Below are 56,945 nucleotides of genomic sequence, written 5' to 3' on the forward strand. Positions count from 1 at the left end.
CTTTCTTCGGCCTTTGGTTTTTCCCCCCCCTTCCTCCCCCTCCTTTGGGAAAAGAGCCCCCCCCCCCCCCCCTCCCCCCAAAACGAGGACTCTCACTGGAGAATCAGGGGTTGCGCGGCGCGGCCGCGCGGTGCCGGCGGTGGTACGAGACCGTGACCGCCGCCAGCAGCGGGCCCCAGGCGACCGCGGGCAGGTAGAGGAAGCCGACCAGCAGATGCCCCAGCGGGGTCATGTTCGGATGCTGCACGCCCCACCAGAAGAGGAACGGCGTCCAGAGCACCGTCAGCCCGGCTGCGCCCAGCGAGGCCGCCAGGACGACCCGGCGCGGGTTCACCGGCCGCCCGCCGAGGAGCGGGATCCAGCGCGGCGGCACCGTACCCCACGGCCGGACCAGGCCCAGGGTGAGCAGGGCCAGCGCCTCGGTGAGCACGCTCAGGGTGAGCGGCCAGACCGCGTCCCAGCCGGTGAAGCCCACCGCGTGGTAGCCCGCGTCGGTGTAGCCGCCGTGCAGGCCCAGGATCAGGCCGAGCCGCCACAGCCCGGCGGGCAGGGCGGTCACCGCGGCCAGGTGGGCGGCCCGGACGGCCCAGCGCGGCGGGGCGGGCACGGCCTCAGCGGCGGGGGAGCGGGTGATGGCGGTGGTCGGCCGCGGCGTCGTCATGGCTCCACCCTCCGGTGCGGGCCGGTGACGCCGCGTCCGCCCGGCGGCGGGCTTGCGACGCGCTCCTCCCCCGGCCGGGGGAGGAGCGTCTCAGCCCTACCGCAGCCCCGCCGCAGCCGCCGGGAAGGTGGCCTCAGCGCAGCCGCGACGACGACAGGATCGACGCCAGGTGCGCCACCACCATCCCCCAGGTGATCACCGTGATCCCGGCGAGCGTCCACCGGGTGGCGTCCAGGTTGTGCAGTCCGGCGTCCACGACGGCGGCCGCCAGCAGCACCAGTGAGGCCTCGATGCCGTTGGTCACCCGGTGGATCTTGAAGATCGAGGCAAGCCGGCGGGCCGTCGCGATGCCCTGGGAACGCGGCTGGGTGGACTCCTCGTCCGCCGGCGCCTGCCCGCTGCGCGCCCGGGCCACGTCCACCAGGTCCGTCGAGGCCTTGAGCAGGACCACGCCCAGCGCGGCTGCCAGGCCCGCCGATACCCACAGCTCCGAGCCGCCGCGCGCCGCCCGCACGCCCGCGCCGACCATCAGCGCGGCGTCCGCGAGGTAGGCGCCCAGCCGGTCCACGTACACCCCGGCCATGCTGAACTGGCGCTTCCAGCGCGCCACTTCGCCGTCCACGCAGTCGAACAGCAGGAACAGCTGGAACAGCACCGCCGCGAGCACCGCGCCGGTCAGGCCCGGGATCAGCAGGGCCGCGCCGCCGCCGACCCCGCACACCACCATCACCCAGGTCAGGGTGTTCGGCGAGACCGAGGTGCGCACCAGCTGACGGGTGGTCCGCAGCGAGACCGCCCGCATGTAGAGCCGGCCCGCCCAGTGCTCACCGTTGCGGCTCTGCAGCTTGGCCTGCGGCTGGCACACCTCGCGCAGCTCGGCGAGCGCCGGAGCAGCCACCATGACGACATCCCTCCACCTGTCCCGAAACGATCACCACAGGCTACGGCCTTCCGAGGGGGCGCCCGACCAGCCGGTACGGGCCCCGGCGGCCGGGAAAACCGGTGGGCCGCCCGAGCACCCCCGGGCTAGGCTTCCCGGGTTCACCGGAACCGGAGCCCCCGGGCCCGATCGCCCACCCCCGCAAGCCCGTTGACGCCGTGCCGCGCGACGCCGCCCGGCGTGCCGCGGTACGGGGCGCGAGGCTCCGGCGCGGGGCGGGGCGGAGGCGCCCCGGGGCGGAACGAGGAGAGTCCAGCACCATGGTGACCACGGACACCACCCCGCAGAGCCCCGCCCCGCAGAGCCCCGACCTGGCCCGGCTCCTGGCCGGCCACCGGCCGCAGGGCCCGGTCGAGACCGCCGACCACGCCAGGGCGACCGCCCTGGTCGAAGCCGCAGATGCCGCAGACGCCACAGACGCCGCCTCCGTCTGGGACCGCGGCACCCCGCTGCACTTCACCGCCTCCGCGCTGATCGTCCACCCGCCCACCCGCCGGGTGCTGCTGCGCTGGCACGTCCGCCAGCAGGCCTGGCTGCAGGTCGGCGGCCACGGCGACCCGGGGGAGACCCTCCCGCTGGACATCGCCCTGCGCGAGGGCCTGGAGGAGACCGGCCTGACCGACCTCACTCCCTGGCCCGACGCCGCCCTCGTCCACCTCGCCGTGGTGCCCGTCCCGGCCTCGCCCGTCGAGCCCGCCCACGAGCACGCCGACCTGCGCTTCCTGCTCGCCACCGCCAGCCCGGACGACGCCCGCCCGGAGAACCCGGCCTCCCCGCTGGAGTGGCTCAGCATCGAGGAGGCCCGGCAGCGGACCACCGAGGAGAACTTCCGCGAGACCCTCGACCGCGCCGCCCGCCTGCTCGGCTGAACCGGACCACCCTCACCCAAGGACCCTCATGCACACCGACCAGATCCTCATCTTCGACGCCGACGACACCCTCTGGGAGAACAACGTCCTCTTCGAGCGGGTCATCGACGGCTTCCTGGACTGGGCCGCCGCCCCGGAAGGCCGCGACGGCGCCCGGGCCCTGCTCGACCGGATCGAGGCCGCCAACGCGGCCGCCCTCGGCTACGGCGCCACCGTCTTCCGGCAGAGCCTCGCCGACTGCCTGCGGCAGCTGAACGACGACCGCACCCCCACCGCGGCCGAGCTCGCCCGGATCGACGAGCTGCTCACCCCGCTCACCCGGCGCGGCGAGGTCGAACTGATCGCCGGCGTCGCCGACACCCTCGCCGCCCTGGCCGGCCGCCACCGGCTGCTGCTGCTCACCAAGGGCGACCAGGAGGAGCAGCAGGCCAAGGTGACGGCCTCCACCATCGACCACCACTTCGGCGGGATCCACATCGTGGCCGAGAAGTCCGTCGACACCTACCGGCAGCTCACCGCCGAACTCGGCCTCGACCCGGACCGCACCTGGATGATCGGCAACTCGCCCAAGTCCGACATCGCCCCCGCCCGCCGGGCCGGCCTGCGCACCGTCTTCATCCCGCACGAGCACACCTGGGTGCTGGAGCACGAGGACCTCGGCCCGGACGAGGCGACGCTGCAGCTCGCGGCCTTCCCGGAGCTGCTGCGCCACTTCTGAGCCGCGGGGCCGAGCCGCGGCGCCGAACCGCCGGCCCGGCCGGCCTTCGGATGTCCTCCCGGTCAGACCGCGAGCGCCGTCGCCGGGACCTGGCCGGTGCCCCGGTACAGCCAGGCCCGCTCGGAGGCCGACCACACGCTGGTGGTGAGCAGGTAGAGCGCGGCGGCCACCGGCACCAGCATCGCGAACACCACCGACACGAAGGACAGGTACGGCAGCAGCCCCGCCCCCGGCTGCGGGGTGGTCTGCGCGGCCGCCGCGCGCCGGGCCCGGCGGTAGTTGACGTATCCGACCGCCGCCAGCCCGGCGTACAGCAGGCCGAACACCGCGAACTGCCCGGCGCCGTGCGCGTTCCCGACGTGCAGGCCCAGCGGCACCCCGAACAGGGTGTGGTCCAGCAGGTCGTTCGGGGTGGTGAAGAGCCGGTACATCACGGAGAAGAACGGGATCTGCACCAGCATCGGCAGGCAGCCCGCGAACGGCGAGACCTGCTCCTTCCGGTACAGCTCCGCGAGCGCCTCGCGCGCCTTCTCCGGGTTCTTCTTGTGCTTCGCGTTCAACGCGGCGATCTTCGGCGCCAGCTTCGAGCGGGCCTTCTCCCCACGCGCCGCCGCCCGCGCCAGCGGGTGCAGGCAGAGCCGCACGGCGAGCACGAACAGGACGATCGCCAGCGCGGCCGGCAGGGCGTGGGCGAGCGTGGCGACCACGGCGTGGGCGACGGTGACGGCCGGGTCGAGAACAGACAGAACGGACATGGTGAAGCGAGCCCTCCGGGGTCTCAGGACATGAGTGATCGGCGGAGGACGGCCGCGAAGAAGGTACGGGCAGCCGCGAGAGCGCGGGCACCGTACGGGAGAACTGCGGGACTACGCGGCCGCCAGGGCCGCTCCCGGCGCCCTGGGGCGTCGCCTGCCCCGGGCATCCGGATCACGCTGCGGAAGGAACGCCGTACGGAACGCGCGGCGCCGCAGCACCCCGCTGCGCACCGCGGCCGGGGCCCGTGCCCCGAGCAACCGCGCCCCGGCGAGGGCCCCCGCGACCGCCCCGGCCACCAGGACCATCGCCGCCACGGCGGCGACGGACGCAAGCCCGCCGCCGTCGGTCACCAACTGCCCGGTCAACACCCGGAGCAGGCCCAGCAACATCGCGACAACACCCACGGCAGGCCCCCCTCTCGATGTCTTCCCGGCTCCGGACGTTCAGCACGACGATCCTACGGCCCCCCGGGTTCCCGGTGTAAAGGGGAATTTCTCACGGAGCGTCCACCGCGTGCACCCACACCCGCGTCCCCCCGTCCGCCTCCTCCGCCAGCCACGCCGACTCGGCGAGGCGCTTGTCGTGGCCGGGCAGCGCGTCGGCGACGACGGAACCGTGGCGCAACGCCCCTGCCGCCCTCGGGTCCGGCGCCCCCGCCTGACGGAACCCCTCCAGCACACCGCTCCCGAGGTCCGTGCCGGCGTCCGGCGTCAGCGAGATCCCCAGTCCGTTCAGGAACCCCTGCTCCTCGCCCGGCGGCAGCCGGAACGAGAGGAACGCCACGTCGTCCTGGAGCCCCTTCCGGTACGCCCACCGCAGCTCGCCCGCCGACCCGGGCACCCGCACCCGCGCGAACGCCGCGACCTCCTCGGAACGGACCGTCACCCACGACCCGGGCCGCCCACTGTCCGCCGCCGGATGTCGATCCCACTCCCGCAACCAGTACAGGCCTCCCACCGCGCCCGCGGTGAGCACCAGTGGCAGCACGACCCCCAGCAGCAGGGTCCGCCATCGCCGTCGCCTCACTGTTCCTGCCTCACAGCCCCGCCCCGCGCACCCCGGCGGCCCCCTCGTGATTCGGCGCCACCGCCGGGACCACCCTCGGCGTCATCGAGCCGGACGGTGATCGGCTTGGTCCTGCCGACGATGTCGTACTCCTTGGCCAGCCCGGTCTGGTGCAGGCTCGCCATGTCCGCGTCCGTGATGTCGGTACCGGCGATCGGCGTGCTCTTGCCGGGGTCCCAGTTGTAACGGTCCCAAACGTTGACCTGGTACTGCAGGGAGACCCGGGGCTTTCCGTCCGGCCCCGGGACGGCCGTCACCACTCCGGACGTGAGGTACGGATGACTCCCGACCGCCAGGAACCAGTTGCGGTCACCGAACGTGCGATGGGCGACCGGGCTCTCCACGGGGATTGCGACCGGAGCCCCTCCCGACTTCTCGAACGCCGCCAACGCGGCCTGCCGCCACTGGGCGCTGTTGGCGGCCAGTTGGACACCCGCGTCCTCCTTGAAGCCGGCGTCGTCGCCGAGCATGCGGTCGACGTCCACGGTGAGGGGCGTGCCGGTCCCGTCCAGGTAGTGCGCCATGTTGACGGAGGCATCCGGGTAGCCGACAAGTGAGCCGCCGCCGACCATGGCGAATGCCATCGCCCGGATGTTCTGCTCGCGCAGGCCCGGCTCCCGGACTTTCCACGGCCCGGCCCCTGTGTCCGGTGCCGACCACTCGTAGCCGGTCGGACCCAGGATCCCCGCCTTGATCAGCTTCGGTGAATCGGACGCGAGCAGCCCGGCCCGTACGGCGGGGTCGAGGGCTGCCCACCATGCCTTCAGATCGTTGGGGTTGGTCGGCATGCCCGCGGCCGCCGCCAGGTCTCCCTGGGCGTTGCCGAGCCCATCAGGATGCGTTGCCGGGTCGACCTCCTCCGGGTTGAGCGCGAGGAGGGCGGTGGCCGCGGTCCTGTCGGCTTCGGTGGCGGCCGTCACAGCCGCGGTCATGACCTGGACGTGCTGCTGGACTTCGTCCCACTTCCGCTTGTGGTACGCCACCGCCTCAGGGTCGTTCCGCTCCTCGCGAGACAGCCCGGGCAGCGTGACCGAGCCGTCGGCGGCCACGGTCGCACCCAAGCCCTCGGCGTCGCCGATCGCCCGGAGCAGCTTCTGCTTGGCGTCGGCGAAAGCCTTGTTGGCACGGTGCAGGGCCGCGGAGATTGCCAGGGCCTCGAAGTGGAAGGCCGCCATCTCGTCGGCCAGGAATCCGATCTCCCGCGCCGCTTCGTCGGCGGCCGGACCGGTCCAGGGCCGCTCGCCGGACACGGGGGCGTAGGGACTGCCGCTGCTACCTGTCAGCGGGTGCAGGACGCCGAACCGGACCTGGCCGGCGAGGTGCTCCATGTGACCGGAGACGCCGGTCCAGGTGTCGCCCGCGTGGTCGAGGGACTCGAAGGACGCGGAGCGGAGCTGGGCGAAGGTCACCATCGTTCACGGCCCCTTGAAGGTGGTGGCGGCGGAGGCATCGGCGGCGTGATAGCTGCGTGCCGTGGCGTCCAGACGGTCAGCCGCCAGGCCGAGTCGGTTGTCGAGGCTGGTCCAGCGGGCCTTCCACCAGGTGAGCGCCTGGGAGAGGGCGGGCCCGCTGGCCCACCCGTCGGCCAGCGCCTGGACCGCCGCCGCCGTGTCCGGCTCGGCGCGGGTGACGGAGGACTTGAGTTCACCGCGCAGCCGCCGCGCTTCGCCGGCGGTCTGCTGGAGCACGGCCGGCTGTACAAGGACGGGGGCGCCCGCCCCGGCTGCGCCCGCCCAGGGGCCGGCGGGGCGGGGCAGAGTGGTTGACGGTGGACCGTCCTGGCCGTAGAGCCACGGGTTCTGGTCCTTCTCATTGGTCCCGGCCATGACAGAAGCCCCCCACCTGATCGATTTGTGTTCGAACGTAGTCGATCGGCCGGGGCGGCGGGGCGTGAATCCACGAACGCGCGGGGTGTAGCCGTCGGTGCTACGCGGGGCTACCTTGGAGGGCATGAGGACGATTACCCAGCGGGAGTTCCGGAACAACTCCGCCGCGGTGATGGACGCGGTGGAGGCGGGGGAGACCTTCCACATCACCAGGAACGGGGTCGAGGTCGCGGAGCTGCGGCCGGTGTCCGGGCGGCGGCGGCTCACGGCGGAGGAGCTGGTGGCGCGGCACGTGAAGTTGCCGCGGGTGGACTACCAGGAGATGCGCAAGGAGGCCGAGGAGCACTTCGGGCCCGAGGAACTCGTCGGGGACGAGGGCGACGACCCGTTCGAGCGGCGGCGTGGCTGAGCGCCGGAGGGCGTCCCGGCGGCGGCCCGCCGGGGTGCTGGACACCTGTGTGTACATCGACCTGGCGCTGCTCAGCCCCGGCGACCTGCCCGCCGTGCCGGAGCTGACCGCGATCACCTTCGCCGAACTCCAGCAGGGCGTCTCGATGGCCCGCGACCCGATCAGCCGGGCGGCCCGGCTGGAGGTGCTCGGCGCGGCGATGGCCGACTTCGACCCGCTGCCCTTCGACGCGGCCGCCGCCGCCCGCTACGGCACCCTCGTCACCCTGACCATCGCCGCCGGACGGCAGCCGCGCCCGCGCCGGATCGACCTGATGATCGCCGCCGTCGCCTCCGCCCACGGGCTGCCGCTGTACACCCGCAACGTGGCGGACTTCCGGGGGCTGGGCTCGGCCGTGGAGGTCATCGGGGTGTGAGGGCGGCGTCGGCCCCGCTGCGCTCCACCTCGTCCGCCGGCACGGTCGCGGCCTTCATCGCCGCCGCCGCGGCCGCGACGATCCCGGCGAACGGGATCACGGCGAGTAGGAGAGTCGGTCGAGGAAAGGTGAAGCGGGGTTCGGTCGGTCGGACCGTCAGCTCAGCCGGACCGTCCGGCCGGTGGCCGCCGAGGTGCGGGCGGCCTCCAGGACGGTGAGGGTGGCCACCGCGTCGCGGGGGTCGACCGGGGGCGGGGTACCGGGGGTGGCCAGGGCGGCGGCGATGCCGGCGTAGAAGGCGGGGTAGTCGCCCGGGTCGGTGGGCAGCGGGATCGTGGACCCGTCGCTGCCCAGGGTGCCGTAGTGCTCGGGCAGGTCGGTGCCCCACGGGTGGGTGCCGTCCGGGCGGCGGCCCGACCGCAGTTCGGCCTCCTGCGGGTCCATGCCGTGCTTGACGTACCCGGCGGTGTCACCGAGCACCCGCAGCCGGGGGCCGGTCAGCGGGGTGATGGCGCTGGTCCACAGGTGCGAGCGGGTGCCGGAGGCATGGGTCAGGGCGACGAAGGCGTCGTCGTCCACCACCGCGCCGTCCCGCCGCACGTCGATCTCCGCGTACACCGTCTCGACCGGCCCGAACAGGGTGAGCGCCTGGTCGACCAGGTGACTGCCCAGGTCGTACAGGGTGCCGCCGACCTCGGCCGGGTCGGCGAGCTCGCGCCAGCCCGCCTTGGGCTTGGGGCGGAACCGCTCGAACCGGGACTCGAAGCGGTGCACCCGGCCGAGCGCGCCGCCGCGCACCAGCCGGCTCGCGGTGAGGAAGTCGCCGTCCCAGCGCCGGTTCTGGAACACCGACAGCAGGACGCCCCGCTCCTCGGCCAGCCGGCACAGCTCCAGCGCCTCGGCGGCGGTGCCGGCCAGCGGCTTGTCCACCACGGTGGCCAGGCCGGCCCGCAGGGCGGCGCGGGCCAGCGGGGCGTGGGTGCGGTTGGGCGAGGCGACGACCACCAGGTCCAGCGTGTCCGGGTCGGCGAGCAACTGCTCGGGGGTGTCGACGGCGCGGGCCTCCGGGTGCTCGCGCCGCAGCTGCTCGCGGCGCTCCGGGTTGGCGGTGACCACGGCGTCCAGCCGCAGCCCGGGCGTGGTGGCGATGAGCGGGGCGTGGAAGGCGGAGCCGGCCAGGCCGTAGCCGATCAGGCCGACGCGGAGGGGGCGGGGGGCGGTCAGCGGGTTCATGCGGCCCACTCAATCACGAGGCGCCCCTTTGCTCCCGGTTTCCCGGCGCCTCCCGGTTTCCCGGCTCCTCCCGTTCCCCGCTCGGGGCCGTCGCGTCCGCCGGGGCCGTCGCGTCCGCCGGGGCCGTCGCGTCCGCCGGGGCCGTCGCGTCCGCCGGGGCCGTCGCGTACGGGGGCTTTCCCGTCCGCGGGGCGCCCCTGTCCAGCTCCTGGCCCGTGAGCCTGCTCGCCCGCAGCGCCAGCAGGACGACTCCGGTCGAGGCGGCCAGGGCGAGCGCGCGCTCGGCGTAGCCGGCGCCGTCGCGCCCGTGCAGGCCGACGTAGACCAGCACACCGACGAACATCACCGGGCTGTAGGCCAGCGCCGCGTTCGCGCTGCCCCGCCAGGCCGGGTGGGCCCGGAACTGCGCGGCCAGCACGGCCGGGGTGATCACCAGCAGCACGAAGCCGGCCAGGGCCAGCCCGACGTGCGCGCTCGCGTGCCAGGAGTCGCCGGTGAGGCGGTGCGCGCACCAGGGGTCGGCGGCCCGGCAGTCCAGTCGGAAGAGGACGTCCGCGACGTTGTCGAGCCCCACCGGGGAGGCGGCCACCAGCCAGGCCGCGACCGGGCGGGGGCCGCCGGGGACGGCGAGTGCCGGGCGCAGCGCGAAGAGCGCGAACGCCATGGTCAGCAGTCCGGCGATGCCCTGCGCCGCCAGCTTCCAGCCGGGGTGGCTCGCCGTGAGCGCGCCCAGGTCGCTGATGGTGTCCGCGGACACCCGGTAGCCCCGGCCCTCGACCAGCCCGCCGACGAGCCATGAGACGGTGAACAACAGCTGGGCGGCGATGCCACCCCAGATCAGCGCGTTCCTCGTCCTGGTCACCGGGCGCCCCCTCTGGTTCACGGTGATACGGTTGTATCAGATTTCGGAGGTAGTCGAGAAGTGTCCACCCGCGTCGACCACGAGCAGCGGCGTACTCAGATCGCCGAGGCGCTGTTGCGGATCGCCGACACCCAGGGCCTGCAGGCGGCCAGCATGCGGGTCGTGGCCGCCGAGGCAGGGGTGTCGCTGCGCCTGGTGCAGTACTACTTCCACACCAAGGACGAGCTGCTGATGGACGCGCTCGCCCGGCTGGGCGCGCAGCTCCAGGTGCGGATGCAGAAGTGGATCGCGGCGGCCGGCAGCCCGCCGACCCCGCGCGGCATCGTCACCGCGATCCTGTCCTGCATCCTGCCCACGGACGCCGAGAGCCGCCGGATCACCCGTACCTACGCCGCGTACTACACGCTGGTCCTGAGCGAGCCGCGGCTGGCCGAGCAGCACGGCACCACGTACCCCGACATGCTCGAATCCTTCCTGGCCAAGCAGATCCGGGCCGCCCAGCAGCTCGGCGAGGTCCCGGCCGGGCGCGATCCGGAGCTGACCGCCGCCGGGCTGCTGGCCATGACCAACGGGCTCGGCTCCAGCGTGCTCGGCGGCCAGCGGGACGGCGAGGCCGCGCTGGCGATCCTGACCCACCACCTCGACGAACTGTTTCGCACCTCCCCTGCCGTGTGATACACACGTATCAACAATCCCGACGGGGGGAGCTTGTGATGACACGCGTCCCGAGGCTGCTGGCCGCCGCGCTGCTGGCGGCACTCGCCGCCCTGCCGACCGCACCGGCCGCCGCCGCCGACACCGCCGGCACCGGCGCGGTGGCTGCCACCGACGCCGGCACGGTGCTCGGCAGCACGCACGACGGCTACCGCACCTACCAGGGCATCCCGTACGCCGCACCGCCGGTCGGCGCGCTGCGCTGGCGCGATCCGCAGCCCGTCGCGCCGTGGGCCGGGATCCGGTCGGCCACCGCACCCGGCAACCGCTGCCCGCAGGGCCGGCCCGACCAGCCCGACGGCAGCGAGGACTGCCTCTACCTCAACGTGACCGCGCCGGCCCGGGCCGACCACCGCCCGGTGATCGTCTGGCTGCACGGAGGCGGCTTCACCTCCGGCGCCGGCAGCGACTACGACCCGCACCGGATGGCGGTCAGCGGCGACGCGGTCGTGGTCACGGTCAACTACCGGCTGGGCGTCTTCGGCACCTTCGGCTACCCGGGCCTGGCGGACTCGGGCGACTTCGGGCTCGCCGACCAGCAGGCCGCGCTGCGCTGGGTACGCCGGAACATCGCCGCGTTCGGCGGCGATCCGCGCAACGTGACGCTGGCCGGACAGTCCGCGGGCGGCATGAGCGTGTGCTCCCAGCTGACCTCGCCCGCAGCCGCCGGACTGTTCGACAAGGCCGTGATCCAGAGCGGATCCTGCCTGATCGACTACCCGCGGAACCTGTTCTTCCCCGGCATGCCCGCCGGTTCGCCCTGGGCCGACCGCACGTCGGTCGAGGCGGCCGGCCAGACCCTCGCCGCCACGGTCGGCTGCCACACGCTGGACTGCCTCCGGCAGCAGCCGACGGCCGCCCTGTACCGGCACGGCACCGCCTTCACCCGGCCCGCGTACGGCACCTCGCTGCTCCCGCTCGAACCGGCGGCCGCGCTGCGGGAGGGCCGGTTCCAGCGGGTGCCGGTGCTCAGCGGTGGCAACCGCGACGAGCACCGGGGCTGGGTCGCCGCGCAGAACCGCTACGTCGAACCGATCACCGCGGAGCGGTACGACCACCTGCTCGCCGACAGCTTCGGTGACCAGGCCGGCCAGGTCGCCGACGAGTACCCGGCCGACGCCTACCCTTCCCCCGCGCTCGCCTGGGCCGCACTCGCCACGGACCGCATCTGGTCCTGCCCGACGCTCACCGGTGACCGCCTGCTCGCCCGGCACACCGAGGTGTACGCCTACGAGTTCGCCGACCGCGACGCCCCCGGGCAGCCCGGCTTCGCCCCCGGCCTGCCGCCCGGCGCGTACCACGGCTCCGAGCTGCCGTACCTGTTCGACGTCGCCGGCTGGCCCGCCCAGCTGACACCGGCCCAGCAGCGGCTCTCCGACCGGATGATCCACGCCTGGACGGCCTTTGCGACCAGCGGCCGCCCGTGGGCCCGGTTCCGCGGCGACGACGTGATGTCCCTGCGCCCCGACGCCGTCCGGCCGGTCGACCTCGGGGCCGAGCACGACTGCGGCTTCTGGGGCGACGGGAGCGTCCTCAACGGACCGGATCCGGAGGAGGATCGAGGCGATGGGACGGCGGCCTGATCCTTCGGGGGTTCGCGCGGCTTCGAGTGGGCTGCCGCCGGGGGCCGGCGGTAGGGGCGCTCCGCACGTGCCGGGCGCCGAGTGCCGGGTGCCGGGAGGTGTGCTGGGCCGTTGCCGGTGGGCGCGGCTACGCTGGTCGGCGTTGGGGCAGCCAGTGGCGCCCGGCCGGCCGAGGGTGTCCGGTCCGGAGCGATGTGCGAGATCGTTCAGAACCGTTGCAAGACCGAGGGAGACACCTACGTGGCAGACCGCAAGCCCATCGAGTCCTGGCTGACCGACATGGACGGTGTCCTCATCCACGAGGGCACGCCGATCCCCGGGGCGGAGGAGTTCCTCCGCCGGCTGCGGGAGTCCGGCAAGCCCTTCCTCGTCCTCACCAACAACTCCATCTACACCCCGCGCGACCTCAGTGCCCGGCTGGCCGGGATGGGCCTGGAGGTGCCGGAGGAGTGCATCTGGACCTCGGCCCTGGCCACCGCCAAGTTCCTCAAGAGCCAGCGCCCGAACGGCACCGCGTACGTGATCGGCGAGGCCGGCCTCACCACGGCGCTGTACCAGGCCGGGTACGTGCTGACCGACAACAACCCGGACTACGTCGTGCTCGGCGAGACCCGGACCTACTCCTTCGAGGCGCTCACCAAGGCGATCCGCCTGATCAACGCGGGTGCCCGGTTCATCTGCACCAACCCGGACGAGACCGGCCCCTCCACCGAGGGCGTGCTGCCGGCCACCGGCTCGGTCGCGGCCCTGATCACCAAGGCCACCGGGGTGGACCCGTACTTCGTCGGCAAGCCCAACCCGCTGATGATGCGCGAGGCGCTCAACACCGCCGGCGCCCACTCGGAGACCGCCGTGATGATCGGCGACCGGATGGACACCGACATCGTCGCGGGCATGGAGGCCGGCATGGAGACCATCCTGGTGCTCACCGGCCTGACCTCCGCCACCGACGTGGAGCGCTTCCCGTACCGGCCGACCCGGGTGGTCAAGTCGATCGCGGACCTGGTCGAGCTGGTCTAACCTCTGCGGTGCAGTCGCGAGCCCCGTCCCGGCCGAGGGCCGGGGCGGGGCTCGTTCCGTACGCGTGGGGAGGACCGGGCGGATGAGCACGGCGGGGGAAGCGGCGACGGGCGAAGGCGCGGCAGGGGAAGCGGCCGGGGAAGCGGCGGGGGAGGAGCCGGAGAAGCGGGTCACCTGGGCGGAGCTGTACTTCGACCTGGTCTTCGTCTTCGCGATCACCCAGGTCTCCGGACTGCTGCACCACCAGCACGACCTGACCGGCCTGGTCCGGGCCCTGGTGGTGTTCGTGCCGGTGTACTGGTGCTGGGTCGGCACCACCGTGCAGGCCAACATCCGTGACGTGGACAACCCGCGCGACCGCCTGGGCATCCTGCTGGTCGGACTGGCCGGCCTGTTCATGGCGCTCGCCGTCCCCGGCGCGTACGGCGGCCGGGGCGTGCTGCTCGGCGCCGGGTACTGGCTGGCCCGGGTGGTGCTGCTGCTCCTGCTGGTGCGCGTCCCGGGGGTGTGGCGCGGCCCGTACGGGGCGGGCGTGCTGGTCAGCGGACCGTTGCTGGTGGTCGGCGGGCTGCTGCCGGACGGGCCGCGGCTGGTGCTGTGGGCGGCGGCCGCGCTCTGCGACCTGGCCGCGCCGCTGGTGTTCCGGCGGCGGCTCGCCAAGGTGGCCTACCACCCGTCGCACATGCCGGAGCGGTTCGCGCTGTTCCTGCTGGTGGCGCTCGGCGAATCGGTCGTCGGGATCGGCGGCTCGGCCGCCGCGGCCCGGCTGGATGCGGCCGAACTGGCCGCCGTGGCAGCGGCGTTCACCATCTCGGCCGGGCTGTGGTGGCAGTACTTCGTGTTCGCGGCGGACGCGATGCGGCACGCCGTGGTGGTCGCCGACTCCCGGCGGGACGTGATCCGGAGGGTCTTCCAGTACGGGCACCTGGCGCTGGCGGCCGGGGTGATCGGGGTCGCGGTCGGCTTCGCGGAGACGGTCGCGGACCCGTGGCAGGCGCTCGGCGCCGGACCGGTGGGGCTGCTCTACGGCGGCTGCGGGCTGTACCTGCTGACCTTCGGGTACACCCGCTGGATGATGTTCCGGCTGGTCTCGACCACCCGGATCGCCGCGGCGGCGGTGGCGCTGGGGCTGCTGCCCGCGATGGTGCGGCTGCCGGCCCTGGTGGTGCTGGTGGTGCTGGCCGTGCTGCTGGTGGCGCTCAACGGGGTGGAGCACGTGCGGGTGGTGCGCGCGGCCCGGGCGGCCGGTGCTGCGGCTCCGGCGCCCGTGGAGTGAGTTGTCGGTGGGGCTGTGTAGCGTTCGGGGTGTAAGAGGGCGGGCGGCGCAGCAGCCGCGGTGTGGGAGGTAGATGTCGTGACGGACACGGTCGAGGCGGGCGTGGTCGAGGCCGGCCAGGGCGGCGGGCTGGAGCTGCCCGAGTCCTGGCGCGCGGTGCTCGGCGCCGAGACGGAGAAGCCGTACTTCGCGGAGCTGGCGGCCTTCGTGGCGGCCCAGCGCGCGGAGCACGAGGTGTTCCCGCCGAGCGGCCAGGAGTTCGCCGCGCTGCAGGCCACTCCGTACGAGAAGGTCCGGGTGCTGGTCCTCGGACAGGACCCGTACCACGACAACGGCCAGGCCCACGGCATGAGCTTCTCGGTGCTGCCCGGGACGAAGACGCCGCCCTCGCTGCGCAACATCTTCAAGGAGCTGGACGCCGACCTCGGTATTCCGGCCCCCGACAACGGCTACCTGATGCACTGGGCCGAGCAGGGCGTGCTGCTGCTGAACGCGGTGCTCACGGTCCGCGCCCACGAGGCCAACTCGCACAAGGCGAAGGGCTGGGAGAAGTTCACCGACGCGGTGATCAAGGCGGTGAGCGATCGCGAGGAGCCGGTGGTCTTCGTGCTGTGGGGCAACTACGCCAAGAAGAAGCTGCCGCTGATCGACACCGAGAAGCACGTGGTGGTCCAGGGCGCGCACCCGTCGCCGCTCTCCGCCAAGCTGTTCTTCGGCAGCCGCCCGTTCTCGCAGATCAACGCGGCGCTGGACGCCTTCGGCGGCGAGCCGATCGACTGGCGGGTGCCGGACCTCAAGCAGGGCTGACGCGCAGTCGTGCCGCACGTGGCCGTGGCTGGACGGGGTTCGGATTCCCGTCCGCCCACGGCCACTTGCCGTTCACCGGTGGCGGCCGTCGGCCGGGGCCGGGTGTGCTTAGCTGGTGCCGACCGGTCGCCGGACCGGTCCGACGGGGGCGGGAGCCGGTGCGGAGGGGCGGTACGTGCGCGGGGTGGGGCGGGCAGGAACCAGCCGGCGGGTCGGGCTGACGGCGGGTCTGGCACTGCTGGCGTTGCCGGCGGTCGCCGGGTGCGGTGGCGGGGGCGCTGAGGGCGGCGGGGTGAGCGGATCCCCCGGCGGCTCCGGGGTTCCCGGCGGGGCCGGAACGTCCGCCGTGGCTCCGGCGGGCGGCGCCGCGGGCCTCAACCAGCTTCCCGGGCAGGCCTTCTACGTCTCCGACCGCACCAACGCCGCCCAGCAGCTCGCCGTGCTGCGCGGCCAGGGCCGTGCCGCAGAGGCCGACACCCTGCTGCGGATCGCCGCCCAGCCCTCCTCCCAGTGGCTCGGTGAACAGGGCGCCCGGGAGATCGCCGACCAGGTGAGCCGCCGGGCCACCGAGGCCGGCCGGACGGCCGTCTTCGTCGCGTACGACATCCCGCACCGGGACTGCGGCCAGTACTCGGCCGGCGGCGCCGCCGACGCCGCCGCCTACCGCTCCTGGATCACCGGCGTCGCCGGGGCCCTCGGCGACCGCAGGGCCTGGGTGGTGCTGGAGCCGGACGCCGTCGCCCACACCCTGGACACCTGCGGGGTCAAGGGGGACCTGGCCGCCGAGCGGTACGGCCTGCTGGCCTTCGCCGTCCAGGAGTTGAAGAAGCGTCCGAACGTCCGGGTCTACCTGGACGCGGGCAACCCGGGCTGGGCGCAGGACCCGGACGAGATGGCCGCGGCGCTGCGCAAGTCCGGCATCGCGGCGGCGGACGGCTTCGCCGTGAACGTCGCCAACTTCTATCCGACCGACCGGAACGTGGACTACGGCAACCGGCTCTCCGCCGCCCTGGGCGGCAAGCACTTCGTCATCGACACCAGCCGCAGCGGCAACGGCTCGGCGGGTGCCGAATCCTGGTGCAACCCGCCCGGCCGGGCACTCGGCGAGGCGCCGACCACCGAGACGGGGCGGCCCGGGGTCGACGCCTACCTGTGGATCAAGAACCCGGGGGAGTCGGACGGCGAGTGCGGCCGCGGCGAGCCCCGGGCGGGCGAGTTCTGGCTGCCGTACGCGCTCGCGCTGGCGCAGGCGGCGCGCTGAGCGCTGGCGGTGCCCTGAGCACAGGCGCCCGCCCCGCCCGGCCCACCCGGCCCGGCGCGGGCCGTCCGCTCAGCCCGTGACCTGGACCCACCGGGCGACCGACGGCGTGCCGGCCGCGTCCGTCAGGAACAGCATGTACCAGCCGGGCGGCAGCAGGTTCGGGTTGCCCGGGAGGGTGAGCGAGAGCCCGTCGGCGGTGCGCCCGGTGATGTCCAGGGCGACCGAGCGCTGCTCGACGTCGGTCACGTGGGTCACCGAACTCGGCCGGATCAGCTTGGCGGTGGTCACCGCGTCCGGCCGGGCGGTGCCGATCCGGACGGTGCCGCCGAGCTTCGCCGCCGCGGGCGAGGCCGTCACCTCGGGCCGGTCGCCGTGGTACAGGTACGGCGGGGTGTAGATCTCGATGCGCTGCTCGAAGCCGCCGGGCTGGGTCTCGGCCTTGTCGGCGAACAGCGGGTTGGAGCCCAGCACGGCGACCCGGCCGTCCGGCAGCAGCAGCGCCTCGGAGTGGTAGTCGCGGCCGACGGCGGGCTCGGCGGCGGTGCTGAAGGTGTTGGAATCCGGGTGGTACACCTGGGCCTTGAGCAGGTCGCTGTCGCCCCGGCCGCGGTAGCCGCTGGAGCCGCCGGTGGTGAACACGGTGTCGTCCGGGAGCACCACGCTGTTGAGGTAGCGGGTCCCGCCGGCCGGCAGGTCGGGGCCCGGGACGAAGGCGGGCTCGGGCGCGGTCAGGTCGACGATGTCGGTGCGGGCCGTGGACAGCGGGGACTCGCCGACCCCGCCGCCGCCCAGCACCATGACCTTCTGGGCCTGCGCGGGCGGCAGCAGCACCGAGGCGGAGGTCTCGGTCAGCTTCGGGTCGCGCAGTCCGGGGACGGGCCGGAAGCCGTTGTTCGACAGGTCCCAGAGGCCCGGCTCGCGGCCCTTGTCGGCGGGGCCGTAGCCCGCGTTGGAACCGGAGTAGAAGAGCTTGCCGCTCGCCGTCAGGAAGATCGACGGGTAGGTCGGGAAGTAGCGGTCGGGGCCCTTGGCCCAGGTCCTGGCCTTCGGGTCGTAGATCTCGTTGTCGTTGCCGTTGAGGATCAGCCCGGTGTCGTCCAGGCCGGAGACGGTGACCACCCGGCCGTCGCCCAGCCCGGTCAGGGTCGGGTACCACCGGGCGTGCGCCATGTCGGTGACCTGCTCGTAGAGCTCGGTGTCCGGGTTGAACTCGAAGGCGGAGCGGATGCCCTGGTAGTCCTGCTTGTCCAGGGTGAGCTTCTCGCTCTGCCCGTACAGGTTGTGGGCGTCGACGCCGGTCAGCCCCTTGATCCGGTACTGGGCGGGGGAGTTGCTCACGTAGTCCCGGCCCTCGCCGACCGCCTCGACGAACACGTGCTGCTCGCCGGCCGTGACCACGGTCTGCTTCCCGGCGCCGGTCTTGGTCGCGGCGGGGACGGTCACCTGGATGGTGCTGGCGTACTCCCGGCCGTTCGGGGCGACGAACAGGGTGCCCTTGGGGAAGGTGCGGTCGTGTTCCGGGCTCTCGTTGCGCACCCGCATCACGCCGGCCGCCCTCTTCACCGCGCCGTCCAGCTTCTCGTACCGCTGGGTGCCGCCGGCCACCAGCACCCGGCCGTCCGGGAGGGAGGCGTGGCCGCCGCAGAACATGTCGGCGGGGGTGGGTATCAGCTTGTAGGTGTTCCTCGCCGGGTCCCAGAGCAGGCTCTTGAAGGTGCCCGCGTTGAACTGCTTCTCGTCGTTGCCGGACCCGGCCACGATCAGCACCTTTCCGGTGCGCAGCAGGGTGGCGTGGACGGCGTTGACCCGGAACTCGGCGGGCAGCGACAGGGTCTGCCAGTGGCCGTACCGCGCCTTGTACTCGGGGCGGTTGATCACGTACTGGTGGTACTGGTCGCTGGCGAAGCCGAGGACGGCCGGGGCGTTCATCCCGGCGACGGTCAGCGCGACGGTGCTGCCGAGGGCGAAGCGCTTGGTGCGGCCGGTCTTGTGGATCTTCACGGTGGTGGTCCCCTCGGGAGGCGGGCGGGACTGGTACGGGGCGGGGCGGCTCAGCGGGTGGGCGTGCCGCTCTCTGCGCGGTCGGGCGCCGGGTCGTCGGACGCCGGGCCGGCGGGCCGGACGAGGCGGAGCGTGACCGTCGGGGTGTCCGGCGCGGCCGGGCGGAGGGTGAGGGCCGGGCGGCGCTTCTCCAGCAGCACCTTGGGCGCCGCGCCCGGGTCGCCGGTCACGGTCAGGGTGGCGGTGGGCCGGGTGCGCAGGCGGCGGACGGCGTCGCCGGCCGAGATCAGCAGCGGCAGCACGGTCAGGCCCAGGGCGATGCAGGCCCAGGTGCGCATCGCCACGTGGTCGTAGCCGGTGCGGAAGGACACGGCGACGGCGCCGCCGAACACCACCGCCCAGAACAGGTGGTAGCGGAAGGTGCCGAGCCGGTCGGCGCTGGCCTCCCGGCCCTTGGGCGTCACCACGAAGCCGCCGCGGCGGCGCACCAGCGTCTGGAGCAGTGAGGCCGCGTACACCGGGCCGCAGAGCGCCGACATCACCATGCCCGCGACCCCGGAGGAGCCGGCCGGCTCGTGCGGGCTCACGTTGTGCTTGCGGTTCCAGGTGTAGAGCAGGAGTTGGAGCGCGGCGGCGTCGCTGTAGAGCATCATCCAGAGCTCCGAGGAGACGTGCACACCCGAGGCGCCGAAGCCCAGGTAGAGCACGCTGGACACCCCGCCGAGCAGCCAGGTGAGCGCCGCCATCGGGTAGAAGCCCACCATCAGCGTGTAGTTGAGCAGTCGGCCGGGCGACAGCCGCCAGAGCACCCGCCAGTACTGGGTGAGCAGGGTCTCGTAGGTGCCACGGCTCCACCGCAGTTGCTGGGTGAAGAAGTCGGTCCAGGAGGACGGGCCTTCGCCGACGGCGAGGACGTCCGGGGTGTACACGGACTTCCACTTCTCCCCGGTCTCCGGGTTCCGGTTGCGGTGGAACTCCAGACCGGTCGCCATGTCCTCCGTGACGGAGTCGTACAACCCGCCGATCGACCGGAGCGCGCGGATTCGGACGGCGTTGTTGGTGCCGACGAACATCGGTGCGCCGTAACGGTTTCCGGCGCGCTGGATGAGTGCGTGGAAGAGGTACTGCTGGCTCTCGGAGAATTTGGTGACGGCCGAACCCGAGCTGCGGTAGTTCCCGTACACCTGAGGTCCGACCACGAATGCCACGTCCGGATCGCGGAAGTAGCCGAGCATGCGCTCGCAGAAGTCGGGCAGCGGCACGTGGTCGGTGTCGACGGACACCCAGAAGTCGTAGTCGTCGCCGTGGGCCTGGAGCCAGGCGTTGTAGTTGCCGTGCTTCGACCGGGCGCGGAACCGCCCCTTCGGCCGGTTCCAGTGCGGCCGGCCGGAACGGGTGAAGTGGCGGACGCCCAGTTCGGCGCAGAGGGCGCGCATTGCAGGATCGTTTCCCTCGTCCAACAACCAGACGTCGTACGGTCCTTCGTGCCGGACGCCGCGCGCCGCCAGCAGCGTGGCCCGCACCATCTCCGGCGGCTCCTTGCCGGGCACACAGGTGGTGAGGAAGGCGACCCGGGTGCCGGACTCCGGCGTCACCGGTATCGGGTCCCGGGCCACCAGGGTGGCGTGGGTGTTGGAGACCACGTTGACCAGCCGGAACAGCTCGACCACCGCGATGATGCCGATCATCACCTTGTCCCCGAGCAGCACCAGGACGTTGGTCTCGTCCTGGCGCTCCGGCCAGTGCTCCGGCAGCAGCAGCCAGACCAGCAGGATCGCCTCCACCAGGGGGGCCGCCACCAGCAGCAGGGCGGCCCGTAACCGGTGCGGATCGTGGCGCAGCAGGCTCCGGTACTGGACCCGGTACGGGGCGCTCGGCTGGGTGCCCGGCAGCGTACCTGCGGGCGGCCGCGCACCTGCTGGTGCCCGCGCGCCGTCCGGCTCCGGCCGGTACACGCCGCCACCGAGCTCCCGGTCCTCGCCCGGATCCACGGCCGGGCCCGCCAGACGGCTGAAATGGCCGTAGTCGTACGGGGCTTCGGGCACCGGCTCGGTCCGCAGTGCGGCCTCGTCGAGCTGCCCGGCGCCCCGGCGATTTCGGCCCGATCGGCCCTCGCGGGTTGTTCCGGCGTGTTTCCGTCGCGCGGACGGGTCGGTCATGACGTGCTCCCCCCGGAGTTCTGCGGCTTGCTGTGCTCGGCGGTGCTCGCCTCGCCCCCGGAGCCGCCCGGGCAGAACGCGATACCGGGAATCCCGTACCGGGAACGCGGTACGTGGAGTGTGTGCGACCGGATCGGTTGTGGGCCGGCACGACGGCTTCGAATGCGGGATCCCGGTGCGCTGTCCAGCTTCCCCAGCGGGCGCGAGGGGATCCGTGGCTTGCTCAACTCTCCTGGAGCGTAACGCTGATCGCAACAGTTCCACACGACGATCGCGGCTCAGGCGTGAAGATGGTACGGTTCCCGGCCACGGTGGCTCGCGATGGTGCTAATGCAGCGGAATTCGGCCCGGCGGCGAGTGGACGACGCCGCGGCGGGTATGCGAACGGCCGGACCGCCGAGGGGAGTTGTTGCCCCAGGTGCGATCCGGCCGGGTGCGGAGGGCGGCTCGTCAGCCCGCCGCGCCGAGGAAGCTCTCCCAGCCGCCGGACGGCGCCTGGCCGACGTTGAGGGTGCGCAGCTTGCGCAGGGTCGACTGGTCCTGCACCTCCAGCCATTCGACCAGCTGCTTGAAGGAGACCAGCCGGACCTCGGGCTTGCCCGCGATCGCCTTGAGGGCCTCCTCGACGGCGTCCATGTAGATGCCGCCGTTCCACTGCTCGAAGTGGTTGCCGACGAAGAACGGCGCGCGGTTGCTGTTGTAGGCGCGGTCGAACCCGGCCAGGTAGGAGTTGGTCGCCTGGGTGCGCCAGTCGTTGTACTTGCCCGGGTCGCCCTTGGTGCTGCCGTTGGACTGGTTGGCCAGGATGTTGTAGTCCATCGACAGGACCTGGAAGGTGTGCCCGGGGAAGGGTATGGACTGGAGCGGGAAGTCCCAGATCTTGCCGTCCTGCACCTTCTGCGGCCATATCTGGAGCCCGCCGGAGGAGCTCGCGTCGTACTTCCAGCCCAGCTTCGCGATGGTCGGAAGCAGCGCCTTCTGGCCTTCCAGGCACGGGGTGCGGCCGCCTATGAGCTCCTTCTTGTAGTCGAAGGGCAGCGGGTCGACGTCGGTGAAGCCGGTGTTGGTCCGCCACTGGGTGACGAAGGAGACCGCCTGGTCTATCTCGCTCTGCCAGTCGTCCGGGGTCCACATGTTGACCCCGTTCTTGTCCGGACGGCTGGAGCAGAAGTGCCCGTTGAAGTGGGTGCCTATCTCGTGCCCGGCGAGCCAGGCCTGGCTGACCAGCTTGAGGGTGCTCTTGACCGCGCCGTCCGACAGGTAGGGGATGTCGGAGGCGCCGACCGCGTGCTTCGGCGGGTGGTACAGCTGGGACTTGCCCTTGGGCAGGGCGTAGATGCCGGAGAGGAAGAAGGTCATGGTGGCCTTGTACTGCTCCGCCAGCTTGAGGAAGCGGGGGAACTGGCCGTCGTCGGTGCCGCCCGCGCCGTCCCAGGAGAAGACCACGAACTGCGGCGGGCGCTCGCCCGGCTTGAGCTTCTCGGGCTTGGGCTGGTTCGGCTGCGGACCGGTGTCCGCGGTGGATCCGTCGCCGATCGGGGCGCCCTTGGGCACCACCGCCTGGGTCGGGTCGGTGGTGCCGCTCTGGCCGGCGTTGGCGTTGCCGCCGGAGGAAGGTGAGGTGGAGTTCTGCCCCGAACCGGATCCGCCGCTGGAACAGGCCGAGACCGCGCCGAGGGCCGCGGTCGCAGCGGTTGCACTGAGCACCGTCCTGCGCGAGATGCTGGTCATGGTCTCCCCTGGCTGCCGATCGACCGGGGGTAAGGGCGGTCCGGGCCGCACCGGTCAAATCGGGCAATTGATGAATTTTCCGCCGTTAGCATGCCATGTCGCCGCAGCGGCTTCCAAGGTCGCCGGGCTCCGACGACAGTGAACACGCCGGGGGCGCCCGGCCGGGCTGCAGGGATTCGTCGTCTGTTGCGGTCCTGTGACGCTTCGCATCGAGTGCCGTCAGGGGAGTACGGTACCGCCGCCCCGCCGGGCCCGGTCAGAGTTCGTCGGCACTCGGTGCCGGACGCTCGTCGGACACCACCGGTCGTTCCGGGGACCGCTCAGACCACGGCCAGCCGCCGGTGGCGGCGCACTATTCGCGCGATCGCGGTGCTGACGGCGGTGGCCGCCGCGCAGGAGACCGCCAGGCTCAGCCAGGCGGTGTTGAACCAGTGGCTGTTCAGCCAGCCCAGCGTCACGATGTACGCGGCCCAGACCAGTGCCGCCAGCGCCGACCAGTGCAGGAAGCGGTGCGGATGGTCGGGGGAGTGGCCGATGGCCAGGTCCAGGACGGTCCGCCCGGCCGGCACGAACCGCGCGATCACCACCATCGCGGCCGCCCCGGCGTGCGGGCGCTCGATCAGCGACTGTTGGACCCTGGCCACGCTGGCCGCCAGTTTCGGACGTTGGGCGAGCCGGCGTTGCAGCAGCGGGGCCCCGCGCCGGGCCAGGTGGAGCAGGAGGACGTCCCCCAGGAAGGAGGCCACCGCCACGCCCAGGCCGAGCAGCACCGGGGCGCCGTTGATCTGGGCCGTCTTGAGCACGGCCAGGATGACCAGCGTGCCGCTCGGGATGAAGGGGAGCAGCGCGTCGCCGAGTACGGCGAAGAGCGCAAGGGCGCAGATCCACGAGGATCCGATCGCCGCCACGAAGTTCAAGGCCTTACTCCCTCCACCACGCCGCCCTGGTGGAGCAGGTGGCTCTGAGGTCAACGCTAGCGCTTCGACTTTTCATGCCATGAAGCACCCCGGTGAGCCGGAGGTCACAGTGGGGGCCGCGGCCTGCGGGGCCGCTCGACGGCCCGGCGCCGACGGGTCGCCGAGGACGGCCGAGGGCTGCGGCCGTGGCGGCGGTGGCCGGAAACGGAACGAGCCCCCGGGGCGGGGTGCCGCACCGAGGGCTCGCAGCGATCGATCGGCGCTGGTCCAGCCCGACGACCTTGCTGACGGAACACGGACCCGCTCGGTGGTCCAGCTCCTGATCATCAGCCTGCCCGATGCCGGTGGCCGATCGCGAGCGCGCCGGGTGGCGACTTCCGACCCTGGCGGAAAGTCGCCATCCGTGTCGACCCGCTGGCGCTGAGTCATCCGAACGGTCGGTCGGGCGGCCGTCGGGGACGGGCCGAACCCGCCCCCGGGAGCGCTCGAATCTCATCCGAATCTCATCCGAGCCGCACGCGAACCGCACGCGAACCGCACCGACATCCGACGGTCGGTACGGGAACAGCGAGCCCCTGACCGTGGTTGACCCCGGTCGGCAGCGACCGCCGGGCCGTCCGAGACCCGAGGCCGCCGCCGACGGACGGCTCGGAGGAGAGCCGGACCACGACAGCGAGGAGGCGGACGGCATGACCACCGAGGACCAGCAGGAGCACGGAACCGGGCCCGCGGCCGACGAGGCGATCCGGGGCACCGCCCGCGGTACGGCCCCCGCTCCGCTCTCGATCCTCGACCTGGCCACCGTCGGCGTCGGCTACACACCCAGCGAGGCCCTGGCCGCCACCACCGAACTGGCCCGCCGCGCCGAGCAGTGGGGCTACCACCGCTTCTGGGTCGCCGAGCACCACGGCATGCCCGGAGTGGCCAGCTCCACCCCGGCCGTCCTGATCGCCCACCTCGGGGCCAACACCACCACGCTGCGCCTCGGTTCGGGCGGTGTCATGCTCCCCAACCACGCCCCGCTGGCCATCGCCGAACAGTTCGGCCTGCTGGAGGCCCTGCACCCCGGCCGGATCGACCTCGGACTCGGCCGCGCCCCCGGCACCGACCAGGCCACCGCCCGGGCACTGCGCCGAGGCGTCGCCGAGGGCGCGGACGACTTCCCGCTGCAGCTCTCCGAGCTGACCCACTTCCTCGACGGGGACTTCCCCGCCGGCCACCCGTACGAGCGGCTGACCGCCGTGCCCAAGGGTGAGGGCCGCCCGCCGGTCTGGCTGCTCGGCTCCTCCGGTTTCAGCGCCCAGCTGGCGGGCCGGCTCGGCCTCCCCTTCGCCTTCGCCCACCACTTCAGCAGCGCCAACACCGTTCCGGCCCTGGACCTGTACCGGACGTCCTTCCGCCCGTCCGCCGTGCTCGACGAGCCGTACGCGCTGATCGGCGTGAGCGCGGTCGCCGCCGAGGACGAGACCGCCGCCCGCCGCCTCGCCCGGTCCGCGGCGCTCGGCATGCTCCGGCTGCGGCGCGGCAACCCCGGCCCGATCCCCACCCCGGAGGAGGCGGAGGAGTACCCGTACAGCCCGGTCGAGGCGGACTTCGTCGACAACTGGCTGGACAACGTGGTGCTCGGCGACCCGGGCCAGGTCGCGGACGGCCTGGAGGCCCTGCGCAAGCGGACCGGCGTGGACGAGCTGATGGTCACCTCGCACATCCACGGCCACGAGGCCCGGCTCCGCTCCTACGGGCTGATCGCCGAGGCCTACGGCCTGACGGCGTCCGTCTGACGGCCGCTCGGGGCGGGGCGGCCCTCGCGGAGTATGGCCGCGACGAGTGCGGCCTCGCCCGGTCGGGCGAAGTACCAGCCCTGGGCGGTGTCACAGCCGGTGAGCCGGAGCCGCTCGGCCTGGGCGGCGCTCTCGATGCCCTCCGCGGTGACGGTCAGTCCGAGGGTGTGGGCCAGCTGCACCATCGCGCCGACGATCTGCTCGTCCGCGTCGCTGCGTCGGGGGCGGAGCTCGGGGACGGCCGACCGGTCGGCCGCGGTTGCTGCTGTGGCCGTCGTGGCCGTCGTGGCCGCCGTCGTCGCCGTGGCGCTCAGCGCCGCGGCCGGGGCCGGGTCCCGGAAGCCCTCGATGAACGTCCCGTCGAGCTTCAGGACGTGCACCGGCAACCGGGACAGGTAGGCCAGGTTGGAGTAGCCGGTGCCGAAGTCGTCGATCGCGATCCGCACGCCCATGTCGGCGAGCGCCTGCAGGGCCTGCAACGGGCGGCCGCCGGGGCCGAGCAGGGCGCTCTCGGTGATCTCCAGTTGCAGCAGCCGGGCGGGCAGGCCGGTGCTCTCGAGGGCGCGGGCGACGTCGGCGACCACGTCGGAGTCCCAGATCTGGCGGGCCGCCAGGTTGACGCTCACGAAGGTCTCGGTGTCCGGGAACTCGGTGAGCCACTGTCGGGCCTGGCGGCAGGACTCCTCCAGCACCCACTTGCCGAGCGGCACGATGGCGCCGGACTCCTCGGCGAGCGGGATGAAGCGGTCGGGGGAGAGGGTTCCGTAGCGGGGGTGGCGCCAGCGGACGAGCGCCTCGGCGCCGCGCACCGTGCCGTCGGCCAGGCCGACCAGCGGCTGGTACTCGATGGTGAACTCGCCGCGCTCCAGGGCCGGCCGCAGCGCGGTGGCGAGGAGCTGACGGGTCAGCTGGTGGGCTCCGCGGTCCGGGTCGTAGAGGGTCCAGCGGGCGCGGCCGTCGGCCTTGGACCAGTAGAGGGTGGCGTCGGCGTCCTTGACCAGGTCGGTCGGGGTGGTCTCGTGCACCGACCGTTCGACGACGCCGACGCTGGCGGTGACCACCAGCCGGTGCCCGGCGACGTCGAAGGGACGTTCCAGCAGCTCAAGGATCCGCCCGGCCAGGGCGGTCAGCTGCTCGCTGCCGTCGCTGTCAGGGACCAGGACGGCGAACTCGTCGCCGCCCATCCGGGCCACCAGGTGGGTCTCCTGCCCGTCGGCGGCGGCGTTGTTGGCATCGTCGGCATCGTCGGCGGTGCGGGTGAGTCCGCGTCGGAGCCGGGCGGCGACGGCGATCAGCAGCTGGTCGCCGATGTGGTGGCCGAGGGTCTCGTTGATCGCCGCGAAGCCGTCGAGGTCCAGGTAGCAGACGCCCACCCGGCGCGCTTTCACCGCGGTGGCCTCGGCGACCGGCAGGCAGGCGGCGTCGAGCCGCTCGAAGAAGGAGGTCCGGTTGGGCAGCCGGGTCAGTGGATCGTGCAGGGCCTGGTACTCCAGGCGGTCGCCGAGCCGGCGCTGCTCGGTGAGGTCCTCGACCAGCGCGAGGGTGTAGAGCGGCTGCCCGGCGGGGTCCCGGATCAGCGAGACCGTCACCTTGCCCCAGACCGTGTGGCCCTCGCGGTGCCGGAGCTGCTTCTCCACGCGGAACCGTTCCCGCTCGCCGTGGACGAGCCCGTCGAAGAGCCGGTGCGGCAGGCCCTCCGGGTCGACGATCTCGTGCAGGTGGATGCGGGCCAACTCGCCGACGCCGCGGCCGATCAGGGCGGCGAAGGCGGGGTTGACCTCGATGATCCGGTCCTCGGAGTCGATCAGGGCCATGCCGATGACGGCGTCGCAGAAGGCCGCCCGGAAGCGGGACTCGCTGGCCTGCAGGGCCGCCAGCAGTCGGTCGGTCCCGCCGCCCGCGTGGTCGGCGCCGTCCGGGTCGCCCGGGTGCGCACCGTCGGCCAGGGGGGCCGAGCAGGTGGGGCAGAGCCGCACCTCCGTACCCTCCGGGTCCTCCAGGGTGACGCGGGCCGTGGTCGCGGTCGTGGTCGCGGTGGTGGCCACGGCCGGGGGAACGGGGACGCCGGAGGTGCCGGCGGCGAGCCCGACCGGATCGAGGACCGGCGAGGCGAGGAGGCGGTGGTGGGACGCGCGGTGATGTGACGATTCCTCGTGTCGCACGCCTGGGTGGTGTGCGTCGGCCCCCTCGTTCTGGCCCGGCACGGCATGCTCCCGTCCGCTGCTGACGCTTGACGATGGTCTGCCTGGCCGGTCGGGATCCCGGCGGCCGGCTCCGCACTCTGTCGGGGCCTCGGGGCCGGTCCGCTGCGGTGCGTCCGCCGTGGGGCGCTGCCGCGCGGGGACCCGGGTGGAGAACAGGGCGCTGCGGCCGATCATAGGCCGCGACGGCAACGCGCGGTGACCGCCGGCAGGGTGATTCGCCCCGTTTGCCATCAAGCGTGGTGGAACGTTCGGACGCCCCCGGTACACATCACCTGAGGTGTGCCGGGAGCGCGTGCGCCGCTGGCGCGCCCCCGGACGCCGGTTGCGCGCCGGGGGCGGGGCCGGAGTGCGCCCCCGGACGGGCCGGGGGCGCGGTCAGGCCAGCTTGGCGGTGAGGGTGATGGTGGTGCCGGTCAGGGCCTGGCTGACCGGGCAGTTGGCCTTGGCGTCCTCGGCGGCCTTCACGAAGCCGGCCTCGTCCAGTCCGGGGACCGCACCGGTGACGGTCAGGTGGATCCCGGTGATGCCGGTGCCGGGCTGGAAGGTGACGTCGGCCTGGGTGTCCAGCGTGGTGGGCGGGTTGCCGGCCTTGGTGAGGCCGTTGGAGAGGGCCATCGAGAAGCAGGCGGAGTGGGCGGCCGCGATGAGTTCCTCGGGGCTGGTCTTGCCGTTGGGCTCCTCGGCGCGGGCCGGCCAGGAGACGGGGTACTCGCCGATCCCGGAGGAGGCGAAGGTCACCTGCCCCTTGCCGTGCAGGAGGTCCCCCTCCCAGGCCGTGCGGGCGGTGCGGGTGGTTGCCACGATCGGTTCCTCCAGTGCTGAGGGACTGCTGAGTCGTCACTTCCGGTCATGCACGCACCAGACTACGGGCAGCCCCGCCGTGGAGCCGGGCGACGGGCGGCAGGGCCGCGGTCCTCCCGTGTTCCCGCCGGTGCCCCCTCCTGCCGTCCGGATGCTGGACGGTTCCCCGGACGGTGCCGGTCCGGCGCGGGAGCCCTGTTAGATTTGCCGGGGTCCGAGCCCGGCCGCCGTACGGTCGGGTGACCACCCAAGACACCGGGAGCCGCCCCGATGACGGACCAGCCCACGACCCCCGACGCCGGTGTGCCCGCGGGGATCGACGACGCGGTGCGGGCCGAGCTGACCAGCCTGCGCGAGAGCATCGACAACATCGATGCCGCGGTGGTCCACATGCTGGCCGAGCGCTTCAAGGCGACCCAGCGGGTCGGCCGCCTCAAGGCCGAGCACAAGCTGCCGCCGGCCGACCCGGCCCGGGAGCGGGACCAGATCAAGCGGCTGCGGGAGCTGGCCGCCGGGGCCAAGCTCGACCCGGTCTTCGCGGAGAAGTTCCTGAACTTCATCATCGCCGAGGTCATCCGCCACCACGAGGCCATCGCCCGCGCCTGACCCCCGGGACGGCGTTGCGGCGGCTCCGGCCGTGCTCCGAGCTGCCGCCGCGATGTCGGAGGCGGCTAGGGCGTGTCTTGTGGATCAGGTCGGACCAGACCGCGGCGTCAGGGTGCGTGCATCGCAAGGCGGAGGAGGGAGTCCATGCGGAGCATCGGCGACCGACGACAACGCGGCGAGGTGCGTGCCCTGGCGTCGCGGGCCTGGCCTGATCCACAAGACACGCCCTAAGGCCCGGATTTCGTACGGCTCCCCGGTTGGCGTAGCGTGCAGGTTTCCCCAGCCGGAGAGGTGGAGCAGCGACGATGGCGGTGAACCTGCCCGAAACGCCGAGCGGAGCTCCCAGCGGATCCGCGGTACCAGCCGCCTGGGACGCCCAGGACGGGCCGCCCGCTCCGGACGGGCCGCAGGCCCAGCCCGCTCCTCCCGCGTCCGGTGGGCGCGCCGAGGCCCGCCGCCGGGCCGGGGGTTCGCGCGGTCGCAAGGCCCGCCGGGCGGGGCGCCGTCCCCGGCCGTGGTGGATCGAGATCCCGGCGATGGTGGCGGTCGGCCTGGTGGTCGCGCTGCTGATCAAGACCTGCCTGTTCCAGGTCTTCACCATCCCGTCCGGTTCGATGGAGAACACCCTGCGGGTCGGCGACCGGGTCGGCGTGAACAAGCTCGCGCCGCTGACCGGTTGGACGCCCGAGCCGGGGCAGCCGGTGGTGTTCAAGGACCCGGGGAACTGGCTGCCGCCGCAGCCGGTCGACACCAACCCGTTCACGAACGCCGTGAGCTCGGTGCTGAGCTTCGCCGGGCTGGTGCCGCCGAAGGACGACAACTACCTGGTCAAGCGGGTCATCGCGACCGGCGGCCAGACCGTGCAGTGCACGGGCACCACGCTGACCGTGGACGGCAGGAAGGTCGACGAGCCGTACCTCCACCCGGGCGACGACTCCTGTGCGGGGCTGAACTTCGGCCCGGTGAAGGTGCCCTCGGGCTACATCTGGGTCGAGGGCGACCACCGCAGTGACTCGGCGGACTCCCGCTGGCACCGGCAGGGGCCGGGTGGCGGCGCGGTGCCGGTGGGCAACGTGGTGGGCCCGGTGGCGGCCGTGGTGTGGCCGGTCAGTCACCTCGACTGGTTCGGCTGGACCGGCCGCTGACCCGGGACGCCGTCGCACCGGCCGTACCGGCGGCCCCCGCCTCCACCGTCGGCACTCCCACCGTCGCCGCCTCCAGCGGTTCCGCATCCGCCTTCTCCGCCGCCGGCCGGCTCGTCTGCGCGACGAAGGCGCCCGCCAGGACCAGCAGACCGCCCGCGACCTGCGGCAGTCCCAGGTGCTCGCCGAGCAGGACCCAGGCCAGCACGGTGGCGACCACCGCCTCCAGGTTGGCCACCACCCCGGCGATCGGCGGCGAGAGGTACCCGACGGAGATCACGCCGGTCAGGTAGGCGAGCACGGTCGCGACCAGCACCATCCAGGCGGCCGGGATCAGCGCGGGCAGGCTGTGCCCGTTCATCACCACGGATCCGCCCAGCAGGCCCCAGTCGGCCTGCCAGGGCCGGGTGAGGACGGTGAGCAGGACGGCGCCGATCAGCAGCCCGTAGGCGCTGACGGCCAGCGGGTCGACCGGGCGCTCGCCCCGGCGGCCGGCGTCGGCGAGCAGGAAGTAGCCGACCTGGCAGCAGGCCGCGCCGAGGGCGAACAGCACGCCCAGCGCGTCGAAGCTCAGGCCGTTCCAGACCTCCACCACGCAGGCCAGCCCGGCCACCGCGACGCCGGCGCCGACGGCCGCGCCCCGGCTGATCGGCTTGCGCTGCACGAACCTGACGTAGCCGATCAGCAGCGGCGGCCCGAGGTACTCGATGAGCAGGGCGACGCCGACCGGGATGCGGGAGATCGCGGCGAAGTAGCAGGCCTGGACGCCGGCCACGGCGAGTAGGCCGAAGCCGATCAGCAGGCCGGGACGGCGCAGGACGGCGTCGCGGTGCCGGTAGGCGATCGGGAGGAGGGCGACGGCCGCCCCGGTGACCCGGAGCCACACCACGTGCAGGGGGGAGAGGCCGGCTTCGATCAGTGGCTTGGCCGCGGTGCCGGAGCCGCCGAAGGCGAAGGCGGAGACCAGCGCGAGGACGAGGCCGAGGGTTCTGCCCGAAGGGAGGGTGGGCGAGGCCGTTGATCTGTGCACTGGCGCATTGTGACAGTCCTACCGATGTCTCGGTAAGGCGCCATATCGGCATTTGATCCTGGTCTGAACTGTCCGTAGAGGCGCGGTGACGAACGTCGGCCGGACCACCGACCCGAGGTCGGTGGTCCGGCCGAGGCGGGCGGGCGGAGCGGGCGGAGCGGGGAGGCGGTCAGCCCCCGGACCCTGCCGCCGCCCCGTTGGACACGTCCGTCCCGCCGGTGGGCTGGGTGGTCGGCTGAGCGGTGGGGTCGGTGGTCGGCTTGCTGGTCGGCGTCGGCTTGGGGGTCGGCCGAACGGTGGGCCGCGAGGTCGGCTGGGTGGTCGGCTGACCGGTCGGGGCGGTGGTCGGGCCGGTGCCCGAACCGCCGGAACCGGAGTCGCCACCCGAACCGGAGCCGGTGGAGCCGGTGCCCGAGCTGTCGCCCTGCTGGCTGCCCGCGCCGGTGCTCGGCGTGGCGCCGCCGGTCGACGGGGTGCCGCTCGGCGTGCTCGGGGCCGTCGGGACGTCGGCGGCGCCGGAGTCGCCGCCGTCCGCCGGGGTCGGGAAGTCGCTGACCGGCTGGCCCTTGAGCGCGGCCTTCATGTAGGCGGTCCAGATCTGGGCCGGGAACTGGCCGCCCGCCGCGCCGTTGATGCCGCCGACGCCGCTCAGGCTGACCTGGGCGCCGGTGCCCGGGTCCTGGCCGAACAGCGCCACCGAGGTGACCAGCTCGGGGGTGTAGCCGACGAACCAGACGGACTTCTGGTCGTCGGTGGTGCCGGTCTTGCCCGCCGCCGGGCGGCCCAGCGCCTGGGCCCGGAAGCCGGTGCCGCCCGGGTCGCTCACCACGCCCTGGAGCATCGAGGTGACCTGGTTGGCGGTGTCCGCGCTGATCGCCTGGGTGGTCTTGTGCGCGGGCAGCTGCACGGCCTCGCCGGCGCGGTCCACCGACTGCACCAGCCACGGGGTGATCTGCTTGCCGCCGTTGTCCAGGGTGGCGTACACGCCGGCCATGTCGAGCACGCTCGGGGTGGCCGCACCCAGCGGGATGGAGGGCACCGGGTCCAGGCCCGGGGTGTTGGCGGGCAGGCCCAGCGCGATGCCGGTGTCCTTGACCTTCTGCAGCCCGGTGTCCTGCGCGAGCTGGGCGAACACCGAGTTCACCGACTTGTCGATGGCCTGCTGCAGGGAGATCTGGCCGTAGCTGACGTCGCCCTCGTTCGGCGGCGCGTACGGGGTGCCCTTGCCGCCGCGGACCTTGCGGCCGCTGGTGCCGTCGTAGATCGTGCGCGGGGTGACGGTCCGGCCGTCCTGGGTCTTGGCGTTGTTCTCGAAGGCGGCGGCCAGCGCGATCGCCTTGAAGGTCGAACCGGCCTGGTAGTCGCGCCGGGTCGCGTTGTCCACGTAGTGCTTCACGTAGTCGACGCCGCCGTACAGGGCGACCACCGCGCCGGTCTTCGGGTCGACGGAGGCGGCGCCGGCCTGGGCGGCCGCGTCCTTCTTCCGCTTGTCCGGGTTCAGGGTGTCGTGCAGCTGCGCCTGGACGGAGTCCTGGAGGGCCTGCTGGCGGGCCGGGTCGATGCTCAGCTTGATCGTGTAGCCGCCCTTGGCCAGCTCGGTCTCGCTGATGACGTTGTTCGAGGTCAGGTACTGGGTCGCCGCGTCCACCAGGTAGCCGGACTGGCCGGACAGGCCCGGGTTGGGCTGCGGGTCCTTGACGTCCGGGAAGGTGGTCTTCGCCCGCTCGTCGGCGCCGAGCCAGCCCTCCTTGACCATGCCGTCCATGACGTAGTTCCAGCGGTTGACGGCGTTCTGCTTGCCCGCCGGGGTCGCGGTGGCCACGTCGTAGGCGCTCGGGGCGTTCAGCAGGGTGGCCAGGTAGGCGCCCTGGGCCGCGTTGAGCGCGGAGGCGTCGATGCCGAAGTACGCCTGGGCGGCGGCCTGGATGCCGTAGGCGCCGCGGCCGTAGTAGGAGGTGTTCAGGTAGCCGGAGAGGACGTCGTCCTTGCTCATGGTGGCGTCCACCTTGATGGCGATGAAGAGCTCCTTCACCTTGCGGGTGATGGACTGCTTCTGGTCCAGGTACGTGTTCTTCACGTACTGCTGGGTGATGGTGGAGCCGCCCTGGGTGCCCTCGCCCTTGGCGGTGTTGAGGGCGGCCCGGACCAGGCCCTGCACGTTGACGGCGCCCTCGTTGTAGAAGTTGCGGTCCTCGGCGGCCAGCGCCGCGTGCTGGGCGGCGGGGGAGACCTTGTCCAGGCCGACGTTCTGCCGGTTGGTCTGGCCGGTGCGGGTGATCACCGAGCCGTCGGAGTAGAGCCAGGTGTTGCTCTGCGCGGTCGCTGCGGCGTGCGCGTCGGGCACCTTCACCAGCGCGATCCCCAGCGCGAACAGGCCGACGCCGAGCAGCAGCGCCGAGGCGAGGCCGAGCAGCGTCATCCGCCAGGTGGGTATCAGCCGGCGCCAGCCGGTGCGCTTGGGGCGGCGCGGCTTCTTGCCGCCCGGGGTGGTGGTGGAGCGCTTGAGTCGCTTGACCGGCCGGAGGTCGATCGGCGACCGGCCGCTCTGGGCGTTTCGGAACAAGGCGCGGCCTTTCCTGCGGGCGGACCGGGCCAGCCTGCACAGACGGGGACATCGGCGGTTAGGGACCTTTGTCCCGATTCCGGTTTACTGCCCTGGACGAGCCGGGCGGGCCCCATGGCTCCACCGGAGCGGCAATCGAGACCGACATCACACATAAAACGGACATCAAGGGCCAAAAAATCGGGGAGCCCCTCGCTGCTGCGAGAGGCTCCCCAACTGTCTGTGCGCCGCCAGGGACTCGAACCCCGGACCCGCTGATTAAGAGTCAGCTGCTCTAACCAACTGAGCTAGCGGCGCCTGCTGACCTGGAAAACAATACACGGTCCCCGGGGGTGCCCTGCACCACGGTGGGTCCGCCGGGCGCCGCGGGTGACCGTTTCCTCCCGGTTGGGGCGGAGTTCGTGCCCGGTTAGGGTGGAAACGTGCCCAGCCCCCAGCCCGGACACCCCCGCCCCCGAACCCACCCGCGGCCCCCTTCCCGACGCCGCCGGCCGTCGGACCGGCGCGCACGGACCGCGGTCGCCGCGCTGCTGCTGCTCAGCGCGGTGGCGTACACGGCGTGGGTGCTGGAGGTGGTGCTCAGCACCGGGCTCGACCCGGTGCAGGCGTACATCAGCGAGCTCGCCGCCGAGGACCAGCCGCTGGGCGGCCTCTTCCGGGCCACCGACCTCGCCGCCGGGCTCTGCGTGCTCGCCGCCGCCGTCACCGCCCTCGCCACCGGGCAGGCCCGGAACGCCGTGGCACCCGGTCGACGTGCTTCGGCCCCTGGTCAGGACCCCGCGGGCCCTGGTCAGGACCCCGCGGGCCCTGGTCGGCACTCTGCGGACCCCGGCCGGAACCGCTGGGCGCTGGTCGGCTGGTCCGCCCTGGCCCTGTTCGGCGCGGCCACCGCCGCCGACTCCCGGCTGCCGCTCAGCTGCGCCCCCACCAGCGACGAGATGTGCGCGGCCCGGGAGACCGCCGGACTGGTTCCCGCCACCCACACCGCCCACGCTGTCAGCAGCAGCCTTGCCATGCTGGGCGCGCTCACCGGACTGGTCGCGCTCACCGTCCTCGCCCGTCGCCACCACCGCTGGCCGGCGGTGCGCCGGTTCGGCCCCTGGCTGCTCGGCGCCGAACTGCTGGCCACCGGCTGGAGCCTCGGCGCGATCGCCGCCTTCCAGGCCGGTCGCGGCACCTGGGCGCTCGGTGCCGGGCAGCGGTTGCAGGTGCTGCTGGTCGCGCTCTGGCTGGCCGTCCTGGCCGTGGCCGTCGCCCGCTCGTCCGCCCCGCAGGTGCTGCCCGCTCCGGAGGACGCCCAGGACACTCCGGGCGCGCAGGCCGCCGACCGGAGGCCGGCGTGAGCGCGCCCGCCGCCAATGCCCGCTTCCTGCGCGTCGACGGCGTCCCGCTGCACGTCCGCACCGAGGGCAGCGGCCCGATCTGCCTGCTCACCGGCGGTCTCGGCAGCAGCTGGTTCGACTGGGACCTCGTCGTCCCGTTCCTCACCCCGTACCGCACGGTCATCCGCTTCGACCGGCCCGGTTACGGGCTCAGCGCCGCCGAGCCCGCCACCGGGCGGCGGCCCGCCCCGACGGTGGTCGGCGAGGCCGACCGGATCCGCGCGGTGCTGGACGGCCTGGGGCTGGGCGGGCCCTGCACGGTGGTCGGCCACTCGCTCGCGGGCTTCCACGTGGAGGCCTTCGCCCGGCTGCACCCCGAGCGGACCGCCGGGCTGGTCCTGGTCGACGGCAGCGTCGAAGCGGCGGCCCGCCCCTACCCGGCACCGGCCGTACGGGACCTCGCGGCCCGGGTGGTGGCGGGCGCGGCGACCGCCCTCGCCGTGCCGTACCTGCTCGGCCCGACCGCCCGCCGGGTGACCGCCCGGCTGTCCACCGTCCGCCGGGAGGACCTGGCCCCGCCCCTGCTGGTCCGGCACTGCTACCGCACCGGACGGGCCCTGCGCGCGCTGCTCCGGGAGAACGGGCGCTACCTCGACATGGCCGCCGAGCTGGACGCGCTGCGCCGGGCCCGGCCGCTGCCCGAGGACCTGCCGATCACCGTGCTGGCCGCCGACGACGGCTGCCGGACCAGCCGGACCGAGTCCTGGCTGGCCGACCAGCGGGAGCTCGCGACGCTGCTCGGGGCGGACTTCCGGACCACGGCGCCGGCCGGGCACCTGGTGATGTTCGACCGTCCGGACGCGGTGGCCTCCGCCGTCCTCGACACCGGCTGACGGCCCCGGACGGCCCCGGACGGAAGGTGTCCCGAGGGCCGAAAACGCCGGAAACGCCGGAAACGCCGAAAAAGCCGAAAGGCCCTTCGCTCTCGCGAAGGGCCTTTCGGCTGTCTGTGCGCCGCCAGGGACTCGAACCCCGGACCCGCTGATTAAGAGTCAGCTGCTCTAACCAACTGAGCTAGCGGCGCCTGCTGACGTGGAAGACAGTACACGTCGGCAGCCCGTTCCGCCGAATCGTAATCGCGTGGCCACCGGGAGTTAGGACTGTGCCGTCACCCCGGGTGATGGCAGGCAGCCCGGTGGTCGCCCTCCGTCTCGGGCCCGGCCCCCGCCCGGTCGCCGTCCAGGGTCGGCCGCTCCTGCTCGCAGCGCGTTCGGGCCGTGGCGTCCGCGAGCCCGGCGTAGAGCGGGCAGCGGGTGCGGAACGGGCAGCCGGCGCGGCGCTCGGTGGGGGAGGGCGGGTCGCCGGCCAGCAGGATCCGGTCGCGGGCGCGCTCGGCGGCGGGGTCGGGCAGCGGCACGGCGGAGAGCAGCGCCCGGGTGTACGGGTGCCGGGGCCGTTCGAAGACGGCGGAGACCGGGCCCTGCTCGACCGTCCGGCCGAGGTACATCACGCTGACCCGGTCGGCGAGGTGCCGGATCACCGAGAGGTCGTGCGAGACGAAGAGGTAGGACAGCCCGAGTTCGGCCCTGAGCGACTGGAGCAGGTTGAGCACCCCGGCCTGGATCGAGACGTCCAGGGCGGAGACCGGTTCGTCCAGTACCAGCAGCTTGGGCCGGACGGAGAGGGCCCGGGCGATGGAGATCCGCTGGCGCTGCCCGCCGGAGAACTGGTGCGGGTAGCGGACCGCGTGCTCCGGGTCGAGCCCGACCTGGCGGAGCAGCTCGGGCACCCGGCGGGCGATCTCCTCGCGCGGGGCGTGCTGGGCGCGCAGCGGCTCGGCGACGATGTCGCCGACCGGCATCCGGGGGTCGAGGCTGGCCATCGGGTCCTGGAAGACGATCTGCAGTTCGGAGCGGAGCCGCTGGGCCTCGGCCCGGGTGAGCCGGGCGGTGTCGTGGCCGAGCAGTTCGATCCGGCCGGTCTCCGGGGCACTCAGGCTCAGCAGCTCGAACAGCGTGGTGGACTTGCCCGAGCCGGACTCCCCGACCAGGCCGAGGGTCTCGCCCTGGCGCAGGTCCAGGTCGACGCCGTCCACCGCGTAGACCTCGCCGACCTTCCGCTTGAACACCGTGCCCTTGAGCAGCGGGAAGGTCTTCCCCAGCCCGCTCACCGAGAGCACCTGCGGCCGGTCCGCGCGGTCCCCGGCGGCAGGCCCCGGGGGCAGCTCCGGCACGGGGTACACCTCGCTCGGCGCGGGTCGCCGCTCGGCCAGCTCCGCCGAGCGCACGCAGGCCGCCCGGTGCCGGTCGTCCCCGCTCAACGCGGGCTCCGCCGTCGAGCAGCGCTCCTCCGCGAGCGGGCAGCGCGCGGCGAACGGGCAGCCGGGCGGCAGTTCGGCCATCGGCGCCGGGGTGCCGGGGATCGGCACCAGCGGGCCGCCGCGCCCGTCCAGCCGGGGCAGCGCGCCGATCAGCCCGAGGGTGTACGGGTGGCGCGGGGCCGCGAACAGCTCGTCCACCCCGGCGGTCTCGACCACCCGGCCCGCGTACATCACGGCGACCCGGTCGGCCGCCCCCGCGATCACCCCGAGGTCGTGGCTGACCAGTACGAGGGCCGCGCCGGTCTCCTCCCGGGCGGTGCGCAGCACGTCGAGCACCTGGGCCTGGATGGTGACGTCCAGTGCGGTGGTGGGTTCGTCGGCGAGCAGGATGTCGGGCTGGTTGGCGATGGCCATGGCGATCATGGCGCGCTGGCGCATGCCGCCGGAGAACTCGTGGGGGAAGCTGTCCAGGGCCCGGTCGGGCGCCGGGATGCCGACCAGGTCGAGGAGTTCGGCGGCCCGGCGGCGGGCGGTGGCCCGGTCGACCGGCTGGTGGATCCGGACGGCCTCGGCGATCTGGTCGCCGATCCGGTAGACCGGGGTGAAGGCGGACAGCGGGTCCTGGAACACCATGGCGACCCGGCGGCCGCGGATCGCGGCGAGTTCCCTGCCGGGCAGGCCGACCAGTTCCCGGCCGTCCAGCCGCACCGAGCCGTCGATCCGGGCGGTGCCCGGCAGCAGCCCGAGCACGGACAGCGCGGTGACGGACTTCCCGGAGCCGGACTCGCCGACGATGCCGAGGGTCTCGCCGCGGTGCAGGGTGAGGTCCACCCCGCGTACGGCGGGCACCGGTCCGTGCGGTCCGGCGAAGTCCACCCGCAGGTCCCGGACGGCGAGCAGCGGGGTCTCGACGGCGGTGCTCACTTCTGCTTCCTCCGAAGGCGGCGGGTGCGGCGCGGTGCGCCCCCGGCGGTGGGGTCGAGGGCGTCGCGCAGCCCGTCCCCGACCAGGTTGACGGCGAGCACGAACAGCACCAGCAGCCCGGCCGCGAAGTAGAACATCCACGGGAACACCGGGGCCTCGCTGGTTCCGGCGGCGAGCAGGGTGCCGAGCGAGACGTCCGGCGCCTTGACCCCGAAGCCGAAGTAGGAGAGCGCGGTCTCGCTCATCACCGCGCCGCCGACGGCGATGGTGGCGTCGATGATGAGGAAGGAGGCGACGTTCGGCAGGATGTGCCGGCTGATGATCCGCAGCGGCCGCACTCCCATGAACCGTGCGGCGCGCACGAATTCGCGCTCGCGCAGGGAGAGGGTCATCGAGCGGACCACCCGGGCGGTGATCATCCAGTTGAACAGGGCGAGCAGCAGCACGAAGGCGATCCAGCCGGCGCTCTTCAGCCGGGACGAGACGATGGTGATGATCAGGAAGCTGGGGAAGACCAGCAGGAGGTCGACCAGGAACATCAGGGCCCGGTCGGTCCAGCCGCCGAAGTAGCCGGCGCAGGCGCCGACCAGCGAGGCCAGCACGGTGGAGAACAGGGCCACCAGCAGGCCGATGATCAGCGACTTCTGCAGCCCGCGGACGGTCTGGGCGAACACGTCCTGGCCGACCCCGTTGGTGCCGAACCAGTGCTCGGCGGACGGGGGTTGGTGCAGCGCGGTGAAGTCGGGGGCGGCGTAGTCCCAGGGCGTCAGGTACGGGCCGCCGAAGGCGAGCGCGAACAGCAGCAGGACGACGACGGCTCCGGCCACGGCGCTGCGGGCGGCGAGCAGCCGGGCCAGGACGAGGCGGCCGCGGCCGGTCCCCCGGGCGGGGACGGGCCCGGGCGGCTGGACGGGCTCGGCGGGGCCGGCGGGGCCGGAAGGCTCGACGGGTTCCACGGAGAGGGCGGTCATCTCGGTCTCCCTCCGGTCAGGACCGCACGCGCGGGTCGAGGGCGGCGTGCAGGGTGTCGGCCAGGAAGCCGGAGGCGAGCACGACGACGGCGGTGAACAGGTTGATCGCCACCACGGAGTTGACGTCCTGTTCGTTGATCGACTGGATCAGCCACTCGCCCATGCCGTGCCAGCCGAAGATGGTCTCGGTGAAGATCGCGCCGGTGAAGATGCCCAGGAAGCTGTAGGCGAACATCGTCGACATCGGGATCACGGCGGTGCGCAGTCCGTGCTTGAGCAGGGCCCGGCGCCGGGTGAGGCCCTTGGCCTCGGCGGTGCGCAGGTAGTCGGAGCCGAGCACGTCGAGCATGGTGCCGCGCTGGTAGCGGCTGTAGGTGGCGAGGCCGCCGAGGGCGAGCGAGACGGTGGGCAGCAGCAGGTGCAGGGCCCAGTCGGCGAGGTGGGTGCCGAGGCCGCCGGCCAGTCCGGGGGTCTCGTAGCCGGTGAACGGGACGACCTCGTGGCCGGCCGCGTCCTTGGCGGCGATCGCGCCGTTCTTGAGGAAGAGCGCGACCAGGAAGACCGGGGTGGAGAGCAGCACGAAGGACACCACGGTGAGCAGCCGGTCGGAGATCCGGTACTGGCGCACGGCGCTCCAGGCCCCGGCGGCGACGCCGAGGACGGTGCCGAGCAGGCTGCCGAGCAGCAGCAGTCGCAGCGAGACCCAGACCCGGCGGCCGAAGTCGTCGGTGACCGGGGTGTCGTGGATGGTCCGGCCGAGGTCGCCGTGGAGCAGCCCGCCGGCCCAGTGGCCGAAGCGTTCGACGACCGGGGTGTGGTCGTTCAGGTTGAGCGCGGTGAGCTGGCGTTCGACCGAGGCGGCGGACGGGCGCGGCACCTTGGCGTCGAAGTAGGTGCGCGGCTGCAGGGCGCTCGCGGATATCGCGTAGGCCAGGAACACGGCGGCGATCAGCAGCGCCGCGTAGTAGCTCAGCCGCTTCGACAGGTAGCGGAGCATCAGCGGCCGCCCGGGGTGGGGGCGGCGGCGACGCGTCTGGTGGGCATCGGCGGGTGGCCTTCGGTCGGGGCCCGGTCAGGGCCTCAGCTGGCAGGGGGAGCACGGCAGTTGGCGAACGCGCAGGTCGCAGTGTTGCACCGGGGGACGGCCGTGATGTTGCGGCGGGATTGCCCCGTGTGACTTTTTGATCAGGCGTCCGCTCCTCCCCCTGGTGGCGGATCTGATCCGCTGTTACGTTCCTCTGGCTCGGTGCCGGATTGAGTGCCCATGCTCAAGCCCGGTCATGCCTCGTACGGCCCAACTCGTGTCACGAACCGGACCCGTGGCGCGCGCCCGACGCCTGCCATCGACCCCAGGGGGACCCTCATGGACGCTTCCAGCACGGCCCGTCGCCTCGGCCGGACGGCCGTTCTCGCCGTCGCCGTCGCGCTGGCGGTCACCGCGTGCACCTCGGGCGGGGGCGGCTCGGCCGACAACGTGGCCAAGAGCGAGCCGCCGAGACAGGACTCCCAGGACATCAACGCCAAGCCGCTGGACCAGATCAAGGACGGCGGCGAGGTGCGCTTCCAGCTGGACCAGTGGATCACCCAGTGGAACCCGCTCCAGGTGGACGGCGGTGCGTACACCGACACGGTGAACCTCATCCGCGCCGTGGAGCCGACCCTGTTCGGCACCGACGCCTCCGGCACCTTCCAGCCGAACCCGAACTACCTGGTGGAGGCCAAGGTCACCTCGACCTCGCCGCAGGTGGTGACCTACAAGCTGAACCCCAAGGCCAAGTGGTCGGACGGCAAGCCGCTCAGCTACCTGGACTTCAAGGCGGACTGGCAGACCAGCAACGGCAAGGACCCGGCGTACAACATCGCCGACCCGTCCGGCTACGAGCTGATCTCCGCGGTCGAGCAGGGCGCGGACCCGACCGAGGTGAAGGTCACCTTCGCCCAGCCGTACGCGGACTGGCAGAACCTGTTCCGCCCGCTGATCCCGGCGGCCGCCATCTCGACCCCGGACGACTTCAACAAGGGCTGGGTGGAGAAGATCCCGGTCACCGCGGGCGCGTTCAAGATCGGGACGGCGGACAAGACCGCGCAGACCCTCAGCCTGGTCCCGGACCCGGCCTGGTGGGGGACCAAGCCCAAGCTGGACAAGATCACCTTCCGGGTGATGGACAAGTCGGCGAGCATCCAGGCCTACCTCAACAACGAGATCGACCTCGCCTCGGCCAGCACCGCCGCCGCGTACGGGCAGCTCAAGAACGCCAAGGACACCGTGATCCGCTCCGCCAGCCCGTGGGACGAGGTGCACATCTCCTTCGGCGGCAACGGCGCCCTGGCGGACCAGAAGGTCCGGCAGGCGCTCGGCAGGGCGCTCGACCGCTCGGCGCTGATCAAGATCGCCAACAACGGGGTGCCGGTCGAGTTCAAGCCGCTCGGCAACCACATCATCATGCCCAACCAGGCCGGCTACCAGGACAACTCCGGCGACTGGGCCAAGTTCGACCTGGCCGCCGCCAAGAAGGGGCTGGACGAGGCCGGTTGGAAGGAGACCGGCAGCGGTCAACCGCGGACCAAGGACGGGAAGCCGCTGGAACTGCACTGGGTGCTCAGCGACGGTACCGCGCAGGCGCAGCTCGACCTCGCCACCGCGGCGGCGGCGATGTGGCAGGCGGCCGGGGTCAAGGTCGACCTGGACAAGGTGGCCGCCAACGACTTCTTCTCCAAGTACGTGACCCCGGGCAAGTTCGACCTGGCGAGCTGGCGCAACACCGACTCCTTCCCGAACTCCAAGAGCCTGACCAACTTCCGCCTGCCGGTGGGCGACAACTCCTTCCAGAACCCGTCCCGCCTGGGCAGCCAGGAGATCGACGACCTGCTGAAGAAGGCGGCCGGGACGGTCGACCCGGTGGAGGCCGCGAAGCTCTACAACCAGGCGGACGCGAAGATCTGGGAGCTCGGCCACACCGTCGAGCTCTACCAGCGGCCCGCCGTGGTGGCGACCCGCAAGGGACTCGCCAACTACGGGGCCTTCGGCCTCGCCCAGGAGGACTACACCAAGGTCGGCTGGGAGAAGTGACCCCGGCCGCCGCGGCGGCGCGGGCGACCGCACGGCAGGCGCTGGCGAGCAGCGCGGTGATCACGAGGCCGGTGGTGCGGACACGGGTGGGTCGGCTTCGCCGCCCCCGCTGTCCTGCCACCGGCCTTGACCTTCCGCGTTGCCCGCAGGCCACCCGTGTCGTGGGGCCCCGCGAGGGGCCCGTGCTCGCTTCCAACCGGGGACGAATCTAGCGGGGCCGCCGGGCCGGTCGCGGCGCAGCGCGCGGGGCGCGCCCGGAAACCCGCCGTGCTGTCACCCAGTTCGCGCACCGGAGCGTCAACTCTCGCTGACGGCAAGGAGAAAAGGGGTATACCGGGGCATCGCGCCCGGGTTCGAACGGAGTTGCCGCACCGGCGCACGCGCCCGCGCCGGTGCGTGCGTCGGACCCCGGCCACTGCCAGGATGCGCGGGACGGCGGGCCCAGCCGGGCCGCCTCCGCCCCGCCCCGACCCCCGGAGCAGCACCGATGGCCAGTGACCACGCCGCCGAGGCACCCCGAGCCCCGCACGTCGACCCGCCCCCGGTGCGCCGGATGGTCCCGCGCGACCGCGCCGAGCCGCACCGGGTCGCCACCCCGCTGGAACTCTTCTTCGACCTCTGCTTCGTGGTCGCGGTCGGCCAGGCCGGTCGCGAACTCGCCCACTCCCTCGCCGCCGGGCACTACGGTGAGGGCCTGCGCGGCTACGTGATCGCCTTCTTCGCGATCTGGTGGGCCTGGATGAACTTCACCTGGTTCGCCTCCGCGTACGACTGCGACGACGTGCCGTACCGGGTCACCACCCTGGTGCAGATCGCCGGCGTGCTGATCCTGGCCGCCGGGGTGCCGAGGATCTTCGAGACCCAGGACCTGACGCTGGGGATCACCGGCTACGTGGTGATGCGCCTGGCCATGGTCAGCCAGTGGCTGCGCGCGGCGGCCGGGGAGCAGGGCGAGGCGCGCACGGTCGCGCTGCGCTACGCGGCGGGGATCGCGCTCTGCCAGGCCGCCTGGGTGGTGGTGCTGTTCCTGCCGGACGCCGCCCGGCCGGTGATCATCCCGATCGGCGTGCTGTGCGAGCTCGCCGTGCCGGTGGTCGCCGAACGGCGGGCGCAGACCTCCTGGCACCCGCACCACATCGCCGAGCGGTACGGGCTGTTCACCCTGATCGTGCTCGGCGAGACGGTGGCCGCCGCGACCGTGGCGGTGCAGTCGGCGGTGGACGAGCACGAGGGGCTGGGCCGGCTGGTGCCGGTGGCGGTCGGCGGGCTGCTGATCTGCTTCGCGGCCTGGTGGATCTACTTCGCCCGGCCGGTCCACGACCACCTGCGCTCCAACCGGCAGGCCTTCGCCTGGGGTTACGGGCACTACCTGGTGTTCGGCTCGGCGGCGGCGATCGGTGCCGGACTGGAGGTGGCGGTGGAGTCGGCCGCGCACAAGGCGGAGATCTCCGAGACGGCCGCCACCGCGACGGTCACCGTGCCGACCGCCGTCTACCTGGCCACCGTCTGGTACCTGCACTCCCGGCACACCAAGCGCGGGCTGGTCGCCCAGTCGATGGCGCCGCTCGCGGCGGTGCTGGTGCTGGCCTGCACCGCGTTCGGCGGCTCGGGGGTGCTGGCGGCGGGCCTGGTGTGCGCGCTGATGGTCGCGGTGGGGGTGCTGATCCACAGCCGGGAGAGCCGGGTGGAGGGCGTGCGTTAGGGCGTGTCTGACAATTCGCGTCGGATCAGCGCGCGGCGTTGGGGTGCGTGCATCGCAAGGCGGAGGAGGGAGTCCATGCGGAGCATCGGCGACTGACGACAACGCGGCGAGGTGCGTGCCCCGGCGTCGCGCGCCCGGCGGGAATTGTCAGACACGCCCTAGACGCGTTCCAGCAGTACCGGCTCGTGCCGGGCCAGCCAGTCCAGGTAGGCCGGGTTGACCTTGGCCAGATCCAGGTAGGCGGCGCGGAGTTCGCCGTAGAGCGCGTCCAGGGCGGGCTGGCTGAGCACCCGGGGGCGCCAGGTGAACAGCAGCCGGACGGCCAGCGGGTCCCCGTGCACCGGGCGGACCACCGTGCCGGGCCCGGGCAGCGAGGTCGGCTGGCAGGGGCGGACGGCCTCGCCGGAGGCGACCAGCTCGGCGGCGGTGGTGTTGTCCCGCACCTGCACCACCCGGGGGTTGAGCCCGGCCTCGCTGAACACCCGCCGCATCGCGGCGTACTCGTGGTCGGCGGTCGGGTCGACCATCCAGGTGTCCTCGGCGAGGTCGGCGAGGTGGACCACCGGCCGGGCGGCGGCCGGGTGCCCGGCGGCGAGCGCGACGAACTGCGGCTCGCGGGCCATCAGCACCCGGTGCTCGGCGTCCGGCGGGACCCGCAGCGGGAAGCCCTCGCTCTCGTACACGAAGGCCACGTCCAGTTGGTCGGAGGCGACCATCCGCAGCAGCGCGCTGGCGGAGATGTCGACGTGGATGGTGGTGTCGGTGTCCGGCAGCCGCTCGTGCACCCGGCGCAGCCAGGCGGCGACGGCCCGGCTGCCGACGCTGCCGATCCGCAGCCGCCGCTGCCGGCCGGGCCCCGCGGTGTCGCGGGCCTCCTGCCGGGCGGCGGCGACCAGGGCGGCCATCTCGCTGATCACCGGCCGGGCCCGGGACAGCACCGAGTGGCCGAGTGCGGTGGGCCGGCTGCCGGTCTGCTCGCGGGTGAACAGGGTTCCGCCGATGGCCCGTTCGATGCGGTGCAGCTGGGTGGTGAGGGAGGGCTGGGTCATGCCGAGCTGGAGCGCGGCCTTGCGGAGGCTGCCGGTGTCGGCGATCGCGCACAGCACCCGGAGGTGTCTCACGTCGAGCTCCACGACGGGAGCATAGACGTCACCGAGCCACATCGCCAAGGACATGACAGGGAATCAAGCGCGCACCGACGGACCGCACGGCGGATCCCCACCGGTGCGCCGCACCGGTATGCGGCCGGACTATCGCCGGTTGACATCATCCGCGACGGGCCCGGACGGGTCGAAGCTCGGGGACACCGCACCGCCCCGGCGCCGACCGGGACGGCCCCCACCGCGCGCCGCCGCCGCACGGCCGGCCCCCACCGGCCCCGGCGGGCCGGCGCGCCGCGCGAATCCGGAGTCCCGCATGAAGCGATCCCTGCTGTCCACGACCCTGGGCCTGGCCCTCGCCGGTGTCCTGGCGCTGCCCGCCACCGCCGTCGCCGCGCCCGCCACCGCCGCGCCCGCCGCGCCGGCCGTCCACGGCCACAGCTCGTCGAGGTACGCCGGTTCGGCCCAGGAGGCTGCGAACAACCAGGCCTTCTTCCGGGCCGTGCTGGCCTCGGTGCAGGCCAAGCGGGCCGCCGACCCCGGCCTGACCACCGTCACCGTCACCTACGACGCCTCCAACGCACCCTCCTTCGCCGGCGACATCGCCAACGCCGCGCAGATCTGGAACAGCTCCGTGCACAACGTCCGGCTCCAGGAGGCGAGCGGCGGCACCGGCGACTTCTCGTACAACGAGGGCGACGACCCGAACGGCTCGTACGCCAGCACCGACGGACACGGACACGGCTACATCTTCATCGACCACCAGCAGGCCCAGCAGTACTACTCGCTCCGGATCGTCGCCCACGAGACGGGACACGTGCTCGGCCTGCCCGACGACTACTCCGGTCCGTGCAGTGAACTGATGTCGGGCCACGGCCCCGGTACGTCCTGCACCAACGCGCACCCCGACGCCAACGAGAGCGCCCAGGTCGACTCGCTCTGGGCGGACGGCGTGGCGGCGGCCAACTGACCTGCCCAGCAGGTGAGTCGGGTGCGGCGGCCCGCCCGGCCGGAAACGGGCGGCCCGCCGCATGGGTACTTCCCCGCCCCGGAGCCTAGCCGCCCCCGGAACGGAATGCCAGGGGCATGGCTAGGTCAAGACGAGGAAAAGACGGCCGGAATCCGGTAGGAGCCAGGGGTATTGGGCCGGGCTATCGGTGGTTGACATCATCCGCCGGGCCGCCGGGCTGCCCGAAGCTCTGGGGACACCCGGTCGCCAGGTGCCCCCCGAGCCGGCCCCCAACCCGGCTGCGGCACCCGGGACCGGACCCCCACGTCCAGGACCCCTTCAGGAGCCCCCACATGAAGCGATCCGTGCTGTCCGCGACCCTCGGCCTCGCCCTCGCGGCGGGTCTCGCCGTGCTGCCCACCACCGCGGCCGCCGCCGCCCCGGCCGCCCCGGCCGTCCAGGGCTACACCGCGTCGACGTACGCCGGTTCGGCCCAGGAAGCGGCCGACAACCAGGCGTTCTTCCAGGCCGTGATGGCCTCCGCCAAGGCCAAGCAGGCCGCGAACCCGGGCCTGGCCACCGTCGTGGTCACCTACGACGCCAGCTCCGCGCCGTCCTTCCGCAACCAGATCGCCAGCGCCGCGCAGATCTGGAACAGCTCGGTCAGCAACGTCCAGCTGCGGGCCGGTTCGGCCGCCGACTTCAGCTACTACGAGGGCAACGACAGCCGCGGCTCCTACGCCAGCACCGACGGGCACGGGCGCGGCTACGTCTTCCTCGACTACCAGCAGAACCGGCAGTACAACTCGGTCCGGGTGACGGCGCACGAGACCGGGCACGTGCTCGGGCTGCCGGACCACTACTCCGGCCCGTGCAGCGAGCTGATGTCGGGCGGCGGCCCCGGCACCTCCTGCACCAACCCGTACCCGAACGGCACCGAGCGCAGCCGGGTCAACTCGCTCTGGGCGCGCGGCTGACGCCACCCGCGAGCGCCCCGGCCCGGCCGCGTCCGCAGCGGCCGGGCCGGGGCGTCGCCGCGGGCGGGTGCGGCCGGACTGTCGGTACGGCGTGCGAGCATGCGGGCGAGACCCGTCCGCCCGCGATCCGAGAGGCGCCACCGCCATGCCCCGTTCCGTCCCCGAGCAGCTCGCCGACCTCCCGTACGCCGAGCTGCTGCACCCGCACACCGGCCCGCTGCGCCGCGACGAGCGGTACGACACCGCGCACTTCGACGGCGGTCAGCGCACCGACGAGTCGGGCGCCGGGGCGGCCTTCCTGGAGTGCGCCTTCACCGGGGTCGCGCTCAGCGGGGTCAAGCTGCGCCAGGCCCGGTTCAACGAGGTCTGGGTGCAGGCCGGCCGCTGGGTGGCCTGCGACCTGAGCGACACCGAGTGGCAGGACAGCTCCTTCGTCGGCGGTGTGCTGGCCGGGATCGCCGGGCACGGCTCGGCGCTGCGCCGGGTGGTGTTCCGCGGCTGCAAGCTGGAGGCGGTCAACCTGCGCGCGGCCGTGCTGCGGGACGTGGTGTTCGAGGACTGCCTGCTGCGCGACGTGGACTTCGGTGACGCGAAGCTGACCGGGGTGTCCTTCCCCGGCTCGACGCTGGAGGAGGTGCGGCTGCGCGGGGCCGTGCTGAGCAAGGTGGACCTGCGCGGGGCCGCCCGGCTCGGGCTGGCGGACGGCCACCAGGGGCTGCGCGGAGCGGTCATCAGCTCGCCCCAACTGCTGGAGCTGGCGCCGCAGTTCGCCCAGGCGCTGGGGATCGAGGTGAAGGACCGCTGACCGGACTCGAATCCTCCCTGTCGGATCAGCCTGACGTTCAGCCCGGTGTCGTTCGGTGACCCCCGGGCGAACAGTCCGACAAACCTGCTGCGCGCATCTGGTGGCCCGCTCCGGTGGCGGTGGAGACTGCTCCGCGATCGAAGGCCCCGAGTTGTGTACACAACATCGCCAGTGAAGGGACGGACCGGACTGATGGCCGAGTTGAGTCGTAGAAAGTTCGTCACGCTGTCCGGCGCCGCCGCGGCCGGCCTCGCGGTGGCCGGCGCCGGCGCCGGAGCCGAGGACGCCGCGGCCGCCTCCAGCACCACGCTCAGCACCACCGGCACCATCACCGACGTGCAGCACGTGGTGATCCTGATGCAGGAGAACCGCAGCTTCGACCACTACTTCGGCACCCTCAAGGGCGTCCGCGGCTTCGCCGACCGGGCCGCCATCCAGATCTCCGGCGGCTACAGCGTCTTCAACCAGCCGAACGGGCTGTTCGCCCGCCAGTACCCGTGGGCCTTCAACCCCTCGGGCGCCAGCGGCTCCCCGGAGACCCAGGCGCAGTGCAACGGCGACCTCTCGCACGCCTGGTCCGACCAGCACAAGGCCTGGAACGGCGGCAAGATGGACTCCTGGGTGTCCGCCAAGGGCACCGTCCGCACCCTCGGCCACCTGCAGCGCGGCGACATCCCGTTCCACTACGCGCTGGCCGACAACTGGACCATCTGCGACGCCTACCACTGCTCGGTGCTGAGCGCGACCGGCCCCAACCGCACCTACCACTGGAGCGGCACGATCGACCCGGCCGGCACCGCCGGCGGCCCCGCCTACGACGGCGGCTCCGAGTCCAACCTGCGCTGGCAGACCTACGCCGAGGCGCTGGAGGCCGCCGGCGTCAGCTGGAAGGTCTACCAGAACGCGGCCGACAACTTCGGCGACAACGCCCTCGCCTACTTCAGCCAGTTCACCGGCGCCGCGGCCGGCAGCCCGCTGGCCGTCAAGGGCATGGGCTCGGTGCCCAAGGTCACCGGCCGGACCCCGGACGACATCGCCGCCGCGATCCGCGCCGACGTGCTGAACGGCACCCTGCCGCGGGTCTCCTGGATCGTCGCCGACCAGCAGTCCTCCGAGCACCCCTACGCCACGCCCGAGGACGGCGCGCACTTCGTCCACCTGGTGATGGACGCCCTGAACGCGGACCCCAACGTCTTCAACTCCACCGTCCTGCTGATCAACTACGACGAGAACGACGGCTTCTTCGACCACGTCCCGCCGCCGGCCGCTCCCGCGGGCACCCCGGGGGAGTTCTACAACTCCACCAACATCGGCCTCGGCTTCCGGGTCCCGCTGATCGCCGTCTCCCCGTGGACCCGCGGCGGCTGGGTCAACTCCGAGACCTTCGACCACACCTCGGTGCTGCGCTTCCTGGAGGTGTGGACCGCCGCCCTCGGCACGCCCGCCACCAGCCCCAACATCAGCGCCTGGCGCCGCCAGGTCTGCGGCGACCTCACCTCGGTCTTCGACTTCGCCAACCCGGTGTACGGCATGCCCGCGCTGCCCGACACCTCGCAGACCATCGGCCTGGCCACCTGCGGCCCGCTGCCCAACCCCTCGCCCGCCGACAACGCGCTGCCCGCCCAGGAGCCCGGCACCCGCCCGGCCCGCGCCCTGCCGTACCAGCCCAACGCCAACCTGGACCACCTGGAGTTCGGCTCGGGCGGGGTGATGAAGGTCTGGATCGCGATGGCGAACACGGGCACCGCGGCGGTGAAGTCCGCGCACTTCGCGGCCTACGCCAACGCCTACCGCAGCGGCGGGCCCTGGCAGTACACCGTCGCCCCGGGCGGCAGCACCAGCGACTTCTTCAACTGCGGCACCAACTTCGGCGGCGGCCCGTACGACCTCACCGTGGTCGGCCCCAACCGCTTCCTGCGCCGCTTCAAGGGCGACGCCACCAAGGCGGGCAAGAACGCGGCCGTCACCGCCTCGTACGCGGTCGAGCCGGGCAGCGGCAAGCTCGCCGTCTACTTCAAGCTGGCCAACACCGGCAGCGCCCCGATGACCTTCACCATCACCTCCACCAACTACCGCACGGACGGGCCCTGGACGTACCAGGTCCCGGCCGGCGGCAGCGTCAGCGACTTCTTCAACGCGGTCGCCTACAGCAACGGCTGGTACGACTTCACCGTCACGGTGGACGCGGACAGCAGCTGGTCGCAGCGGTTCACCGGCCACCTGGAGACGGGCGCGCCCAGCGTCAGCGGCTGACCGTCCCGGTTCACACGTACGGGCCCCGGGGGAACCACGGATCGTGGACCTCCCGGGGCCCGTACGGCGTCAGCAGGGTGACGGTGAGCGGCCCGGCCGCGTACTCGGCGAGCTGCACCGCGCCGTAGCGGGTCTCCAGCTCGGCCTGCACCGGCACCGGCAGCTTGCTCAGCGCCCGCCGCAGGTGCAGCGCGTCCCGCCGGCTGACCGGGTGCGGGGTCCGCAGCACCAGCCGCAGCGGGCTGAGCGGGCCGACCACCGGGACCCCGGTGCCCAGTTCGTAGCCGACCGCGCCGATCGGGCCCCAGGCCAGCCGGTGGTCCGCGACCAGCCGGCCGACCTCCGGCAGCAGGGCCAGCGCGGGGAGCCCGGCGACCCGCCCGGGGGCCAGCAGCTCCTGCCGGCCGACCAGCTGCTCGGGCCGCAGCGTCCGGGCCACCGCCGCCCAGAGCGCCAGGGCGTCCAGCCGCTGCCCGGGGCGCGGGCCGCGCACGGTGACCGGGATCCAGTGCTCGGGGGCGGCCGGCCGGTCCCGGGGGCAGCGCCGCGCACGAGGGACGTCCACCGGGGCGCCGACCGGCGAGGGCGCCCGGCCGACGGTGACCCACGGGTGCGCCCGCAGCACCGTCCGGGCCCAGTCCGGCAGCTCGCCGCCGGCCGGCGGGCGCAGCGAGCCCGGGCACTGCATCAGCAGCAGGTCGTGGGTGCCGGGCAGCCGGCCGTCCAGCGCGGCCAGGGCGCCGACCCGGCGGCGCGGTCCGTCGTGCAGTTCCTCGGTCGAGTTCCTCACACCGCCACCCTCCGCCCGTCCGGAACCGCCCGGCTACGGCCCTTGGGCGCGTCGGGCCGGGACCAAAGGCTCAACGTGCGACCGCCGACTCCCGGTGTGAGAGTGGGGGACAGCCCGGTAATCCGTTCGGAGGAGGAGTCATGGGCATTCTCGACAGGATCTTCCACAGGACGCACGAGGCCACCGGCCAGGAGGCCGCCGAGCGGGCCGCGCTCGCCCACGACGAGGCCGCCGACGCGTACAGCGACGACGTCGAACGGGCCCGGCAGACGCAGGAGCGGACGGCCGCCCAGGAGGAGGCCGACCGGCGGGCCGCCGAGAACATGACGGCCGAGGGCGATCCCTGGGACTGAGGTCCGCCGCCGGGACCGCCGTTCGCTGCTGGGACCGCCGTCCGCCGCCCGGACCGCCGTCAGCGCTCGCGCGGCGGTAGCGGCGGGCGCCGCAGGTCCGGCCGGGGCGTGGACTCCGGCGGGGGCGCCGCCGCCGGGGCGTCCTCCAGCAGCTCCAGGGCCAGTTGGACGGCGGTGACCAGCTCCGGGTGGCGCCCCCGCGCCCAGTCCCGCGGGGTGCGCAGCACGTGCACGTCCGGCTCGACGCCCCGGTTCTCCACCGACCAGCCGAGCCCGCCGCTGAACCAGGAGGCGTTCTTCGGCACCGAGATCTGGGTGCCGTCGCCCAGGGTGTGCCGCCCGGTCATCCCGACCACCCCGCCCCAGGTCCGGTTGCCGATCACCGGCCCGAGGCCGAGCAGCTTGATCGCCGCGATGATCACGTCCCCGTCCGAGCTGGTGGCCTCGTCCGCGAGCGCGACCAGCGGGCCGCGCAGGGCGTGCCGGGGCCAGCGGACGGGCCGGCGGCCGCGGCTGAAATCCCAGGCGAGGACGTGCCGGGTGAGCTTCTCCAGGACGAGTTCGGAGACGTTGCCGCCGGCGTTGCCCCGCACGTCGAGGACCAGCGCGGGTTTGTCCAGTTCGCGCCGCAGGTCCCGGTTGAACTGCGCCCAGCCGGAGCCGCCGAGGTCCGGGATGTGCAGGTAGCCGCACCGGCCGTCGCTGAACTCCCGTACCAGGGAACGGCGTTTGGCCACCCAGTCCTGGTAGCGGACGGCCCGTTCGTCGGTCAGCGGGGTGACGGTGATCCGCCGCACCGGGCCGTCCGGGCCGCTGCGCAGGGCGAGTTCGACGGTGGTGCCGCCGGTGCCGGCCAGCAGGGGCAGCGGGCCGCGCACCGGGTCCACCGGGCGGCCGCCGACCTCCAGCAGTTCGTCGCCGTCCCGGACGCCCTGGGCGGCCAGCGGGGCGCGGGCGCGCGGGTCGGAGGACTCGCCGGGCAGCACCCGGTCGACCAGCCAGCGGCCGTCGGGGGCGCGGTGGGCGTTGGCGGCGAGCAGGCCGAGCGGCTGCTGGGCGAGGCCGGGGCCCTCGGCGCGCCGGGAGGGGGTGACGTAGGCGTGCGAGGTGCCGAGCTCGCCGAGGAGCTCGCGCAGCAGGTCGGCGAAGTCGTCGGGTGAGCAGACGCGGTCCAGCAGCGGCTCGTACTGGGCGACGAGGGCGGGCCAGTCCAGGCCGGACATCCGCTCGTCCCAGAACTGGTCCCGGACGATCCGGGCCGCCTCGTGGTAGGCCTGGCGCCACTCGGCGGCGGGGTGCACGGTGTGGGTGATCCGGCGCAGGTCGACGCTGGTCCCGGCGGAGGGGGCGGCCACCGGGATCACCCGCAGCGTCCCGGCCGAGTAGACCGCGATCGAGCCGCCGTCCCCGGAGACGGCGTAGCCGTCCAGCTTGTCGACCAGGGTGGTGCGGGTGCCCCGGGCCAGGTCGAAGTGCTCCAGGGAGGGGCGGCCGGAGGTGTCGTCGGGGTTGGCGAAGGTCTGCCCGAGGGTGCCGGAGATCGGCCAGCGCAGCCAGACCAGGCCGCCGCGCACCGCGTCGGTGGCCGAGTACTTGGAGGCGATCACCGGGAACTGGAGCAGCCGCTCGCCGATGCCCGCCGGGTCGACCCGGACGGTGCCGTCGCCGTCGCCGTCCCCGCGCGGGGCGGCCTCCTCGGCGGGCGCGGCGAACGGGGAGGGGGTGTCGGCGGTGAGCGGGACGAGGTACGGGCGGCAGCCGACCGGGAAGGAGAGGTCGCCGGTGTGCACGTCGTGGACGGGGTCGAAGCCGCGCCAGGACAGGAAGGCCAGGTAGCGGCCGTCCCGGGTGAACACCGGCTGCTCGTCCTCGAACCGGCCGTCGGTGACGTCGGTGGTCGGGGCGGGCGCGTCGGTGCGGGTGAGCCGGATCCGGCGCAGCGAGCGCCCGGCGGCCGGCTGGGACCAGGCGATCCAGTGCGAGTCGGGGGAGAACCGGGCGCCGGCGACCGGCCCGTCCTCGGAGGCGGCCAGCTCGCGCACCGCGCCGTCCTCGGCGGAGACCAGCAGCAGCCGGCCGTCCGAGCTGGTGGCGGCGAGCCGGGAGCCGTCGGGGGCGGCGGTGAGCTCCAGGACCCTTCCGAGCCGGCCGGCGGCGAGCACCCGGTGGCGGTGGGCCGTCGTCTCCTGGTGGCCCGGCAGCGGCATCACCTCGATCGCGTCGGCGCCCTCGGCGTCGGTGACCCAGGCCGCCTCGCCGGTGTGCCCGAGCACCACCGGCAGCCGGGTGCGCACCCCGGGGGTGTCGGCGAGGACGCGGGCCGGGCCGTCCTTGGCGGTGAGCCAGTACTGGCTGCCGCGCACGGTGATCACCCCGGCCCGGCCGGTCCGGTCGCAGGCGAGGTCCTTGACCTGGGAGGCCGCACTGACCTGGTACGGGCGGCGGCCGGCCCGGGCGCCGCCGAGCGGCACATGCAGCCGGTGCGGGGCGGGGGCGTCCAGGCCGTCCAGCAGCCAGAGGTCTCCGGCGTGCTGGTAGACGATCCGGGTGCCGTCGGTGGCGGCCTCGCGGGCGTAGTAGGAGGCGTGGTCGGTGTGCCGGCGCAGGTCGGTGCCGTCGGGGCGGCAGGAGTAGAGGTTGCCGATGCCCTCGTGGTCGGAGAGGAAGGCGATCCGCTCGCCGACCGGCATGGGGGAGGCGAGGTGTCCGGTGTGCTCGGGCAGGATCAGCTCGCCGTCCACCCAGAGCCGGCCGATCGCGCCGCCGCGGTAGCGCTTCCAGGCGGCGGGCTCGTGCGGGGCGGCGCCGGTGAGCAGGACGGTCCGGTCCCGGCTGACCTGGGCGTCGCCGACCGGGCCCCAGGGCATCCGGCGGCCGGGGGAGCCGTCGGGCGGCAGGGCGTGCGCCCAGGTGTAGTGGCCGAAGGGCTCGTGGAAGGAGGTGACGGCCAGTACCTCGCCGTTCGGCAGCCAGCCGCGCACCCGGGTGTCCTGGCTGCCCCAGTAACTGAGCCGGCGGCTCTCGCCGCCCTCGACCGGGGCGGTCCACACCTCGGGGGTCAGGCCGAGCCAGCTGGTCCAGGCGAGGGTGGTGCCGTCGGGGGAGAAGCGGGGGTGGCTGACCCGGGTGCGGTCGCAGCCGACCCGCCAGGCCCGGCCGGTGGCGGCGGCCCCGGGCTCCAGCGGGGCGATCCAGATGTCGTCCTCGGCGGTGAAGGTGAGCAGGCCGCCGTGCAGGTGGGGGTGGCGGAGGTAGCCGGGCGGGGTCACTCCTCCATCCTTCGACGGGGTGTCACCCCCGGCAACCGGAGACGGCCCTCCCGCACCGGTCTGGACCATTGACAGCGCACGGCCGGATCCACTTCAGTGGTCTAGTCCAACTTGGGTGCCAGGCCGGGCCGTTCCCCCCACTGGCGCGTGCTCCGGCGTGCCCTCGGACGTCCCCCACGACCGCGCCACCGCAGGAGCACCCGCATGCGCAGAACCCTGAGAAACGGCCTCGCCGCCGGCACCGCCGCCGCCCTCGCCGCGGCCACCCTGGTCGGCGTCACGCTCGGCCTGGCGCCCGCCGCCTCGGCCGGCGAGTTCCTGGTCAACGGCGGCTTCGAATCCGGCTCGCTCGGCCCCTGGAGCTGCACCGGCGGCTCCGGCAGCGTCGTCACCGGCCCGGTGCACGGCGGCAGCCACGCGCTCGCCGCCGCGGCCACCGCGGGCGACACCGCCCAGTGCTCCCAGACCGTCGCCGTCGCCCCCAATACCAGCTACACGCTCAGCGCCTGGGTCAACGGCTCCTACGTCTACCTGGGCGTCGACGGCGGCGGCCCCAGCACCTGGACGCCCGGCACCGGCGGCGCCTACCAGAAGCTCAGCCTCGGCTTCACCACCGGCGCCAACCAGACCACCGCCACCGTGTACACCCACGGCTGGTACGGGCAGGGCACCTACTACGCGGACGACGTCTCGCTGGACGGCCCGGGCGCCCCCAGCCCGACGCCGACCCCGACGCCGACACCCACACCCACGCCGACCCCGACGCCCACGTCCACGCCGACCGGGACCCCGACGGGAACCCCGACCGGCACGCCCACCGGCACCCCGACAGGTACTCCGACCGGAACCCCCGCCGGCAACCACACCCTGGTCGGCTACCTGCACGCCAGCTTCGCCAACGGCGCGGGCTACACCCGGATGGCCGACGTCCCCAACTCCTGGGACATCATCGACCTCTCCTTCGGCGAGCCCACCTCCCCGACCTCCGGCGACATCCGCTTCAACCGCTGCTCGGCCACCGACTGCCCCACCGTCGAGTCCGACGCCGACTTCAAGGCCGCCATCGCCGCCAAGCGCGCCCAGGGCAAGAAGGTGCTGATCTCGATCGGCGGCCAGAACGGCCAGGTCCAGCTGACCACCACCGCCGCCCGGGACACCTTCGTCAGCTCGGTCTCGGCCATCATCGACAAGTGGGGCCTGGACGGACTGGACATCGACTTCGAGGGCCACTCGCTCTCCCTCGACACCGGCGACACCGACTTCAAGAACCCGAAGAGCGCGGTCATCGTCAACCTGATCTCGGCGCTCAAGACCCTCAAGGCCAAGTACGGCCCGGGCTTCGTGCTGACCATGGCGCCGGAGACCTTCTTCGTCCAACTCGGCTACCAGTACTACGGATCCGGCCCCTGGGGCGGTCAGGACCCGCGCGCCGGGGCGTACCTGCCGGTGATCCACGCGCTGCGCGACGACCTCACCCTGCTGCACGTCCAGGACTACAACTCCGGCTCCGTCATGGGCCTGGACAACCAGTACCACTCGATGGGCGGCGCCGACTTCCACGTCGCGATGACCGACCTGCTGCTCAACGGCTTCCCGGTGGCGGGCAACGCCAACAACGTCTTCCCGCCGCTGCCCGCCTCGAAGGTCGCCATCGGCATGCCGGCCACCACCAACGCGGGCAACGGTTACGTCGCCCCGGCCGAGGTGGACAAGGCCCTGGACTGCCTCACCAAGCTGGCCAACTGCGGGACGTACGTGCCGCGTTCGGGCGCCCAGCCGAAGCTGGCCGGGCTGATGACCTGGTCGGTCAACTGGGACCAGTTCGGCGGCCGGGAGTTCTCCAAGAACTTCGACGCCTACTTCGGCCGCTGACCAGCCGCTGACCAGCCACGGGGTCCGCGCCCGCCGGGCGCGGACCCCGCGCGGCGCACGTCCAGGCTCTGCACGTCGTCGTAGAGGACGACGACCACGCTGCGCGCTCTCATGCGGTCAGCCTGTCACCGGCCCGTGACGGCAGCAATGACCGGTTCCCCACCTTTCCTGCCACCGGGCGCGGCGGCGTGGGGCGTGGGGTGAGGGGGGTACGCCGGAACGCCGAGAGGCCCCTTGCTCTCGCAAGGGGCCTCTCGGCTGTCTGTGCGCCGCCAGGGACTCGAACCCCGGACCCGCTGATTAAGAGTCAGCTGCTCTAACCAACTGAGCTAGCGGCGCCTGCTGACGTGGAGAACATTACCTGGTCAGCGGCCGAAACACACAATCGGCCCGGAGGGCCTCAGGCGGTCAGCACCACCTTGCCGCGGACGTGCCCGGTGGCGACCAGCCGGTGCGCCTCGGCGGCCTTCTCCAGCGGCAGCGTCTCGGCGATCTCCAGCCGCAGCCCGCCCGCCTCCCACAGCCGGACCAGCTCGGCCAGCCGCTCGGCGGTGCGCGGCCCCCGCAGCCCCCGGACGCCCAGCCGCTCGGCCTCCGGGTAGTCGACCACGGTGCCGATCCGGTCCCGGTCGGCGACCAGCTCGACGGAGGCGGCCAGCGCGCCCCGCCCGGCCGCGTCGAAGGCCGCGTCCACCCCCTGCGGCGCGACCGCCCGGACCCGCTCGACCAGCCCCTCGCCGTACGCGACCGGGATCGCGCCCAGTCCGCGCAGGTAGTCGTGGTTGCGCTCGCTCGCGGTGCCGATCACGGTGGCGCCCAGGGAGCGGGCCAGCTGGACGGCGACGGTGCCGACCCCGCCGGAGGCGCCGTGCACCAGCAGGGTGTCCCCGGGGCCGACCCCGAGCAGGTCGAGCGCCA

47 protein-coding genes and 3 tRNA genes (1 of these 50 running past the window's edge) are annotated in these 56,945 nt (G+C 73.4%); 23 read left to right on the plus strand and 27 right to left on the minus strand.

What is annotated here, in order from left to right:
* Nucleotides 1-103: 103 nt before the first annotated feature.
* Together ACZ4W5_RS04480 and ACZ4W5_RS04485 are read right to left on the minus strand one after the other, a co-directional pair.
* Entirely contained in the window at nucleotides 104-661 is a 558-nt protein-coding gene (locus ACZ4W5_RS04480) for a hypothetical protein (RefSeq protein ID WP_465652753.1), read from the minus strand.
* 133 nt (nucleotides 662-794) lie between these two features.
* Nucleotides 795-1,562, minus strand: a complete 768-nt coding sequence (locus ACZ4W5_RS04485) for a CDP-alcohol phosphatidyltransferase family protein (RefSeq protein ID WP_360240689.1) — start codon at nucleotides 1,560-1,562, stop codon at nucleotides 795-797.
* Between the two features lie 299 nt (nucleotides 1,563-1,861).
* Here ACZ4W5_RS04485 and ACZ4W5_RS04490 point away from each other — a divergent pair, with 299 nt between their 5' ends.
* Both ACZ4W5_RS04490 and ACZ4W5_RS04495 read left to right on the plus strand, forming a co-directional pair.
* Entirely contained in the window at nucleotides 1,862-2,470 is a 609-nt protein-coding gene (locus ACZ4W5_RS04490; protein ID WP_465652756.1) for an NUDIX hydrolase, read from the plus strand.
* 28 nt (nucleotides 2,471-2,498) lie between these two features.
* Entirely contained in the window at nucleotides 2,499-3,188 is a 690-nt protein-coding gene (locus ACZ4W5_RS04495) for an HAD family hydrolase (protein WP_465652758.1), read from the plus strand.
* Between the two features lie 62 nt (nucleotides 3,189-3,250).
* On the opposite strand, the gene ACZ4W5_RS04500 is transcribed toward ACZ4W5_RS04495, so the two are convergent.
* The 5 genes from ACZ4W5_RS04500 to ACZ4W5_RS04520 all read right to left on the minus strand — a co-directional run bounded on the left by ACZ4W5_RS04500 (nucleotide 3,251) and on the right by ACZ4W5_RS04520 (nucleotide 6,835).
* A complete protein-coding gene (locus ACZ4W5_RS04500) occupies nucleotides 3,251-3,943 on the minus strand; it encodes a YidC/Oxa1 family membrane protein insertase (protein WP_402485888.1) in 693 nt (230 codons plus the stop codon).
* Nucleotides 3,944-4,054: 111 nt separating this feature from the next.
* The gene (locus ACZ4W5_RS04505) at nucleotides 4,055-4,348 is read right to left on the minus strand and encodes a DUF6412 domain-containing protein (RefSeq protein WP_465652761.1); all 294 of its coding nucleotides are present in this window, start codon (nucleotides 4,346-4,348) and stop codon (nucleotides 4,055-4,057) included.
* Nucleotides 4,349-4,439: 91 nt separating this feature from the next.
* The gene (locus ACZ4W5_RS04510) at nucleotides 4,440-4,829 is read right to left on the minus strand and encodes a hypothetical protein (RefSeq protein WP_465652763.1); all 390 of its coding nucleotides are present in this window, start codon (nucleotides 4,827-4,829) and stop codon (nucleotides 4,440-4,442) included.
* A 137-nt stretch (nucleotides 4,830-4,966) separates the two neighbouring features.
* Nucleotides 4,967-6,421, minus strand: a complete 1,455-nt coding sequence (locus tag ACZ4W5_RS04515) for a hypothetical protein (protein ID WP_465652765.1) — start codon at nucleotides 6,419-6,421, stop codon at nucleotides 4,967-4,969.
* 3 nt (nucleotides 6,422-6,424) lie between these two features.
* On the minus strand, nucleotides 6,425-6,835 hold the full coding sequence (locus ACZ4W5_RS04520) for a WXG100 family type VII secretion target (RefSeq protein ID WP_465652767.1): 411 nt from the start codon (nucleotides 6,833-6,835) through the stop codon (nucleotides 6,425-6,427).
* A 124-nt stretch (nucleotides 6,836-6,959) separates the two neighbouring features.
* Here ACZ4W5_RS04520 and ACZ4W5_RS04525 point away from each other — a divergent pair, with 124 nt between their 5' ends.
* A complete protein-coding gene (locus ACZ4W5_RS04525) occupies nucleotides 6,960-7,244 on the plus strand; it encodes a type II toxin-antitoxin system Phd/YefM family antitoxin (RefSeq protein WP_465652769.1) in 285 nt (94 codons plus the stop codon).
* Complete coding sequence (locus tag ACZ4W5_RS04530; protein WP_375883256.1) at nucleotides 7,237-7,659, plus strand: type II toxin-antitoxin system VapC family toxin; 423 nt, start codon at nucleotides 7,237-7,239, stop codon at nucleotides 7,657-7,659. Before ACZ4W5_RS04525 ends, ACZ4W5_RS04530 begins: the two co-directional genes overlap by 8 nt.
* Nucleotides 7,660-7,815: 156 nt before the next feature.
* Here the strand turns inward: ACZ4W5_RS04530 and ACZ4W5_RS04535 are convergent, their stop codons facing one another.
* Together ACZ4W5_RS04535 and ACZ4W5_RS04540 are read right to left on the minus strand one after the other, a co-directional pair.
* Complete coding sequence (locus tag ACZ4W5_RS04535) at nucleotides 7,816-8,892, minus strand: Gfo/Idh/MocA family oxidoreductase (protein ID WP_465652772.1); 1,077 nt, start codon at nucleotides 8,890-8,892, stop codon at nucleotides 7,816-7,818.
* A gap of 13 nt (nucleotides 8,893-8,905) precedes the next feature.
* Nucleotides 8,906-9,754: a DUF998 domain-containing protein gene (locus tag ACZ4W5_RS04540; RefSeq protein ID WP_465652774.1), complete on the minus strand. Its 849-nt coding sequence runs from the start codon at nucleotides 9,752-9,754 to the stop codon at nucleotides 8,906-8,908.
* Between the two features lie 60 nt (nucleotides 9,755-9,814).
* On the opposite strand from ACZ4W5_RS04540, the gene ACZ4W5_RS04545 reads away from it, so the two are divergent.
* The 6 genes from ACZ4W5_RS04545 to ACZ4W5_RS04570 all read left to right on the plus strand — a co-directional run bounded on the left by ACZ4W5_RS04545 (nucleotide 9,815) and on the right by ACZ4W5_RS04570 (nucleotide 16,415).
* On the plus strand, nucleotides 9,815-10,429 hold the full coding sequence (locus ACZ4W5_RS04545) for a TetR/AcrR family transcriptional regulator (RefSeq protein WP_360240722.1): 615 nt from the start codon (nucleotides 9,815-9,817) through the stop codon (nucleotides 10,427-10,429).
* 38 nt (nucleotides 10,430-10,467) lie between these two features.
* The gene (locus ACZ4W5_RS04550; protein WP_465652777.1) at nucleotides 10,468-12,051 is read left to right on the plus strand and encodes a carboxylesterase/lipase family protein; all 1,584 of its coding nucleotides are present in this window, start codon (nucleotides 10,468-10,470) and stop codon (nucleotides 12,049-12,051) included.
* Between the two features lie 240 nt (nucleotides 12,052-12,291).
* Nucleotides 12,292-13,071 carry an HAD-IIA family hydrolase gene (locus tag ACZ4W5_RS04555; RefSeq protein WP_360240728.1) on the plus strand — a complete coding sequence of 260 codons (780 nt, stop codon included), beginning with the start codon at nucleotides 12,292-12,294 and terminating at the stop codon, nucleotides 13,069-13,071.
* An 82-nt stretch (nucleotides 13,072-13,153) separates the two neighbouring features.
* Nucleotides 13,154-14,347: a low temperature requirement protein A gene (locus tag ACZ4W5_RS04560; RefSeq protein WP_465652779.1), complete on the plus strand. Its 1,194-nt coding sequence runs from the start codon at nucleotides 13,154-13,156 to the stop codon at nucleotides 14,345-14,347.
* Nucleotides 14,348-14,425: 78 nt separating this feature from the next.
* Nucleotides 14,426-15,154 carry a uracil-DNA glycosylase gene (locus tag ACZ4W5_RS04565; RefSeq protein WP_360240734.1) on the plus strand — a complete coding sequence of 243 codons (729 nt, stop codon included), beginning with the start codon at nucleotides 14,426-14,428 and terminating at the stop codon, nucleotides 15,152-15,154.
* Nucleotides 15,155-15,500: 346 nt separating this feature from the next.
* Nucleotides 15,501-16,415: a glycoside hydrolase family 6 protein gene (locus ACZ4W5_RS04570; RefSeq protein WP_465652783.1), complete on the plus strand. Its 915-nt coding sequence runs from the start codon at nucleotides 15,501-15,503 to the stop codon at nucleotides 16,413-16,415.
* Nucleotides 16,416-16,484: 69 nt separating this feature from the next.
* Here the strand turns inward: ACZ4W5_RS04570 and glxA are convergent, their stop codons facing one another.
* The 4 genes from glxA to ACZ4W5_RS04590 form a co-directional block, all read right to left on the minus strand.
* Nucleotides 16,485-18,416: a radical copper oxidase GlxA gene (glxA, locus tag ACZ4W5_RS04575; RefSeq protein WP_465652785.1), complete on the minus strand. Its 1,932-nt coding sequence runs from the start codon at nucleotides 18,414-18,416 to the stop codon at nucleotides 16,485-16,487.
* Between the two features lie 50 nt (nucleotides 18,417-18,466).
* Entirely contained in the window at nucleotides 18,467-20,461 is a 1,995-nt protein-coding gene (locus ACZ4W5_RS04580; RefSeq protein WP_465652787.1) for a glycosyltransferase family 2 protein, read from the minus strand.
* A 564-nt stretch (nucleotides 20,462-21,025) separates the two neighbouring features.
* On the minus strand, nucleotides 21,026-22,306 hold the full coding sequence (locus ACZ4W5_RS04585; protein ID WP_360240743.1) for a polysaccharide deacetylase family protein: 1,281 nt from the start codon (nucleotides 22,304-22,306) through the stop codon (nucleotides 21,026-21,028).
* 320 nt (nucleotides 22,307-22,626) lie between these two features.
* The gene (locus ACZ4W5_RS04590; RefSeq protein ID WP_360240857.1) at nucleotides 22,627-23,214 is read right to left on the minus strand and encodes a DedA family protein; all 588 of its coding nucleotides are present in this window, start codon (nucleotides 23,212-23,214) and stop codon (nucleotides 22,627-22,629) included.
* A gap of 698 nt (nucleotides 23,215-23,912) precedes the next feature.
* On the opposite strand from ACZ4W5_RS04590, the gene ACZ4W5_RS04595 reads away from it, so the two are divergent.
* Nucleotides 23,913-25,004 (plus strand): LLM class flavin-dependent oxidoreductase, encoded by a 1,092-nt coding sequence (locus tag ACZ4W5_RS04595; protein WP_402485851.1) that lies wholly within the window; start codon nucleotides 23,913-23,915, stop codon nucleotides 25,002-25,004.
* Here the strand turns inward: ACZ4W5_RS04595 and ACZ4W5_RS04600 are convergent.
* Both ACZ4W5_RS04600 and ACZ4W5_RS04605 read right to left on the minus strand, forming a co-directional pair.
* Nucleotides 24,980-27,166: a putative bifunctional diguanylate cyclase/phosphodiesterase gene (locus ACZ4W5_RS04600; RefSeq protein ID WP_465652790.1), complete on the minus strand. Its 2,187-nt coding sequence runs from the start codon at nucleotides 27,164-27,166 to the stop codon at nucleotides 24,980-24,982. The two genes, ACZ4W5_RS04595 and ACZ4W5_RS04600, sit on opposite strands and share 25 nt — an antisense overlap.
* Nucleotides 27,167-27,583: 417 nt before the next feature.
* Entirely contained in the window at nucleotides 27,584-28,009 is a 426-nt protein-coding gene (locus ACZ4W5_RS04605; protein WP_350504848.1) for an OsmC family protein, read from the minus strand.
* 270 nt (nucleotides 28,010-28,279) lie between these two features.
* Here ACZ4W5_RS04605 and ACZ4W5_RS04610 point away from each other — a divergent pair, with 270 nt between their 5' ends.
* Nucleotides 28,280-28,615, plus strand: a complete 336-nt coding sequence (locus ACZ4W5_RS04610; RefSeq protein WP_360240753.1) for a chorismate mutase — start codon at nucleotides 28,280-28,282, stop codon at nucleotides 28,613-28,615.
* A gap of 305 nt (nucleotides 28,616-28,920) precedes the next feature.
* Nucleotides 28,921-29,760, plus strand: a complete 840-nt coding sequence (lepB, locus tag ACZ4W5_RS04615; protein ID WP_465652793.1) for a signal peptidase I — start codon at nucleotides 28,921-28,923, stop codon at nucleotides 29,758-29,760.
* On the opposite strand, the gene ACZ4W5_RS04620 is transcribed toward lepB, so the two are convergent.
* From ACZ4W5_RS04620 to ACZ4W5_RS04630, 3 genes are all read right to left on the minus strand, one after another.
* A complete protein-coding gene (locus tag ACZ4W5_RS04620) occupies nucleotides 29,723-30,787 on the minus strand; it encodes an EamA family transporter (protein WP_465652795.1) in 1,065 nt (354 codons plus the stop codon). The genes lepB and ACZ4W5_RS04620 overlap by 38 nt on opposite strands.
* 169 nt (nucleotides 30,788-30,956) lie before the next feature.
* The gene (locus ACZ4W5_RS04625) at nucleotides 30,957-33,350 is read right to left on the minus strand and encodes a transglycosylase domain-containing protein (RefSeq protein ID WP_465652797.1); all 2,394 of its coding nucleotides are present in this window, start codon (nucleotides 33,348-33,350) and stop codon (nucleotides 30,957-30,959) included.
* A gap of 223 nt (nucleotides 33,351-33,573) precedes the next feature.
* Nucleotides 33,574-33,647 (minus strand) — tRNA-Lys (locus tag ACZ4W5_RS04630).
* A gap of 230 nt (nucleotides 33,648-33,877) precedes the next feature.
* Between ACZ4W5_RS04630 and ACZ4W5_RS04635 the strand changes: the two genes are divergently transcribed.
* Together ACZ4W5_RS04635 and ACZ4W5_RS04640 are read left to right on the plus strand one after the other, a co-directional pair.
* Nucleotides 33,878-34,693 carry a DUF998 domain-containing protein gene (locus ACZ4W5_RS04635; RefSeq protein WP_465652838.1) on the plus strand — a complete coding sequence of 272 codons (816 nt, stop codon included), beginning with the start codon at nucleotides 33,878-33,880 and terminating at the stop codon, nucleotides 34,691-34,693.
* On the plus strand, nucleotides 34,690-35,565 hold the full coding sequence (locus ACZ4W5_RS04640) for an alpha/beta fold hydrolase (RefSeq protein ID WP_360240768.1): 876 nt from the start codon (nucleotides 34,690-34,692) through the stop codon (nucleotides 35,563-35,565). The genes ACZ4W5_RS04635 and ACZ4W5_RS04640 overlap by 4 nt, the downstream gene beginning before the upstream one ends.
* A gap of 117 nt (nucleotides 35,566-35,682) precedes the next feature.
* Here the strand turns inward: ACZ4W5_RS04640 and ACZ4W5_RS04645 are convergent.
* The 4 genes from ACZ4W5_RS04645 to ACZ4W5_RS04660 all read right to left on the minus strand — a co-directional run bounded on the left by ACZ4W5_RS04645 (nucleotide 35,683) and on the right by ACZ4W5_RS04660 (nucleotide 39,884).
* Nucleotides 35,683-35,756, minus strand: a tRNA-Lys gene (locus ACZ4W5_RS04645).
* Between the two features lie 84 nt (nucleotides 35,757-35,840).
* Nucleotides 35,841-37,916, minus strand: a complete 2,076-nt coding sequence (locus tag ACZ4W5_RS04650; protein ID WP_465652800.1) for an ABC transporter ATP-binding protein — start codon at nucleotides 37,914-37,916, stop codon at nucleotides 35,841-35,843.
* A complete protein-coding gene (locus ACZ4W5_RS04655) occupies nucleotides 37,913-38,887 on the minus strand; it encodes an ABC transporter permease (RefSeq protein WP_465652802.1) in 975 nt (324 codons plus the stop codon). Before ACZ4W5_RS04655 ends, ACZ4W5_RS04650 begins: the two co-directional genes overlap by 4 nt.
* A 16-nt stretch (nucleotides 38,888-38,903) precedes the next feature.
* A complete protein-coding gene (locus ACZ4W5_RS04660) occupies nucleotides 38,904-39,884 on the minus strand; it encodes an ABC transporter permease (RefSeq protein ID WP_465652804.1) in 981 nt (326 codons plus the stop codon).
* Between the two features lie 366 nt (nucleotides 39,885-40,250).
* On the opposite strand from ACZ4W5_RS04660, the gene ACZ4W5_RS04665 reads away from it, so the two are divergent.
* Together ACZ4W5_RS04665 and ACZ4W5_RS04670 are read left to right on the plus strand one after the other, a co-directional pair.
* Entirely contained in the window at nucleotides 40,251-41,957 is a 1,707-nt protein-coding gene (locus ACZ4W5_RS04665; protein WP_360240780.1) for an ABC transporter family substrate-binding protein, read from the plus strand.
* Between the two features lie 487 nt (nucleotides 41,958-42,444).
* Nucleotides 42,445-43,659, plus strand: a complete 1,215-nt coding sequence (locus tag ACZ4W5_RS04670) for a low temperature requirement protein A (protein WP_360240783.1) — start codon at nucleotides 42,445-42,447, stop codon at nucleotides 43,657-43,659.
* A gap of 158 nt (nucleotides 43,660-43,817) precedes the next feature.
* On the opposite strand, the gene ACZ4W5_RS04675 is transcribed toward ACZ4W5_RS04670, so the two are convergent.
* Nucleotides 43,818-44,792, minus strand: a complete 975-nt coding sequence (locus tag ACZ4W5_RS04675; RefSeq protein WP_360240786.1) for a LysR family transcriptional regulator — start codon at nucleotides 44,790-44,792, stop codon at nucleotides 43,818-43,820.
* 283 nt (nucleotides 44,793-45,075) lie between these two features.
* On the opposite strand from ACZ4W5_RS04675, the gene snpA (ACZ4W5_RS04680) reads away from it, so the two are divergent.
* From snpA (ACZ4W5_RS04680) to ACZ4W5_RS04695, 4 genes are all read left to right on the plus strand, one after another.
* Nucleotides 45,076-45,729 carry a snapalysin gene (gene snpA / locus ACZ4W5_RS04680; protein ID WP_360240789.1) on the plus strand — a complete coding sequence of 218 codons (654 nt, stop codon included), beginning with the start codon at nucleotides 45,076-45,078 and terminating at the stop codon, nucleotides 45,727-45,729.
* Between the two features lie 332 nt (nucleotides 45,730-46,061).
* Nucleotides 46,062-46,685 (plus strand): snapalysin, encoded by a 624-nt coding sequence (gene snpA, locus ACZ4W5_RS04685; protein ID WP_402485819.1) that lies wholly within the window; start codon nucleotides 46,062-46,064, stop codon nucleotides 46,683-46,685.
* A 145-nt stretch (nucleotides 46,686-46,830) separates the two neighbouring features.
* Nucleotides 46,831-47,490: a pentapeptide repeat-containing protein gene (locus ACZ4W5_RS04690; RefSeq protein WP_465652809.1), complete on the plus strand. Its 660-nt coding sequence runs from the start codon at nucleotides 46,831-46,833 to the stop codon at nucleotides 47,488-47,490.
* A gap of 192 nt (nucleotides 47,491-47,682) precedes the next feature.
* Entirely contained in the window at nucleotides 47,683-49,743 is a 2,061-nt protein-coding gene (locus tag ACZ4W5_RS04695; RefSeq protein WP_465652811.1) for a phosphocholine-specific phospholipase C, read from the plus strand.
* A gap of 10 nt (nucleotides 49,744-49,753) precedes the next feature.
* On the opposite strand, the gene ACZ4W5_RS04700 is transcribed toward ACZ4W5_RS04695, so the two are convergent.
* Complete coding sequence (locus ACZ4W5_RS04700) at nucleotides 49,754-50,533, minus strand: phosphoribosyl-dephospho-CoA transferase MdcG domain-containing protein (RefSeq protein WP_465652813.1); 780 nt, start codon at nucleotides 50,531-50,533, stop codon at nucleotides 49,754-49,756.
* A 140-nt stretch (nucleotides 50,534-50,673) separates the two neighbouring features.
* On the opposite strand from ACZ4W5_RS04700, the gene ACZ4W5_RS04705 reads away from it, so the two are divergent.
* Nucleotides 50,674-50,886, plus strand: coding sequence for a hypothetical protein (locus tag ACZ4W5_RS04705; protein WP_402485807.1), 213 nt, complete (start codon nucleotides 50,674-50,676; stop codon nucleotides 50,884-50,886).
* Between the two features lie 59 nt (nucleotides 50,887-50,945).
* Here ACZ4W5_RS04705 and ACZ4W5_RS04710 read toward each other — a convergent pair whose 3' ends face one another.
* Nucleotides 50,946-54,155, minus strand: a complete 3,210-nt coding sequence (locus tag ACZ4W5_RS04710; protein WP_465652816.1) for a S41 family peptidase — start codon at nucleotides 54,153-54,155, stop codon at nucleotides 50,946-50,948.
* Between the two features lie 204 nt (nucleotides 54,156-54,359).
* Here ACZ4W5_RS04710 and ACZ4W5_RS04715 point away from each other — a divergent pair, with 204 nt between their 5' ends.
* The gene (locus ACZ4W5_RS04715; protein ID WP_465652818.1) at nucleotides 54,360-56,027 is read left to right on the plus strand and encodes a chitinase; all 1,668 of its coding nucleotides are present in this window, start codon (nucleotides 54,360-54,362) and stop codon (nucleotides 56,025-56,027) included.
* A gap of 265 nt (nucleotides 56,028-56,292) precedes the next feature.
* Here the strand turns inward: ACZ4W5_RS04715 and ACZ4W5_RS04720 are convergent.
* Nucleotides 56,293-56,366: transfer RNA gene (locus ACZ4W5_RS04720), tRNA-Lys, on the minus strand.
* Nucleotides 56,367-56,427: 61 nt separating this feature from the next.
* Nucleotides 56,428-56,945, minus strand: the 3' portion of a protein-coding gene (locus tag ACZ4W5_RS04725; protein WP_465652820.1) for an NADP-dependent oxidoreductase. The gene runs 391 nt beyond the window's last position; the window shows 518 of its 909 coding nt (coding positions 392-909); its start codon lies beyond the right edge, outside the window; it ends in the stop codon at nucleotides 56,428-56,430.

This window comes from Kitasatospora sp. NPDC029367 (genome assembly GCF_055569135.1).

Bases quoted from the DNA above. Each gene is read 5' to 3' on its own strand.
- ACZ4W5_RS04480 (WP_465652753.1), bottom strand. From the start codon at position 661: ATGACGACGCCGCGGCCGACCACCGCCATCACCCGCTCCCCCGCCGCT.
- ACZ4W5_RS04485 (WP_360240689.1), bottom strand. From the start codon at position 1,562: ATGGTGGCTGCTCCGGCGCTCGCCGAGCTGCGCGAGGTGTGCCAGCCG.
- ACZ4W5_RS04490 (WP_465652756.1), top strand. From the start codon at position 1,862: ATGGTGACCACGGACACCACCCCGCAGAGCCCCGCCCCGCAGAGCCCC.
- ACZ4W5_RS04495 (WP_465652758.1), top strand. From the start codon at position 2,499: ATGCACACCGACCAGATCCTCATCTTCGACGCCGACGACACCCTCTGG.
- ACZ4W5_RS04500 (WP_402485888.1), bottom strand. From the start codon at position 3,943: ATGTCCGTTCTGTCTGTTCTCGACCCGGCCGTCACCGTCGCCCACGCC.
- ACZ4W5_RS04515 (WP_465652765.1), bottom strand. From the start codon at position 6,421: ATGGTGACCTTCGCCCAGCTCCGCTCCGCGTCCTTCGAGTCCCTCGAC.
- ACZ4W5_RS04520 (WP_465652767.1), bottom strand. From the start codon at position 6,835: ATGGCCGGGACCAATGAGAAGGACCAGAACCCGTGGCTCTACGGCCAG.
- ACZ4W5_RS04525 (WP_465652769.1), top strand. From the start codon at position 6,960: ATGAGGACGATTACCCAGCGGGAGTTCCGGAACAACTCCGCCGCGGTG.
- ACZ4W5_RS04535 (WP_465652772.1), bottom strand. From the start codon at position 8,892: ATGAACCCGCTGACCGCCCCCCGCCCCCTCCGCGTCGGCCTGATCGGC.
- ACZ4W5_RS04550 (WP_465652777.1), top strand. From the start codon at position 10,468: ATGACACGCGTCCCGAGGCTGCTGGCCGCCGCGCTGCTGGCGGCACTC.
- ACZ4W5_RS04560 (WP_465652779.1), top strand. From the start codon at position 13,154: ATGAGCACGGCGGGGGAAGCGGCGACGGGCGAAGGCGCGGCAGGGGAA.
- ACZ4W5_RS04585 (WP_360240743.1), bottom strand. From the start codon at position 22,306: ATGACCAGCATCTCGCGCAGGACGGTGCTCAGTGCAACCGCTGCGACC.
- ACZ4W5_RS04595 (WP_402485851.1), top strand. From the start codon at position 23,913: ATGACCACCGAGGACCAGCAGGAGCACGGAACCGGGCCCGCGGCCGAC.
- ACZ4W5_RS04610 (WP_360240753.1), top strand. From the start codon at position 28,280: ATGACGGACCAGCCCACGACCCCCGACGCCGGTGTGCCCGCGGGGATC.
- lepB (WP_465652793.1), top strand. From the start codon at position 28,921: ATGGCGGTGAACCTGCCCGAAACGCCGAGCGGAGCTCCCAGCGGATCC.
- ACZ4W5_RS04655 (WP_465652802.1), bottom strand. From the start codon at position 38,887: ATGACCGCCCTCTCCGTGGAACCCGTCGAGCCTTCCGGCCCCGCCGGC.
- ACZ4W5_RS04660 (WP_465652804.1), bottom strand. From the start codon at position 39,884: ATGCTCCGCTACCTGTCGAAGCGGCTGAGCTACTACGCGGCGCTGCTG.
- ACZ4W5_RS04665 (WP_360240780.1), top strand. From the start codon at position 40,251: ATGGACGCTTCCAGCACGGCCCGTCGCCTCGGCCGGACGGCCGTTCTC.
- ACZ4W5_RS04670 (WP_360240783.1), top strand. From the start codon at position 42,445: ATGGCCAGTGACCACGCCGCCGAGGCACCCCGAGCCCCGCACGTCGAC.
- snpA (WP_360240789.1), top strand. From the start codon at position 45,076: ATGAAGCGATCCCTGCTGTCCACGACCCTGGGCCTGGCCCTCGCCGGT.
- snpA (WP_402485819.1), top strand. From the start codon at position 46,062: ATGAAGCGATCCGTGCTGTCCGCGACCCTCGGCCTCGCCCTCGCGGCG.
- ACZ4W5_RS04690 (WP_465652809.1), top strand. From the start codon at position 46,831: ATGCCCCGTTCCGTCCCCGAGCAGCTCGCCGACCTCCCGTACGCCGAG.
- ACZ4W5_RS04695 (WP_465652811.1), top strand. From the start codon at position 47,683: ATGGCCGAGTTGAGTCGTAGAAAGTTCGTCACGCTGTCCGGCGCCGCC.
- ACZ4W5_RS04705 (WP_402485807.1), top strand. From the start codon at position 50,674: ATGGGCATTCTCGACAGGATCTTCCACAGGACGCACGAGGCCACCGGC.
- ACZ4W5_RS04715 (WP_465652818.1), top strand. From the start codon at position 54,360: ATGCGCAGAACCCTGAGAAACGGCCTCGCCGCCGGCACCGCCGCCGCC.